Raw genomic sequence first — 57,055 nt, 5'->3', positions numbered from 1 at the left:
GCGGCACAGGTCGGCGAGGCCGTCGACCGCGCGTCCGACCGCGGCGGAGCGGGCGGCGCGGCGGCCGGTCAGCACGGCCGCCGGGATCAGTACCCCGGCGACGATGAGGAGCGGGACGGGCTGGACGAGACCGGCCGCCCGCGCGGCGTGGTCGCCGAGGGCGTCGAGCATGCGGTCGTTTCCGCCGCCGGTGCCGAGGACGGCGCCCATCAGCAGCAGGTCGGCGGGCAGGCCGGCGACCTGGAGCACGGTCACGGCGACCGCGGCGCGCGGGAGCGGCAGCCCGCGGCAGACGAGGTAGCGGGTGTTGACGGCGACGGCGCCGAGGCCGCCCGGGGTGATCCGGTTGGCGGCCGCGGCGGTGAACTGCGTGAGCGTCGTCTCGTACAGCGGCAGCGGGCGGCCGGTCGCGCCGCGCAGCGCGACGGCGGCGAAGACGTAGTGCAGCAGCGACAGCAGCACGAGGGCGGGCAGGAAGCCCCACCGCAGGTGCCGGATCGACGCCGCGGCCGGGCGCAGCGGCCCGGTGCCGAAGACCACGATCGCGACGGCGGCGAGTCCCGTCAGGAGCAGGCTCGCGACCGCCCAGCGTATGCGGGGGGTCGGCGAGGGGGTGTCGGTGGTTGCCGCGGCGTCGCCGCCAAGGTCGGGGAGCCTGGCGGGCGCCGCGTGTTCAGCGCCGGCGGTGATCGTCTCCACACCCTATTTGTCGACCTTTTGGCTGAAGGGTATGCGACCGCGGGCTGCCTTGGAGCGGAACGTGCCATGGGGGGTTGGTGGCGGATGTCGGTGGACCCGCCGGAGCGGGTCCACCGGGTGACGTCAGGCGGTCCAGCGGGGGTCGCGTCCGAGAAAGTGGAGGAGTGCGGTGACGTCGTCGCCGTCTCCTTCGATCGCGGCGGCGTAGGCGCCGTACTGGCGCAGCGGCTCGACGATCTCCTTGGCGACGGTGAGCAGCTCGCGGGCGAGGTCCGGGGTGAGCGGCGACGGTTGGCCGGTGGCCACGGCGATGTCCCAGGCGTGGACGCCGGCGTCGAGCGCGGCGGCGCCGGCGCCGATGCGCGGCGGGAGGGCGTTCGGCGGGACGGGCACGGGCACGGTCTCGGCGTCCTCGCCGATGGTGGCCCAGGCGGCGGCGCAGGCGGACAGCATCGGCTCCAGGAAGGCGCCCGGCTCCCCGGCGATCGTCCCGGACGGTGCGAACGGGTTGAAGTCGGGGCCAGGTTCGCCGGTGATGGCCGCGGCGAAGGCCAGCTGGTCGCCGGCGGCGTGCTGGACGACCTGGGTGACGTTCCATTCCGAGCAGGGCGTGGGTCGCGTCCATCCGTCGGCGGGGACGCCTCGGACGGTGGTGCGCAGGGCCTCGTGTGCGGTGTCGAGCACGTTCCAGCCGGATGTGGTGATGTCCATCGACGCTTCTCCCTTGGTGTGGCGTGTGAGATCAGTATAGCAGAACGGAATGATTCGTTCCACTCGGGGAAGTTTTCCGGATCGGCGCGCCGCTTTGGGCACCGTCATTGATTCTTTTCACACTATGATTAAGAAGAATTACGTTAGGTGACCGTCGCCTGATGGGGGAGAGTGACGACCATGACCAGCGCCCACCAGCGACTGGGCGAGCGCATCCAGGACTTCCGCGGCGCCAGGGGCAAGCGCCGTGCGCGTCCCGCCCAGGCGCCGGGGACCCGAGCGATCGTGCTGACCTGCAGCGACTACCTGGCCATCGCCGAGCATCCGGAGATCAGCGGTGCGATGATCGCCAGCCTGCGGGCGGCGGAGGGCGCGGCGCCGATGCCCGGCCCCTACCTGCCCGACGATCACCCGCAGATCGAGCTGGGCAGTGGCTTCGCGCGGCACATGGACGCCGGCGCCGGGGTGCTGTGCCCGTCCGGGTGGGCCGCCAACACCGGGCTGCTCCAGGTCGTCGCGGGCCCCGACGTCCCCGTCTACCTGGACGTCCTGGCGCACATGTCGCTGTGGGAGGGCGCGCGGGCGGCGGGGGCCGAGATCGCCTACTTCCGTCACAACGACCTGGAGCACCTGCGGCGCCGGATCGAGGTCGGCGGCTCCGGCGTGATCGTCGCCGATGCCGTCTACAGCACCGACGGTTCGGTATGCCCGCTGCGCGGCCTGGTCGACGTGGCGCGCGACCACGGCTGCCTGCTCGTGGTGGACGAGTCGCACTCGCTCGGCACGCACGGCGAGCACGGTGAGGGCCTGGTCGCCGCGCTCGGTCTCGCGCACCGTGTCGACTTTCGTACCGCGAGCCTGGCCAAGGCCCTGCCCGGTCGGGCGGGGCTGATCGCCTGCAACCGTCCGGACTTCGTGGAGTACTTCAAGCACACGGCGTTCCCGTCGGTCTTCAGCACGACGCTGCTGCCGCACGACATCGCGGGCCTCGCGGCGGCGCTGGAGGTCGTCCGGCAGGAGGGGTGGCGGCGGGAGCGGCTGCACAAGGTCACCGGGCGGCTGCGCCGCGGCCTGACCGCGCTCGGCTATGACCTCGGTGCGGGTGACACGCAGATCATCGCCCTGCACGCCGGGTCGGAGGCCGACGCGATGCTGCTCCGCGACGCGCTGGCGAGCCGCGACATCTTCAGCGCCGCGCTCTTCCCGCCGGCCACGTCGCTGCGCCGCACTCTGGTCCGCCTGTCAACGCACGCGGGCCTCAGCGACGATGACGTGGAACGCATCCTGGTCGCCTGCCGTGAACTGTGCGACAAGGTAGCGATGCCCGCATCTCCCCACCGCGCCTGACGGCCGCGAGGCGGTCCGGCCAGGTGGGCCTCAGCCGGAGAGCTCCTCGGCCAGAGCGGCGGCGAAGGCGTCCACGTCGTCTTCGGTGAGGTCGAAGGAGCACACCCAGCGGACCTCGCCGGTCCGCTCGTCCCAGGTGTAGAACGCGAACCGCTTGCGGAGCCGCTCCGCCACGTCCGCCGGCAGGACGGCGAACACCGTGTTCGCCTCGACCGGACGGACGATCTCGACCCCCGGCATCCCGCCCGCCGCGCCCGCGAGGCGCCGCGCCATCGCGTTGGCGTGCCGGGCGTTGCGCAGCCACAGGTCACCGTCCAGCAGCGCGATGAGCTGCGCTGACAGGTACCGCATCTTGGACGCCAGCTGCATGCCGGTCTTGCGCAGGAACGCCATGCCCCGCACCGCGTCCGGGTTCAGGACGACGATCGCCTCACCCAGCAGCAGCCCGTTCTTGGTGCCGCCGAACGACAGCACGTCCACGCCGGCGTCGGTGGTGAACGCGCGCATCGGCAGGTCGAGGGCCGCGGCGGCGTTGGCGATCCGGGCGCCGTCCATATGGACGAGCATGCCCCGCTCGTGCGCCGCCGCCGCGACGGCCGCGATCTCCTGCGGCGTGTAGACGGTGCCGAGTTCGGTGCTCTGGGTGATCGACACCGCCGACGGCTGCGCGCGCTGGACGTTGCCGAAACCCGTCGCGTACCGGTCGAGGAGCTCGGGCGTCAGCCTGCCGTCCGGTGTCGGGACGGGGATGAGTTTCAGGCCGGCGACCTTCTCCGCCGCGCCGCACTCGTCGGTGTTGATGTGCGCGGACTCGGGGCAGACCACCGCGCTCCACCGCTCCGACATCGCCTGGAGCGAGACGACGTTCGCGCCCGTCCCGTTGAACACCGGGAACACTTCGGCGTGTTCGCCGAAGTGCCGTCGCATGACGTCGCGGAGCCGCGCGGTGACCGTGTCGGCGCCGTAGGCGGGCTGGTGGCCGTCGTTCACCGCGGCCAGCGCCGCGAGAACGTCGGGGTGGACCGACGCCTGGTTGTCGCTGGCGAAGCCGCGTGCCGCGAGTCCGTCCGTGCGGTCAGGAGAGGTCACGCCGGGTCCCGTTCACCTCGGCGGCGGGCTGGGCCCACAGCTCCGCGACGGCGTCGGCCAGGTCGTCGACGTGGGTGAACGCGCTGAAGTCGGCGCCGGGACGCTGCCGGCGCATCTCGTCGGTCAGCAGGGCCTCCACGACCAGGATCACGGCGGCCGGACCGGTGTCCGCGGGTGGGCCGCCCTCGGATGGGGCGTTCGCGGAGAGGGCGTCCGCGAACGAGTCGGCCATGGCGAGCGTCCATGCCTCGGATGCCGCCTTCGCGGTGGCGTACGCGGCGGCGTTCTGCTTCGGGTGCTGTGCCGCGTGCTGCGACACGATCGCGAACCGTCCGCGTGGCGCGGCGCGCAGGTGCGGGTGGAAGGCGAGGGTGGTGTGCTGCACCGTGCGGACGAGCTGGTCGTGCAGGAAGGCCCAGTCGTCCAGGTCGGTGTCCTCGAAGGGCGTGCCGCCGCGCCAGCCGCCCACCAGGTGGACGAGCCCGTCGACCCGCCCGTGGCGGGCGGCGACGTCCGCGGCCCACGCGCGGGTGGCGGCGGCGTCCAGCAGGTCCACCACGGCGGGGGAGACACGGTCGTCGTTCCAGTCGAGGGGGCGGCGGCCCGCGGCGACGACGTGCGCGCCGTCCACCGCGAGGCGCCGTACCACCGCCTGCCCGGCGGCGCCGTTCGCGCCGGTCACCACGACGACCCGCCCGGTCCCATCTTCGCTGCCCGCAGACTCCGTCATGCGCCCATTCTTCCGGATCACCACGCCGGCCGGGACCCGCGGGCGGCCCGGCGGGTCGGGGGTGCGGGGAGTCCAGTGTTCAGGGGAGTCCAGGGTCAGGCGGGGCGGTCGGTGATGTGCTCGGCGGGGAGCGGCTGGGCCGGCTCGGGAACCGGGTCGGGCACCGGGGCGGGCGGATCGGCGGCGCGGACGCCGGTACGGACGCGCAGGGCGTCGACGTCGTCGCCGAGCCTGGCCAGGGTGGCCTGAAGGTCGCGCCAGAGCCCGGCGCGCTGCTCGGTCTGCGCGAGCTTGGCGCGCAGGTCGCCGATGCGCTGCTCGGCGGCGTCGAGGCGGGCGCGGTTCCCGGCGGTGTCGCGGCCCGTGCGGATGAGGCTGGTGGCGACGGCGGCCAGGTCGCGTTCGGTGTCGTCCATCCGCTCGTCGAGGCGGGGGAGCAGGCGGTCGTTGAGCTGGGCGACCAGTGACTCCAGCTCGGTGCGCAGTGCGGTCAGCTCCGCATCACGGGACTGCACGGTCTCCTCGAGCGTGCGTATACGCTCTGCGTACGAGGGGAGGAGCCGCCCGAGTTCCGCCGACCGTTCCAGATCCCGGCCCAGTCTCGCGAGCAGGCGCATGCCCTCGGACATGCCCACCCGCAGCTGGTGCTCCGCCTCGGCTGCGGCGCGGCGGACGAGACCCGGGATCACGGTCATGATGCTCCCCCCAGGGGTTGGTGGTCGGATGCCCCCTAACTCTAGGCGAACTGGCATGAAACGGTTCATGTACTTTGCGTGTCGTTCTGTGGAACGGCGTGTTTTCGGACACCGTCCGGGCGCCGCCCCAGCGCTGTTCGGACGGACATCGCGCCGCACGTGCACAGTCCCCGCAGGACGATGAGGCGGGCGCGGTCGGCGGTGTAGTCCGTCCGGCTCAGAGCCGGACGGACGCGCTGACAGGTCAGGCACAACATGCTCTTCCTCCCCCTGGCGCCGGGAGCGCCGATGGTCGGCCTGCCCCGCCCGCCCCGCGCGCATTCCCCCCGGACGCGCGCGGGGCGGCGGAGCCCACAGGATGGTCCTCTGCCTCCCGGCGTGGGGGTACGGTAGGCGGCCGTACGTTGCATACACGTTGCGACCATGTCATCACCGATGGTGTCCGGTTCCGGGCCGGTCAGGTTCGCCGGAACCGGTTGCGCCGCCATCGTCCTAGGCCGATCCTCGGATGGGCCGAGTGTTCTCTGTCCGGGGAAAGGGCTGATGGTGGTGCACGATCAGGCCGCGCCGGCACCGCACGCGTGCCGCGAGCCGAAGGACCTGGTACGCAGGCTCGCTCTCGCCCACGAGGCGGCGCACGCACCGGGGCCCCGCCGGGGACGGGACGTGGGCGGACGGCCCGACGCGAGCCCCGCCGCCCGTCCACCGATCGCCGAGTCGTGGCGGCGCTCGCGGGAGGCCGGTGTTGACGCCGGGGTGCGCGCGGCGCCGCTGGTGTTCGACCGCGACACCCTCGCCGACGCGCGCGTCGCGCACCCGCTGGATCCGCACCTGCCGCTGCTGCGCGACCTGCTGCGCGGCCTCGCCGACGAGTCCGACCACCTGATGGTGATCGCCGACGAGTCGGGGCACGCGCTGTGGACGTACGGGCCGCCGGCCGTGCGCCGGGCGGCCGACGCGGTCGGGTTGACCGAGGGGTTCTGCTGGTCGGAGGGGACCATCGGCACCAACGGCATCGGTACCGCGCTGGCCACCGGGCGCCCCGTGTACGTGTACGCCGCCGAGCACGTCGCGCATATCCTGCACCGCTGGTCGTGCGCCGGCGCCCCGATCACCGATCCCGACTCCGGGCGGGTGATCGGCTGCATCGACGTCAGCGCCATCGCGGACACGCTGCACCCCGCGACGGTCGCGCTCGTCGCCGCGGCGGCGCGCCTCGCCGAGGCCCGCCTGGAGAACGACATGCGGCTGCGGGACGAGCGGCTCCGCGAACGGTTCCTGCCGCGGCTGCGGGGGCTGTGCGGCGGCGCGCTGCTGCTCACCGCCACCGGTCGCGTCCTCGCCGCCGGGCCGGACGAGTGGCGTGGTCGCCGCCTCGCCGTTCCCGTCCCGGGCGCCACCGTCACCCTGCCCGACGGGCGCGCCGCGGTCGCCGAGCCGCTCGGTGAGGTGTTCCTGCTGCGGATGCCGTCGGGGCGCCGCCCCGTGGTCACCGCCGGGCAGGGCGCCGGCGGCGGGCCGCTGCTCGCGCTGTCGCTGCTCGGCACCGATCAGCCGTCCGCGCGGCTGGACGGCGCGCACCTGCCGCTGACGCTGCGGCACGCGGAGATACTCGCGCTGCTGGCGTTGCACCCCGAGGGGCTGAACGGCGACCGGCTGTCCGCGCACCTGTACGGGGACGAGGGCAGCCCCGGCACCGTCCGCGCCGAGATCCACCGGCTGCGCGTGCAGCTCGGTGACCTCGTCCGCGCCAAGCCCTACCGGCTCGGCTGCGCGGTGGACGCCGACTTCCTCACCGTTCGGCGGCTGCTCGACGAGGGAGACGTCACCGCCGCCGTCCGGCTGTACGGGGGAGAGCTGCTGCCCCGCTCCGACGCGCCCGCCGTCCGCGCCGAGCGCGACGAGCTGGCCGTGCGGGTCCGCGGGCAGGCCCTGGACCGCGGTGGCGCCGACGCGCTGTGGACCTACGCGCAGACCGAGCCCGGGCGCACCGACCTGGAGGCGCTGGAACGGCTCCGGGCCGTCCTGCCGCCGGGGGACCCGCGGTTGCCCACGGTCGTGTCCCGACGCGAGCGCCTGCTCAGCGGCGACTGACCACCGGCGGGTCAGTGACCGACCTCCGGCGGGTCAGCCGGTGGCGGAGCCGGCGGAGGTCAGGTGCGAGCTGTCGTTGTAGCACACGGCGCGCAGGCCGCCGCCGTCGTCGTGCCAGCGGCTCAGTGATGTGTTGCCGACCGGTGCCCGCTCGATGTCCAGGACCTCCCGCTCGGTCAGCTCCTCCACCAGGTAGCGGGTCATCACCACGATCGCGTCATGCGCCACGACCAGCACCCGGCCGCCCGGCGCGGCGGCCTCCAGGTCGCGGTAGAAGCTGCGCAGCCGCAGCGCCAGGTCCGTCCACGACTCGCCGCCGGGCGGGCGGTAGTAGAACTTGCCGAGCCGCCGCAGCCGCTCGGCCTCCGCGGGGACGCGGCGGCGGACGCCGGTGGGGGTGAGGCCCTCCAGGATGCCCTGCTCGCGGTCGCGGAGCCGTTCGTCGATCCGCGGGGTCAGCCCGTCCGGCCGCTGCGGCGCGGCGTAGGAGGTCTGGGCGAGGGCGATCCGGGCGGTGTCGAGGGCGCGCAGATAGGGGGACGTGACGACCATCGTCGGACGCTCGTCCTCGGGGAGCGCGGCGAGCCAGCGGCCGAGCGCCGCCGCCTGCGCGCGGCCCGTCTCCGACAGCGGGACGTCGGCGTCGCGTTCGGTGACGCCGGTCTCCTCGGCGCCGGCGGCGAGCGCGATGCCGTTGGCCACGTTGCCGGTGCTCTCGCCGTGCCTGGTCAGGTTGAGCCACTGGAGGGCGTTCACTCACGCAATGCTGCCACGGTCCACCGGCCCGCCGCACCCGGTAGGCCCGTCCAGAAGGGCCCGCGCGCACTCGATGCGCATTCCCGGGGACGGGCTGTGGGGTCCTCGATCGAGGCGACCCGGCTCACCGGATCGTGAGGGACGGCGCCGCCGATCCCGCAGCGGTCGTCCAGCCCGGACGCGAGGGGACTCGCGGAACATTTCTGACTTCCTTCAGGCCGATGGCGTACCACCGGAATATGAGCCGCCGGAATGCGGGCTGCCAACGAGCTGATCACCAAGGCGAGTTACATTGGGTCGCAAACCAGAACAATCAGCGCATTGCGTCAAGGTGTTTGTGGTACAGGTTCTTCCGGACACGATGCCGCACGATCCATGGATGATCTCGGTCCGGATCGGGCCTCCGCACCGAAGCCGCCGGGTCATGTCGCTTGGGTGCGGCCAGACGCTGCTGTCCCTGGCGTCCCGGGCGGACGATGGTTTCCTTACCTGACCGCAACCCGGCTCTCACGAGTCGCGGCCGTCCCATCCGCTTCGCGCTGGCCAGGGCCCTCCCAGAGGCCGGCTTACACGAGCCACGAACGTTAATCAATGGCTTGTCAATATTCTGTGCACATGACACTGTCTCGCTTGACTCTCAGCAGTCGAATCATTTCCCTTCGCGGTGAAAGGTTGGTTCGGCATGGCAACATGGAAGAATGTCTCAGGCGGGTTAACGGCGATCGCGGCCGGCTCCAGGACCAACGTGTGGGGTGTGAACTCCAGCGAGCAGATCTACCGCTACACCAACGACGACGCCAATCCCTGGATCGGTATCCCCGGCTCCCTCGTCGATATCGGTGCTGGTGCGGACGGCACCGTGTGGGGCGTGAACTCCGGGGGCGGGATCTACCGCTACACCGGTGACCAGGGCGCCAACCACTGGGTCAACATCCCCGGGTCGCTGGCCCGCATCGCGGTCGGGTCCCGCACGAACGTGTGGGGCGTCAACTCCGCCGGCGCCATTTACCGGTACACCAACGACGACGCCAATCCTTGGGTGAACATTCCCGGCTCCCTCGTCGATATCGGTGCCGGTGCGGACGGCACCGTGTGGGGCGTGAACTCTGGAGGCGGGATCTACCGCTACACCGGTGACCAGGGCGCCAGCCACTGGGTCAACATCCCGGGTGGCCTGACCCGGATCACGGTCGGGTCCCGCACGAACGTGTGGGGCGTCAACTCCAACGGGCAGATCTACCGCTACACCAACGACGACGCCAATCCCTGGGTCGGGATCGACGGTTCCCTGTCCGACATCGGCGCCGGTGCGGACGGCACCGTGTGGGGCGTCAACTCCGTCCATGCCATCTACCGCTATACCGGAGACCAGCCGGGCTGAGCCCGAGTGGCTCACCCGAGACCCCGCCGAGTCACTCGGCGGGGTTCTCGTCGTCCTGCGGGCGACCGGGCACGCAGGCGGACCTAAGCAGAGGTCAGCGCCCGCACCTCCCGCGGCCGGTACGCCGAGGATGACTCGGGCTGGTGGCGCGGCATCCTGCGCCGCCGGGTCCGCCGCCTCTTTCCTGACCAGGCGCCTTCGATGAACAACAGGCGGTAGTACTCTCTCTTCGTGACGAACGTGCTGGCCATCATGATTGTCGTGGTGGCGTTGCTGGCCGCCGCCCACGCCCTGGTGACGACGCTGCGCGACCGGGCGATGGGCGTCCCGCACCTGGTCGTCCTCGGCGTCCTGGAGGCGCTGTTGATCGCGCAGACCGTCATCGGGTTCGTCAAGGTCGGCGGTGATGAGGGCCCGGACGATCCGGCCACCTTCATCGGGTACCTGCTGGGGGCGCTGCTCGTCCCCGCCGCGGGCGCCGGCTGGGGGCTGCTGGAGCGCTCCCGCTACGGGCCAGGCGTGATCGTCGTCGCCTGCCTGGCCGTCGCTGTGATGATCGTCAGGATGAACCAGATCTGGGACGGCACCGGTGCCTGAGTCCGAGCGGGTCGGGCCCGGAGCCCGTGCGGACGCCGGTGCCCGCGCCGGCACCGATGCCCGCACGGGCACCGCGGGGGCCCGCGCCGCCACGGGCACCGGGCCCGGGCGGCTGCTGGTCGCCGTCTACGCGATCTTCGCGCTGGCCGCGGGGGCGCGTGCCGGCGTGCAGATCGGCACGCGGTTCTCCGATGCGCCGGTCGCCTACGCGCTGTCGGCGTTCGCCGCAGTCGTCTACGTCCTTGCGACGGCCGCGCTGGCCCGCGGTGGGCGCACCTCGTTCCGCGTCGCCGTCGCAGCGTGCACGGTGGAACTGGCCGGCGTGCTGGTCGTGGGGACGCTGAGCGTCGTCGACGCGGCGGCGTTCCCGGACGAGACGGTCTGGTCCGGTTTCGGGCGCGGTTACGGCTTTGTGCCGCTCGTCCTGCCGGTCGTGGGACTGCTGTGGCTGCGCCGCACCGCCCGCACGGGTGGCGGTCCCCGTACGGGCGGTGGGCGCCCTGTGGGCGGCGGGTGAGCCCTCCGGCCACAGGTGCTGGGGCCACACATCCGCGGGCGCTTCGCTGACGCGGCGCCCCGCGGCCATGTGGCGGTCCGTTCGGGCGCCCGCGCGGTCCGCCGCGCGCTGCCCGGAATCCGGACGGTTGGTGTCGGCCATCACTTCGCCGTCGAGACGGCGGCCGGCATGACGCGTCCTCCGATCGGCAGCGCATGGACGGCGGCGCGGGTGATCTCCTCCACCTCGTCCGCGGTGTAGTCGGCGGTCGGGTTGCGGCGCATCCAGCGCACCAGCTTCAGCGGCCGGGCGAACGTGATGCCGTCGGCCTGGAACGGCGTCCGGCGCGGCAACTGCCCGCCATGGACGGCCAGCACCGGCGTCACCTTCACCGGCGTCTGCGCGCGCTCCGAGATCAGCCGTGCGGCGGCCTCGGCCCGCGCGGTCAAGCCGCCGACCAGCTTGGACTGGGTGCGGCCATCGATGAACAGGCGACCGCCGTGGTGCGACAACTCGAAGTCGGGCTGCCAAGCCTCGTTGTGCACCAGCCACACGCCGCCAGGTCCGACGACAAGCTGGTCGGCGGACCCATGTCCGGGGATCGTCCGCGCGATCAGCACCCGGTGGCCGCGCCGCTCCAGGGTGAGGCGCAGCAGCCGGTTCATCCGGTCCTCGCCGCGCAGCCCGCGGCGCCACACGCTCGCCGCATGGTATATCCGCCAATGCACCAGGGTGTCGGCTCCCGCGACCAGCAGTGCGACCACGATTCCGAAAACTGCGTTGACCAGCGCTCCGCACAGTCCGAGCGCCGCCCCCGCCAGAATTGCGCGGGTCCGCAATCTCCCCTTTCGGTCCTTCTGCCAAAGTTCCTCGTAAACCGCCTGCGGCGAGCCCCCCGTGAACGCTGCCCTATCTCTGAGGTAGATGGAGCTGCCGATCATCTGAACCTCCTGGCACCCTGCGACGACGACCCCATTATGGGGATAGCGGAGGCTTTGTCGCCACACTTACCTTGGTGAGAGAAGTCAGTCCGCATGGCAACTTCGAGGGTCGAAGGCGTTGCTTACCTGGACTTTTGTCATGGTTGGCCGGGCAGATTTTTGGGAGGCTCTTAGAACGTTCTACATGAATGGACGAAATGCTCGATGCAACTATCACCGTAACCCGCACTGCGCCCTTCGTCCTGGTGGCATTTCTCACGTGGACGATCACCGAGCGGACACGCTAGTGGCCACTGCCGCCACACTGGAGTGATGCAACACATCCGCTCCCCGCGCATGCCGGACGCGGAGGGCCTGCCCGTCCATCGCGCCGTCCCCGCCCTACGCACGGCCCTCGCCGGTCACGGCGCGGCCGTCCTCGCCGCGCCACCGGGGACGGGCAAGACCACCCTCGTGCCGCTGGCCCTCGCGGGCCTCGCCCTCGGCGGTCCGTCCACCGAGGGCAAGATCCTCGTCCTGGAGCCCCGCCGCCTCGCCGCCCGCGCCGCCGCCCGCCGGATGGCCTGGCTGCTCGGCGAGCACGTCGGCGGCCGCGTCGGCGTCACCGTCCGCGGCGAGGCGCGCCCCGGCTCCCGCATCGACGTCGTCACCACCGGTGTCCTGCTCCAGCGTCTCCAGTCCGACCCCGAGATCGCGGACGTCGGCACCGTGATCCTGGACGAGTGCCATGAGCGCCACCTGGACGCCGACACCGCGCTGGCCTTCCTGCTCGACGTGCGCGCCGCGCTGCGCCCCGACCTGCGGCTGGTCGCGGCGTCCGCCACCGCCGACACCGGCCCCTGGGCGCACCTGCTCGGCGGCGACGCCGGGCCGGCGCCCATCGTGGAGACCGCGGCCGCGCTGCACCCCGTCCGGACCGTGTGGTCGCCGCCGCCCCGGCCCGTCCCGCCTCCCCATGGGATGCGCGTGGACCCGGCGCTACTCGCCCACGTCGCCGCCACCGTCCGTCGCGCGCTCGCCGAGCAGGACGGCGACGTCCTGTGCTTCCTGCCCGGCGCGGGGGAGATCGCCCGCGTCGCGGGGCAGCTCACCGGTGTTCCCGCGGACGTCCTGCAGATCCACGGGCAGGCGCCGCCCGCCGTCCAGGACGCGGTGCTCACCGCCGCCGCGGGCCGCCGCGTCGTCCTCGCCACCTCCGTCGCCGAGTCGAGCCTCACCGTCCCGGGCGTGCGGATCGTCGTCGACGCAGGCCTGGCGCGCGAGCCGCGTACCGACCACGCCCGCGGCCTGGGGTCGCTGACCACCGTCCGCGCTTCTCGCGCCACCGCCGACCAGCGTGCCGGTCGCGCCGGACGCGAGGCCCCCGGAACCGTCTACCGCTGCTGGACCGAGGCCGAGCACGACCGTCTCCCCGCCCGTCCGCGGCCCGAGATCGAGCTGGCCGACCTCACCGCCTTCGCCCTGAAGGCCGCCTGCTGGGGCGACCCCGACGCGAGCGGCCTCGCCCTACCCGACCCGCCCCCCGCCGCGGCCCTGGACGCCGCCCGCACCACCCTGCACGCGCTCGGTGCCGTCCGGGACGGCCGGGTCACCGACCGTGGCCGGGCCCTCGCCCGCGTCGGCGTCCACCCCCGCCTGGCCCGCGCCCTGATCGACGGCGCCCGCGAGGTGGGTGCCCGCGACGCCTCGCACATCGTCGCGCTGCTGTCGGAGCCCCCGCCCCGAGCGGCGGGCGACGACCTCACCGCCACCTGGCGCGCCCTCCGCCGCGGCCGTCCCGCCGACTCCCACGCCGCCCGCTGGCGCGACGAGTCCCGCCGCCTCCACAACGCCCTGCCCAACCCAGACCAGGACCTGCCCACCCAAGGTGAGTCCCTCACGCGGGGTGAGGTTTCTGCCGGGTGGGGTGTTCGGGGGAGGGGGGACGACCTTGTGGCGGGGGCGGTGGTGGCGCTGGCGTTTCCGGAGCGGGTGGCGCGGGCGCGGGGCGGCGGCGGGTATCTGATGGCATCGGGGACCGGGGCGGTGCTCGCGGACGGGTCGGCGCTGGCCGGGGCGCGGCCGCAGTGGCTGGCGGTCGCGGCGGCCGACCGGCCCGCCGGGAGCGCGTCGGCGCGGGTGCGGCAGGCCGTGGTGATCGACGAGGACATCGCCCGGCTGGCGGCGGCGCCGCTGCTGGAAGCGGTGGACGAGGTCGTCTGGCGGGACGGGGACGTGGTGGCGCGGCACGTCGAGCGGCTCGGGGCGATCGAGTTGGGGACGCGGCCGTTGCGCAAGCCCGATCCGGGGCTGGTGCGCGCGGCATTGCTGGAGGGCGTGCGCGCCGAGGGGCTCGGGCTGTTCACCTGGACGCCGGGCGCCGTCGCGCTGCGGGAGCGGCTGGCGTTCCTGCGCGACGCGATCGGCGAGCCGTGGCCCGCGGTGGACGACCCGGCGCTGCTGGAGCGTGTCCCGGAGTGGCTGGGCGGGGCGCGGCGGCGGGCCGACCTGGCGCGGGTGGACGTCGCGGCGATGCTGCGGGGGCTGCTGCCGTGGGACCTCGCGGCGCGGCTGGACGAGCTGGCACCCGAGCGGGTGCGGGTGCCGTCCGGGGCCCGGATCCGGGTGGACTACGCGGGGGAGCGGCCGGTCCTGGCGGTGAAGCTGCAGGAGCTGTTCGGCTGGGAGGAGGCGCCGCGGCTCGCGGGCGGGCGGGTGCCGCTGGTGGTGCACCTGCTGTCCCCGGCGGGGCGGCCCGCAGCGGTCACCGCGGACCTGGCGTCCTTCTGGGGCGAGGGGTACCGGGCGGTCCGGGCCGAGCTGCGCGGCCGCTATCCCCGGCACGCCTGGCCCGAAGACCCGCGCCGCGGGTGACGGGCGGCCGAGGGAGCGGTCAGCGGGAGGCGATCAGGGACTCGATGCCGTCCAGGATGCGGGCCAGGCCGAACTCGAAGGCGCGGCCGGGGGCGACCGCGGAGTTGTACTCCTGGCCCGCGGCGGTGCCGACGCGGCTGCCGATCGGATAGTCGGCCGGGTCGATGACCTGCTCCAGCAGGGGCGCGGTGGCCTCCCACCACTCCAGGTCGCTGACGCCGCTGCGCCGCTCGGCCTCGGCGGCGTTCACCGAGCCGCGCGCGGCGCTCTCGGCGAAGCCGGTGACCAGGGCGATGACCGAGTCCATCTCCAGGTCGCTCAGCCCGAGGCCCTCGATCGCGCCCAGCTCGTACTCGTACTTGGCGAGCATGTTGGGGCCCATCGGCGGGCGGGCGACGGCGATCTGGAGCATCCACGGGTGGCGGTGGAACAGCGCCCAGCCCTCGCGGGCGATGTGCTCCAGCCGGGCGCGCCAGGTCGGCGCGGACGGCGGCGTCAGCTCGCCGAGTGCGCGGTCCAGCATCACGTCGATCAGCTCGGCCTTGCCCGGCACATAGGTGTAGATCGACATCGTGGCCACGCCCAGCTCGTCGGCGATACGGCGCATGGACAGGGCGTCCAGGCCGTCGGCGTCGGCGACCTCGACCGCCGCCCGGACGATCTCCTCCACGGTGAGGCGGGGCTTCGGGCCGCGCCGGGGCCTGGCCTGGACGCCCCACAGCAACTCCAGGCTGCGCTTGGGGTCACCGGCCCCGCTGTACTCGGTCGTCACCGTCGCATCCTCCCAGGGATGAAACTCCGTACGACGTACGTTATAGTCTCCGTGATGGTAAATCCGTATTGCGTACGGAGTTTTGCTGGACGCGGGGAGAGGAGACCCATGAGCGAACCGGTGTTCGCGGTCATCGCCGAGGGACTGCGCAAGCGCTACGGCGACACCGAGGCCCTCGCCGGACTCGACCTGCGGGTGCCCGCCGGGACCGTGCACGGGCTCCTCGGCCCGAACGGCGCGGGCAAGACGACCGCCGTGCGCGTCCTGACCACGCTGGCCAGGCCGGACGGCGGCACCGCCAGCGTCGCCGGGCACGACGTGGTGCGCGGCGCCGCGCGGGTGCGGACCCGCGTCGGCCTCGTCGGGCAGCACGCGGCGGTGGACGAGGTGCTCAGCGGGCGGCAGAACCTCGTCATGTTCGGCCGTCTCTACCACCTCGGCGCGCGCACGGCCCGCAGGCGGGCCGACGAACTGCTCGAACGGTTCCGGCTCACCGACGCCGCCGGCAGGCCCGCCGGGCAGTATTCCGGCGGGATGCGGCGGCGCCTCGACCTGGCCGCGTCGATGATCCTCGCGCCGCCGGTGCTGTTCCTGGACGAGCCGACCACCGGCCTCGACCCGCGCGCTCGCATCGAGGTGTGGGACGAGGTCCGCGCCCTGGTGGGCGGCGGGACCACCGTCCTGCTCACCACCCAGTACCTGGAGGAGGCCGATCGCCTCGCCGACGGGATCTCGGTGATCGACCACGGCCGCGTCATCGCCGAGGGCACCCCCGACGAGCTCAAGGCCCGGCTCGGCGGCGACCGCGTCGAGGTCGTCCTGCAGGACCCGGCCGCGCTGCCGGTGGCCGCCGGGATCGTGTCGCGCGCAGCCGGGGCCGAGGCGGACGTCGACGCCGAGGCCCTGCGGGTGGGCGCGCCCGCCGCCGACCGTGCCGCGGCGCTCACCGAGGCCGTCCGGGCGCTGGACGCCGCGGGCGTGCGCGTCGCCGACGTCGGGTTGCGCCGCCCCACGCTGGACGAGGTGTTCCTGCACCTCACCGAGGACGCCGAGAGCGAGAAGGAGGTGCCCGCATGATGACCTTGCCGCAGACCCCGATCGGACGGCTCCGCTGGGCCGTCGCCGACAGCCGGACCCTGACCGTCCGCGCGCTCGCCCACTGGGCCCGTCAGCCCGGCGACGTCGTCGTCGGGCTGCTGTTCCCGGTGATGGTCGTGCTGATGATGGGCTACCTGTTCGGTGGCCAGATGGACGTGCCCGGCGGCGGGAACTACCGGGAGTTCATCATGCCCGGCATGTTCGCGATGACGATGGTGTTCGGCGTGGAGACCACGTTCGCCGCCATCGCCGGGGACGCCGCCAAGGGCGTGACCGACCGGTTCCGCGCCATGCCGACCGCCCCGTCCGCCGTCATCACCGGGCGCGGCGTCGCCGACATGCTGCACTCGGTCGCCGCGCTGGCCGTCATGGCCGGCTGCGGGCTGCTCATCGGCTGGCGCGCGCACGAGGGTGCCGCGAAAGCGCTCGCCGGGCTCGGGCTGCTGCTGCTCCTGCGGTTCGCGCTCGTCTGGATGGGCGTCTACCTCGGGCTGGTCGCCAAGGGACCGGAGTCGGTCGTCACCGTCCAGATCCTGGTGTGGCCGATCGGGTTCCTGTCCAGCGCCCTCGTCGCGCCCGGCACCATGCCGGGCTGGCTCGGCGCGATCGCCGAATGGAATCCGATGTCGGCGACCGTGACCGCCTGCCGCGAGCTGTTCGGAGACCCCGGCGGTGCGGGCGGCTCGTGGGCCGCGCAGCACAGCATCCTGATGGCCGTGCTCTGGCCACTGGTGATCACCGCGGTGTTCTTCCCGCTCGCCGCGCGCCGCTATCGCGCCATGGGCCGCTGACTCAGGCGTCCGGGAGGAGGGCGGCGCGGTGCCGGGCCAGGGCCAGCGCCGGGTAGCACGCCTCGGGCGGGGGCTCCGCGCCGTTCAGCGCGGCGCGGAGCCTTACTCCCACCGCCGCCGCGCCGTAGGGCTGGACGACGCACAACTCCGCCTGCATGGCCTGGCGGGCCGCCGTCATGAGCGCCGGCACGTCCCCGACGACCACGACTTCGGCGGGGACGTCGCCGTAGGACAGCCGGACCGCCAGCGCGTGCATCCCGGCAGGGCCCCGTTCCCCGTACCGGAACTCGCAGACCAGGCGGTCGCCGTCCAGCGGCCCCTCCTGGATCAGCCATGCCTGCCCGGGGACGACCCGGCCGAGCGCGCCCTCCCACGGCGCGGGCTCGACGCCGCCGAGCGCGTCCGCCGCCCGGCCCGCCGCGCGGCGTCCCTCCCGCGGGCCGATCGCAGCGAGCGCCCGCAGGAAAGCCCGTGTGCCGGGGGTCGCCGCCGCGCGCAGGCAGGTGATCAGGTCGCCGAGCGCGGCGCGCCGCCCCTGCGCGTGCGGGGCCGCGGCCTCCAGGGTCCCGAGCCGCGCCGACGTCCACACCTCCGCCCGCAGCGCGTCCGGGAGCGCGGGCAGGGCGGCCGCCTCCCGCACGTAGGCGTCGTAGACCTCGCGGAGGCCGGGCAGCGTCAGCCGGGAGGCCGGGGACGATCGGGTCGCGCTCACCGTCCCAGGCTAGGTGACGTCACCAGGGAGACGCGGCGCGCCGCCGGACCCGGTGCGGCCGGACCAGACGGCGCGCCGCGAGCGGCGACACCTCGGGCCGGGATTCCGGGCGGATGCCTCAAGCGAGACGAGCGGGTGGCAGGTCTCGGGCGGGACGGTCAGGCGGGGACGGTCAGGCGGGGACGGTCAGGATCGTGCGGCCGTCGCCCATCGTGCGGACCTCGAAGCGGCTGATGTCGCCCGGCTTGAGCGCCGTGCCGCCCTGCAGCGTCAGCTGCCGCATCGGGGACCCGGGCAGCCCGTACCCCTTGGCGGGCACAGACCAGCCGGCGACGGTGTGCGGGCGGCCCGCGTTGTCCACGGCGACGAGCTGGCATTCCAGCGGGCCCTTGACACGGGTCAGCCGCAGCCCGATCCGGCTGCCCCACATCTTCGCCTCCATCGCGACCGTCCCGGACACGCCGGCGGCGTCGCTCGCGGTGAGCCGCTGCCCGTCCCGGAACAGCGCCTCGGTGCCATCCGGCGCGGCGACCGTCCCGCTGTCGCGGTCGGCGCCGAGCGTGAACCCGGCGCCCACCGCCCCGCCCAGCAGGACGATCCCGGCGGCCAGCCCGGCCACCGCCCGTGTCGTGCGCCGCCTGCGGTCGCGGCGGGCGCGATGCCGCAGCAGGTCGGAGACCACGGCGGGCTCCGGCGGGACGGGCGGCGCGGCGGCCGGGTCGGCGATCGGTGCGATCCCGTCCAGCGTGGCGGCGAGCCCGCGCAGTGCGCCGAGCTCGGCCCGGCAGGACGGGCAGGACGGCAGGTGCGCCTCGAACGCGCGCCGATCCGGCTCCTCCAGCAGACCGAGGGCGTAGGCGCCGACGTCGATGTGCAGCAGTTCCGCGCTCATGGCGTCACGCCCCTCTCCTCCAGGGCGACGCGCAGCGCCCGGAGCGCATAGTAGACCCGGGACTTCACCGTGCCCACGGGGATGCCGAGCTGTTTGGCGGCCTCGTTGACGGAACGGTCCCGGAAGAAGGTTTCGTTAAGGATCTCGCGGTGCGCGGGAGACAACGCGAGGAGGGCTTCGGAGACGACGACCGAGCGCAGGAGATCCTCCAACCCGTCGGGCACGCGCAGGTTCTCCAGCGGACCCTCGCCCGCCTCCTGCGGCCGCGCGTTCTTGCGGCGCTGGTCGTCGATGACGATCCGGCGGGCGACCGTCGCCAGCCAGGGCAGCAGCGACGCCGCGTTCTCATCGAGCTGGTGGGCGCTGCGCCACGCCCGGATCATGGTCTCCTGCACCACGTCCTCGGCCCAGTGCCGGTCGCCGCCGGTGAGGCGGAGCACGAACGACAGCAGCGGGCGTCCGTACACTCTGTACAGCTCTGTCACGATCACCTGGTCGTCCACGCCGCCGGCGGGGGGCTGCCCGCGGAACCAGCTCCACGGGGAGGCGGGTTGTTCGCGGACGGCCGGCGCTGCGGCCGGTGATCTACGGGCCATCGGGGTCTCCGGCTGGTGCGGGGGCGGGGACGGACTGCGCGGTGACCGTGAGCCAGGTGTCACGTTGGTGGGCAGTACGGCGCGCCGGGGCCCCGAGGTTCAATGAATCCTCGTGGAACTGGAGATCAGACCGTTTTGTGGGTGACGATCCGATTGATCACTTACTAGTTCGCTACTTGTTCCTTACCCGCGGGCGCCGCCGCCGCCGAAGCGGCGTCAGAGTAGGCGTTCATCCAGGCGTACAGGCGCGGTACACCGGAACGGGAGGGAGCTCACCCGGCGCCACCCGTCTACCTTCACGGAAGTCCTCCACCAAGCAACACTCACTCCGCATGTGGAGCGAATGTGGGCAACCGGCCCTGTTTGCTCGGAGGACGACCGAGGGGCGGATCGGGAGTGAAAGGGAACGGGCAACATCAGCTGGTTTACCGCCTTCTACTGGCGGTGGACATACAGGGGTACAGCAAGCGGGACGTGCGGGAGCAACTGCTCGCGCAGCGCCAGCTGTCGGACGTGCTCGACCGGGCCGCACGCGGCGTCGGCCTTGACCGTTCGGAGTGGGACAAGCAGGTCGGCGGGGACGGAGAGCTCGCCACCCTGCCCGAGGGGGTCGACCCGGCACCAGTGGCCGGCGACTTCGCCATCGGGCTCGCGGACGCGCTGCGGGAGGTCAACGGCGGCGCGCCCGGCGGGGGATCGGGCTTCCGGCTGCGGGTGCGGCTCGCGTTGCACCACGGCACGCTGACGGCCGGGCCGTTCGGGCCCGCGGGCGACGCACCCATCGTCGTCCAGCGGCTGCTGGACGCGGGGCCGCTGCGGCGACTGCTGGTCGACGACGCGCACCGCGACCTGGCCTACGTCGTGTCGGACTCGCTGTTCGAGGACGTCGTGCAGACCGGGTTCTGCGCGCTGCCTCCAGGGGCGTTCCAGCCGATCAAGGTCACCGCGAAGGGCACCGCCTTCCGCGGGCACATCCTGACCGGACGGATTGCCAAGGACGGTGATGCCGGCGGGGGAGAACGCGGCGGGCCGGAGGGCCGGCCCGCCGCTGACGCCCGGGTCTTCGACTTCCCCGCGCTGGCCGTCCGGTAGCCGCCGGCGGCCGGCGGCCGTGGTCGCCGGGAACGGGAAGCCGACGGGCGGCGCCGCGGTTGACCCCTCCAAACAGACGACACTCGATGGAGGCGGGCGATGGCGGACGACACGGCGCTGGCGAAGCTGCTGGCCGGGCGGGACCTCGGGGTGCTGGCCACCCTCAAGCGCGACGGGCGGCCCCAGCTGTCCAACGTCAACTATCACTTCGACGAGGGCCGCCGGCTCATCCGGGTGTCGGTCACCGCCGACCGGGCGAAGGCCCGCAACCTGCGCCGCGACCCTCGGGCCAGCCTGCACGTCAGCTCGGCGGACGGCTGGTCCTGGGCGGTCGCCGAGGGGACCGCGGAGCTGTCGGAGACCGCCGCCGCCCCCGGGGACGCGGCCGTCGAGGAACTCGTCGAGGTGTACCGCGACATCCGCGGCGACCACCCGGACTGGGACGAGTACCGCCGCGTCATGGTCGCCGACGGCCGCCTCGTCATCCGCCTGCACGTCGAACGGCTGTACGGGCAGGCCCGCGGCTGACATGCCGACCCCGGCCGCCCGCCCCGGTCGTGAGGGGAGGTCCGCGGGGACGGGGTGTCATCGGCGCCGGTTCGTGGGCCGCACGCCGGGCGCGCCGCTCGGCGCCGTCCTGCGTTCGCGCGCCCGTTCCACCACCTCATGGACCGCGGCGGGCGACTCGCCGAGGAACTCGGCGATCTGCTCCGGCGTGTGCTCGTGCAAGACGAGCTCCATGACGAGGCGTTCGCGGGGACGCAGGCGGCGCAGCCACTCATCCACCGGCACCGGGTCCGGCGGCGCGTCCGGCGCCCACGGCGGCTCGCCGGCAGGGTCCGGTCCCGCCGGCCGCCCGCGGGGCGGCGCGAGCCAGCAGGCGGAGGCGTCGGACGGTGGCATCGGACCTCCCGGGAAGGGGAAAACGCGGCACTTACGAGCGTGACCGGATCGCCACGCCCGGAATGAGTCGCGAGGCGCAGACAGAACGTCCGGGAGAGTGGCGATCCGCGCGGGCGGGCATTGGTAGTCCGGCGGAGGCGGATCCCCTGTGGCGGGAGGATGTCCGATGGGCGTGTCCCGGCTGCCGGAGCACCTGGAGGTGCTCCTGACCGACGAACCCGTGCTCGACGTGTACGCCGAGGGTCCGTGGAGGGTGCCCTCCGGTTTGTACGAGCGGCTGCGCGAGCGGGCGAAGGAGCTCAACGCCGATCCGCGCGCGCTCGTTCTGACGCGGCGGCTCAGTGACTTCTACGGTCCCGGGACCGGCGTCGCCGGGGCCGAGCAGTGGTCGCTGCTGACCTTCCTGCTCGGCGCCTCCGCCGTCCGGGGCGGGTCGCGCGGGGACGTCGACTACGAGCTGCTGTCGGACTTCCTCGCCACGCCGGAACCGGCCGTGCGCGACCCCGCCGCGTGGTTCACCCAGGGCGGGCGGTGGCGGCCGCCCGGCCTGTGGCTTCCCGAGCCCGCGGGCGACGACCCCGAACGTCGCCTCGTCATGTACGAGCTGGCGCGCGCCTGCCTGGAGGTGTTCGAGGGGCTCGAACCCGTCGAGCGGCGGCGCCGCGCGCTGATCGGCCTGCACGAGCGGCGGACCGGCGACCCGGTGCTGCTGGAGCGGGAGATGACCGTCCCGCACGACCTGCTGGAGGACGTCTGGGCGAGCGACGTCCCGGAGGAGGTCCTCGACGCGTTGCCGGAGCTGGCCGGCCCGATCGGCTACCTCGGCTGGGCCTGCGCCGGGTTCGCCGCCGCGCACGAGCGGCTCGACGCCGCCGACGGCGCCCGGCCCCTGGACGGCGCGCTCGCGCGGCTGCTCCTCGCGGCGGGCGTCACCGACGTGCCCGCGCAGATGTCCGCCGCGCTCGGCACCGCCCACTATGAGAACCTGCACGACCGGGTGCATGCCCTGCGGGACGATTTCGACACCGGCACCTGGCAACGGGATGTGCGCGCCTGGCTGGCGCGCGGGCTGGTCGCCGGCGAGGCCGACGCCTGCCGCGCCTGGCTGGACATGGCCGTCCGGATCACCGGCGCCGTCCAGGGCCTGCCGGACGCCGCGACCAGCCCGGACTGCCCCGTCCCCGTCCGCGGTTTCCAGCTCGACCTGCGGCGGATGTTCGGCCGCCGCCGTGTCGCCAACCCGCTCGTCCAATGGCTCGCCCCCGGCCCCGAGGCAGCGGCGCCCGTACCCGTCGAGGCAGGGCCGGACGGTGACGCGTTCGCCGAGATGCTCGGCCCCGCCGCGCTGGCCGATGCGCTCCGGGACGCGGTGGGTGACGCGCACCGCCCCGTCCGCCTGCTGATCTGCGGGCCGGAGGGGTCGGGCCGCCGTACCGCCGCCGCCGCGGTCGAGCGGGTGCTGATCGAGGACGGGCGGGCCCACGACGCGCTGCGCCTGTCCGACCAGGTGTTCGCCGACCTCGGCGTGAGCGACGCCGTGCTGTGGGTCCAGGCCCGCATCGGCGAGTGCGCCGTCGACGGGCGGGTGCTCGTGATCCGCTACCTGGACGCGATCCTCGGCTACGACGCCGCGGGCACGGCGGTCGTGGAGGAACTGCGGCGCGGCATGGCCGACCATCCCGGGCTGCACGTCGTCGCGCTGTGCCGGACGGGTGGTGAGGAGCGCCTGCTGGCCGCGAACCCGGCGCTCGTCCACGGGATGCGGGTCGCCCGCACCGCCGACTTCGGGGTGCAGGATCACGCCGAGCTGTTCCGCCGCGCCGTCGGGGACGGGGGCGGGCGGGTCGAGCGGCGGGTGGCGCGTGCGGCCGGGGCGCTGCTCGTCCGCACGCCCGCGCAGCTCAACATGCGCAACGCCCGGCTGGCCGGGCACCTGGCCGAGCTATGCCTGATGCGCGCCCGCCAGCGGACGGGCGATGCCACCGGCGCGGGCGTCGAGGTGACGGAGGCGGATCTGCCCGCCCGTCCGGCGATGCCCGGCGCCGCCGTCGCCGACCCGCTCGCCGATCTGGCCGCCTGCGTCGGCATCGCCTCGGTCAAGCGGGAGGTCCGGTCGCTGGTCACCGAGGCGAAGGGGGCGCGGCTGCGGATGGAGGCCGGGATGACCGCCCGCACCCGGCCCCGGCACCTGATGTTCGCCGGGAACCCCGGCACGGGCAAGGCCACGGTCGCCGGCATCCTCGGCCGGCTGTACGCCGAGCTCGGCGTGCTGCCGTCGGGGCATCTGGTGCGCGTCGAGCGCGCCGACCTCGTCGGCGGGCACGCGGGGGAGAGCGCCGCAAAGATCCGCCGCGCGTTCGAGCGGGCGGCGGGCGGCGTGCTGCTGATCGCCTGCACGGACCTGCTCGACCCGACCGGATCGCCGCGCGACGCCGAGGCCGCCGACGCGCTCGCCGCCGCGATCGAGTCCTGCCCGGACGACCTGGTCGTCGTCCTCAGCGGCCCGGGCCCCGGGCACGGTGGGTTGCTCGCCGCCCGCCCGGCGCTGGCCCGGTTGTTCCCGACGACCATCCGGTTCCCCGACCTGACCGAGGCGGAGCTGGTCACCGTGTTCGCCGAGCGTGCCGCCGCCGACCGGTTCCTGCTCGCGCCCGGCGTGCTCGACCGCGTCCGCGAGCTGGTCGCGGCCGGGCCGCCCGCCGCGCGGCTCGGCAATGCGCGGCTCATGGCCGCGCTGCTGGAACGCACCGTCGCCCGGCAGGCGCACCGCCTGATGACCGGTCTCGACGAGGACGAGTCGCTGGACACGCTCGTTCCCGGTGACGTCCCCGGGGCCCTCGTGCCCGCCGGGAGGGTCGAGCAGGCCGACGACCCGCTCGCGGAGATCGACCGGCTCGTCGGCCTCGGCACCGTCAAGCAGGAGGTCGGGCTGCTGGTCGCCGAGGCCCGCACCGAGCGGCTGCGCCGCGACGCCGGGATCACCGCCACGCGCCCGACCCGGCACATGGTCTTCACCGGCAACCCCGGCACCGCCAAGACGACCGTCGCGCGGCTGCTCGCCGACGTCTACGCGCGGCTCGGGCTGCTGTCGTCGGGGCATCTGGTCGAGGTCTCCCGCGCCGACCTCGTCGCCGAGTTCGTCGGGCAGACCGCGCCGCGCGTGCGGGCAGCCGTGGAGCGCGCGCTCGGCGGCGTGCTGTTCGTGGACGAGGCGTACGCGCTGCACGCCTCCGGTGCCGACTTCGGGCCCGAGGCGGTCGCCGAGCTGCTGCGGCTGATGGAGGAGCACCGCTTCGACCTCGTGGTGATCGTCGCGGGCTATGACCGGGAGATGCGGGAGTTCCTGGTCTCCAACCCCGGCCTGGCGTCCCGGTTCCCCCGGGTCCTGCGGTTCCCCGACTACACCGACGACGAGCTCACGGCGATCTTCGCGACGATGGCCGCCGACGCCGGGTTCACCGTCCCGCCGACCGCGCTGGCCGCCGTCCGCCGGCTGCTGCCCCGCCTCGGCCGCGGCGCCCGGTTCGGCAACGCCCGCGAGATGCGCAACCTCCTCGACCGCGCGGTGGCCGTGCAGGCCCGGCGGATCACCGCCCCGGGCGGCCCGGGGGAGGGGCCGCCCGGCGATGAGGAGGTACGGACCCTGCGCCGCGCCGACATCGAGGCCGCCGCCGGCACCGCGCCCGCCGCCGACGGCCCGGGCCACTACCTGTGAGCGGACCGGCGCGCCTTGTCAGCGGACCGGTCAGGGCGGCGGTGAAGGGCGGCGGTGAAGGGCGGCGAGGTCAGGGCAGGAGTGCGGCGAGGAGGCGGTTGTCGCCGCGTTGCCAGAGCGTGCCGACCTCGCCGAAGCCGGCCCCGCGCAGGGCGGCGGTGTGCGCCGACAGCAGCTCCGACTCCGAACCGTGGTGGCCGGACGTCTCCTCGCGGAGCGCGCGCAGGTCGGCGAGGGCGGGATCGGCGGCGACCGCGTCCCACCACTGCGTCCAGTCTTCCGGGCGGTCGTGGGCGAACCGGCGTTCCCGCTCCCGCTCGCGGAGCGCGGCGTCCAGCCCGGCCAGGCCGGGAGCGGTGTCGCGGACCGACAGGTTGTCGCCGTTGAGGAACAGGCCGCCGGAGCGCAGCACCCGCGCCAGCTCGCCGTAGGTGACGCGCAGGGCCTCGCCCGAGATCCAGTGCAGCGCGGTGGTGCTGACGGCGGCGTCGGCCTGCCGGTCCAGCCGCAGCCGCGCCGCCCAGCCCGGCTCACGCAGGTCCAGCTCGGTGAAGACCAGGCCCGCGCGGTCGGCGTGGACGGCACGGCCGAGCGACATCAGCAGCGGGTCGGTGTCGATCGCCACGACCGTGGCGGCGGGGATGCGGTCGAGGATGCGGCCGGCGAGCGAGCCCGGCCCGCAGCCGAGGTCCAGGACGAGCGGGTCCGGGCGCCCCGCCGCGGCCTCCAGCGCGTCGATCATGGCGGTGAACCGTTCCTCGCGGTCGGGGATGTACCCCTCCTGCTGGACGTCCCAGCGGGCGATCCAGGTGCCGGCGGCCTCGCGGGTGAGCATGGACGCACCCCTCCAGTCACTGTCGTATAACCTTTGGACAGTGACAAGCTAGTACCGAAGGGCGTAACTGGTCAAGTGAACTTCAACAGTCACACCGATGCCGTGGTGCAGGCCGCCGCCGGGTTGGTCAACGTGTTCACCGCGGGGGAGCGGCGCGGGCGCCCCTACCCCCTGCCGCCGGCCGCCGAGCTGAGAGTCCTGGCGGCGGAGGTCCTCGGGACCACCGGCAGGGGCGTGCGCGTCTCCGAAGCCGAGCTGGCCGAGCTGGCCGCCGTGGCCCGCGACCTGCGCGCCGTCTTCGAGGCGATCACCGCCGGCGACGTCGACACCGCCGCGGCGCAGGTCAACGCCCTCCTGGAGGGGACGCAGGCCAGACCGCACCTGGACCGCCACGACGGCGAACCCTGGCACGTGCACTTCCACGGCGCGGGCGACAGCATCGCCGACCTGTGGGGCGCCCCCTGCGCCACCGGCCTCGCCGTCGTCATCGGCAGCGAGATGCAGGACCGGCTCGGCGTCTGCACCGCGCCGCACTGCGACCGCGTCTACGTCGACACCTCCCGCAACGGCACCCGCCGATTCTGTTCCACCGCCTGCCAGAACCGCGTCAAGGCCGCCGCGTTCCGCGCCCGCGCGGACACCGGCTGAGCGGACGCCGGCTGACCCGCCTCCACACGAAGAAGAGTGCAGGCCGAGAGCACCCCGCAGTTCTCTCGGCCTGCACGAACCTGGACGATCCCGATCAGTCGATGTCGGGACCGTAAACCTCCCACAGCTCCCCGGCGAAGAACCTGCCGAAGCTGACCAGCTTTCCGGTGCCGTCCGGCCCCGCCGTGCGGAACGTCGTCAGCTGCCGGGCGAAGTCGGTGAGCTGGATGTGCAGTACGCCCGCGCCCAGCACCTGCGCGCCGCCCTCCGCGTCCTCGTCGACGTGGCCTTCCAGGATCCGCACGTACAGTGTCGACGTGTCGGGCCAGATCCGCGTCGGCGGGCCGTGCAGGACGTTCTTGTGGCCGACCAGAGTGCGGGGCCGGTCCTCGCCGTCGCTGAAGTACAGCCGGTACTTCATCAGCCGGCGGTCCTCCGCGCCTCCCGGCGCGAAAAGGTTGAACCAGCCCCGCTGGACGGGACGCCGGCCCCCGTAGCCAGCGGCGTCGATCCATCCCTCGGCCCTCGCGGCATGCTCGGGCTCGGCCAGGAAACGGTCGGTGTCCTCGGCGGTGATCGTCAGCCGGAACGCCAGCCGCTCGCGCTCGTCCGCGAGTTCCCCCGCCCGCGGATCGATCGCGCCATAGGTGACGAACCCCTTCATCTCCTCGGTGAACGACAGCGACGTACGGTCCGGTGCCACGGCGATCGATCCCCCGATACCGCCGCGGCTCCCCGAAAACGGACCGTACGCCGAGCCGTTCCCCGAGCTGTCCCCCGCCCCGTCGGTCGAGCCGGCCCCCCCGGCCGGCCCGGCCCCCGTGTCCGTCGAGGCGGCGATGACCGTGCCCGCACCCCCGCGTGCGGGCACGCTCTCCAGCAGCCGCGTGGCCAGGCGATCGGCCTGCGCGGCGATGGTGAGCGAGGGATTCGGGCCCACTGCCCCCGGCATCGCCGCCCCGTCGGCGATGTAGAGGCCCGGAAACCCGAACACCTCGCCGAAGGCGTCGCAGACGCCCTCGTCCTTGGTGGCGCCCATCGGCGCCCCGCCCAGCGGATGGACGGTGATGATGCGCTTGCGGAACCACATCGGGTTGTCCGCGTACTCCGCGCCGAGCACGTCCGCGATGCCCTGCATCGTCTTGCGGACCCGCTTGAAATGATTCTCGCTGGTCCGCGTCGTCCAGTCGGCGGCGAGCCGGCCGTCCCGCAGATGCAGCCGCCCGTCGGCGATGTCGCGGCCCATGCCGAGCAGCGGGAGCGAGCTGACCGTCAGGGCTCCATCACCGATCAGGTCCGACAGCTCCTTGGACAGGTTCGTGTCGGGCGCGTCCCTGAAGAACTCGGTGAACCGGTTCCACAGGAACTTCACCGCGCGCTCGATCTCGTTGCCGACGTCGAAGCCCTGGATGATCCAGTCGGCGAACCCCGGGTAGCCGCCGTCCTGGATGTAGGCGCCGCGGCCGGCGCCGTGCATGCCGTCCAGCTCGTCCGCCAGCCGGATCGCGCTGGTGATCACCGGGCCGCGGGCGGCGTCCAGCGGCCGGACCCGGTTGCGGTCCTTGGCCTTCAGCAGGAAGGTCAGCAGGTCGCCGTTGCCGCTGAACCGGGTACCGAGCGCCTGGCTCAGCCCCGGGAACGCCTTCTGCGACTTCAGCAGCAAGTACGTCGTCCCGTAGGTGCCGGCGCCCAGGATCAGCCGGTCGCACGACATCGTCACCACCCGCGGGCGGCTCTTGCGCGCGGTGAGGTCGGCGTGGTGGACGTAGTCGACCTGGTAGCCGCCGCCCGGCCTCGGCCGGATCGCCTTGACCTCGCGGGAGGTACGGATGTCGGCGCCCTGGTGCGCCGCCGCGGACAGGTAGGTGTGGTCGAGGCTGTTCTTGGAGCCCTCGTTGCAGCCGATGTTGCACTCGCCGCACAGCTTGCACGTCCGCCGGCCGACGCGGTGGATGTTGGGGTACGCCGCGTCCGCGATCGGCAGGCTCACCCCCGGCGTGCCTCCCGGCTCGGAGGCGAAGCTCACCGCGAGCGGCGGCAGCGTGCACTGCAGGCCCAGCTCCGCGGCGGCGTCCTGCATCGCGTGCGCCTTCGGGGTGTCGTCGAACGGCGGACGGTTCAGCGGGTACGGGGTCGCGCCGAGCATCCGCTCCACCACGTCGTAGTGCGGATCGAGGTCGGCGCGCGAGACCGGCCACGGCTCGTACCCGCCGTCCGGCAGCGGCTGGTCGTGGACGAACCAGTGCTCGTCCTTGCGGAGGAGCACGTTGGCGTAGATCAGCGATCCGCCGCCGAGCCCCGCCGACACGACCGAGTCGCAGCCTTTGAAGGACCACACGTCGAACATGCCGTACAGGCCCGCGGCCGGGTCCCAGAACGCGCGGCCCATCTGCCGCGGTGAGCGCGGGAAGCTGCCGGGTGGGTACGGCTGGCCGCGCTCCAAGAGCACGACCGACTGTCCGGCCTCGGCCAGCCGGTACGCGGCGACCGAGCCGCCGAATCCGGACCCGATGACCACGGCGTCAACGTGTTCCATACCAGTCACCAGTCACTGGGCTTTCCGCTAGTGCGCCGCCGGGTCCTCATGCGCTGTGCCGCTTGAGGAAGTCGACGATGCGCGGAAAGACGTCGATGTAGGAGTTCTTTCCGATCAGGGGGTCGAGGTGCCCGTAGCCGGGCAGTACCGCCAGCTCGTGGCGTCCAGGGGCGGCCTTCTCCAGGATCTTGTGGAGGTGGACGTTGGAGTCGGTGAAGACGCGGTTGCGGTCGGGCGCGAGGAGCAGCAGGGGGGTCCGCACGTCCGCCGCGTTCTTCAGGTAGTTGTTCGGCAGGCTCGCGTAGCGCGGGTCGTCCGGCGCGTACTTCACCGAGTGGCCGGCCGAGACCATCTTGCGGACGTGCCGGTAGTAGTGCAGGCCGGACGCGGAGCAGATGTCGGCGACCCGCGCGTGCGTCTCGGGCAGCAGGTTGGCGTGCTCGTACATCGCCGGCTTGCCCGCGCCCCACTGGAAGCTCTGCATGTGACAGGCGGGCGCCTTGCACTCGTTGTGGAACAGCGACACCAGGCGCGAGAGCATCCAGGGGCGGGTGAGGAACGGCGCTTCACCGAACCTCGGATCGAGGAACGGCAACCCGACGACGTACTCCAGGAACCAGGTCCCGAACGAGAGCTTCAGCTTCGAAAAGGCCGGCACCCGCGGTGTCAGCGACACGCTGTTGCACGTCAGGCTGGTGATGCCGTCGACGGCGCCGGCGAACAGGCTCATCGAGAACGACACCGCGCCCAGGCAGTGCGCGATGACGTGCACCCGGCGGTCGCCGATGTGCTTGCGCAGTTCCTTGAGGGTGGCCGGGAAGTCGTAGAGCGCGATGTCGTCCAGCGTGTAGCGGTGCGTCTCGGCGTCGTAGGGGAAACGGCCGCTCATCCGGAAGTCCACGGCCCAGACGTCGCCGAAGCCGTTGTCGAGCAGGTGGCTCGCCAGGTTCCGGTGCTCGGGCATGATGTAGACGTCGCTCGCGGAGGTGAGGCCGTGGACGAGCAGGACCACGTCGTCGCCCTCGGTGCGCAGGAAGCGGGTCAGGTTGAGCCCGAGCCCGTCCTCGGTCGCGAACGGGTGCACCGATATCTCGGCGTTCGACACGCCTGCGTGCGTGAAACGCGTGATCGTCCGTGTCATGTCCTTCACCTCCGTCGTCCCGCAACGATGATGCGGTGACCGGCTCATTTGGGGCATCGTGGTAAACACCTACTTCTTCCCCCGACCCCGGTCAGCAGGTATGGAGCTGATCCGTACCGGCATACGTAACGTCTGTGACGCACGGAGTCGGGCAGAGGTTCTGGAACCGACAGGACGTGGCTGAAACAGGACAGAACGGAACGTTCCAATGCCTTTGCGGCGACCGTATCCGGGTTCTCGTCAACCGCCCTGCGTGTCCGGATCCGCCTCTGTCCGGCTCAGCGCGCTCACTACGCCCACACGCGAGTTCACGCCGAACTTGGCGAAGATGTGCGACAGGTGCGTCTCCACGGTGCGGATGCTGACGAACAGCCGCTCGGCGATCTGCGAGTTCGAGCAGCCCTCGACGACCAGCATGGCGACCTCGTACTCGCGCTTGGACAGCCCGCCCGGCAACCCGGAGCTCCGGCCGCCCCTGGTCGGCACCCGAACGCCGATCCGGCGCTGCTCGCGGACGGCCTGCGCGTGCAGCGTCCGCGCACCGCACTCGGAGAAGATCCCGGCCGCCGTGCGCAACTGCTCGCGGGCGGCGGCGCGGTCATCGGCCTCGGCGTAGGCGGTACCCGCACGCAACCGGGCCCGGCCCGTCTCGATCTGATGCCCGGCATTCTCGAACATCTCCGCCGCCGTCACCGCCTCCCGCGCGGCCTCCGCCGGCTCGGCGAGCTGGAGGGCGTGCGCCCGGGCCAGGTGGGCGAGCGCGTTGTGAGCCTCCAGGCCGGGGATCACGAAGCCCTCGGTGCGCTTCACCCACTCCATCGCGGCGTCGGGGCGCCCACGGCCCGCCTCCAGCCCCGCCATGGCCTCGCACAGCGACAGATGCGTCCGCTGGTCCAGCGGGCCGCCGAACGCGACCTCGACGGCGCGGGCAGCCTCGTCGAGGCGGCCGAGGCCGATCAGCGCCATCGCGCGGGCGTAGCGGGCCATGGATCCCCACCACTCGCCGACGCCCGCGCCGCACTCGATGGCCTCCTCGGCATGCCGCAGCGCGGACTCATCGTCGCCCGACCAGCCCGCCACCAGGCTCTGCTGGGTCAGCGCGAACACCAGCTGCTGGCCCGAGGTCAGCAGCCGGGCCTCCTCCACGGCCTCCTCGGCGGCGGCCGCGGCCTCCTCCAGCCGCCCGAGCATCCCGTAGGCGCGGGCCTGGCCCGCCCTCAGATTGGTCACGATGTAGAGCTGGCCGGTCGCGCGCGCGACGGTGACGGCGCGCTGGAAGCGGTCGGCCGCGCTGAGGAAGTGGCCCATGAACGTCGAGGCCCAGCACAGCCAGGCGATGGCGTCCATCCACTCCGACAGGTGCTCGTCGGGGGCCGCGTCGACCAGGACGCCCGCGGCCTCCAGATAGCGCAGCGCGTCCTCGACGCGCCCGGCGGCGAGCGCGGGCATCGGGCGCAGCGCGGCGACCGCCAGCTTCAGGCCGGGCTCCCAGTCCTCGGAGTCGTCGGGCATCAGGTCCAGCACCGCCTGCGCGGCCCGGAAGTCGATGCGCATCATCCGCTCGGCGACCAGCCGCATCCGCAGCGGCACCGCGGCGGGGGAGCGCGGGTCGGGCATGCGGCGCAGTTCGTCCAGCAGCAGGGCGCGCGCCTCGTGCGGGCGGTCGAGCTGCCGCTCCATCAGCGCGGCGAGCCGCGCCGCCCGCGCCCGGCGCTCGTAGTCGTCCTCCGGCAGCATCTTCAGGACGTTGCGCGCGGTCTCGCGGCCCTCGGTCAGGTGCCCGCCGACGGTCTGGACCTGCGCCAGTTCCATCATCAGCTCCAGCCGCGACGGCAGCACGGGCCCGCCCGCCTCCGCGGCCACCGGCGTCTCCGGCCGGGTCTCCGGCATCAGCCGCAGCGCCGCCTGCAGCCAGTGCGCGGCGGTCGCCGGGGCCTGCGTGGCGAAGGCGCGCGCGGCCTCCACCAGGGTCGCGATGGCGACCCGGTCGCCGGCCCGTCCCGACCGCTCGATGTGCCGGGCGCGGACGGCGGCGGGCGCGCCGATCTCGGTGAGGTAGGAGGCGATCCGCCCGTGCGCGGCCAGCCGCCACCCGGCCGCGGCGGAGCGGTAGGCGGCGTGCCGGACGAGCGGGTGTCGGAACCGGAACCGCTCGGCCCGTGGCCGGACGATGTCGCGGGCGACCAGCTCGTCCAGCGCCGCCAGCGCCACCTCCTCGCTCACCTCGGCGGCCGCGGCGGCCAACAGTGGCGGGAACTCGTCGGCGGCCACCGCCGCGCTCTGCGCGATCAGCAGCGCGTTCGCGGACAGGCCGCTCAGCTCCAGCTGGAGCGCGGCGCGCACGGCGGGCGGCAGGTCACCGCCCGGCTCGCCGACGGCGAGCGGCTCGTGACTGCGGGCCAGCGCCTCCAGGTAGAACGGGTTGCCGCCGCTCGCCTTGTACAGTTCGCGGCAGCGCGCCCCGCTGACCTGCGGGCCGAGCAGCTCCGCGACCTCCGACTCGGTCAGCGGCTCGACCGACAGCCGGTGCCCGCCCACCGCCTGGACCGACGCCTGCACCAGCGCGGCGAGCCGCGCCGACGCCTGGGCGGGACGGTAGGCGAGCGCGATCAGGACCCGGGCGCGGGGCGGATGGCGGACGAGATGGTCCAGCAGCTCGATCGTGGCGTCGTCGGCCCAGTGCACGTCGTCCACGATCAGCACCAGACCCGACGGGGCGGCCAGCTCCTCCAACAGGTGCCGCACCGCCCGGTAGAGCTGGTACCGGGCGACCGGGGTCGTCTCCGGGGCGCTGCCGGGCGCACCGCCGGGCACGCCGTCGCCATCGCTCAGGACCGTGAACAGCGAGGGGAACACGGGGGCCAGCAGCCGGACCGTCGTCGGGCTGAGGTCGGGGAAGTGGTCTTCCAGATGGTCGTCGAGCGCGTCGACGACGGCGCCGAACGGCATCTCCTGCTCGAACTCGGCCGCGCGGCCCGACAGGATGCTCAGCTTCCGCGCGTCCGCGGCCGAACACAGCTCGTTGAGGAGCCGCGTCTTGCCCGCGCCCGGCTCCCCGACCAGAGCCAGGAACCGGAAGGCTGACGCCGCGGTGGCGTCCAGGGCCTCCTCGAGCTCTTGAAGTACGGACTGCCGCCCGACCAGGGGAACGCCGTTCCCGGGCGCTGCGCCCTGCCGGGCCGTACGACCCTCCATGTCCACACCCCAACAGCGACAGGCGGTCGATACGCCATTACCTGAGAATCCGCGGGATTTACCCTATAGGGTCATTCGTCAATAAGGCGGGACAACACGCCCCATCCCACAGCCTGGCCCCTACAGGCCAGCCTCTCCGTGACCATGTTGTTCATAGCTATCAACCGTCGCCGGGCGCCTCATGTCAACCTCCGGGAGGTAAACCGTTCCGCGCTCGTCACCCTGCACACCTCGTCCCATTTCGCAACTCAGTTCGTCAGGCGGGCCCATGACCGGCGCGGGGAATCGGCCACGCGGCTGAGCGCGACCACCGCCGCGGGCGGCCGACCGGCCCGCCGGTCGCCGAGCCCTCGCATGAACGACAGCTGTTCGAGTGTCGGCGGACCCAGCGCGAGGCTGCGCCGCGCCGCGGTGCCGGCGTCCGCCTGTCCCGTCCGCACCAGGTAGGCGGCTGCCATCGCGCCCGTCCGGCCGACGCCCGCGCCGCAGTGCACGAACACGGGCCCGCGCGCCCGGCCGACCTCCGACAGGAATCGCCCGACCTGCTGCGGGGACGGGGCCTGCCCGTCCCGCAGGGGGAGCCGTACCGCCGTGAGGCCCGCCCGCCCGGGACGGGCGAGCACCTCGGCGGGCAGGTGCTCCGCGCGCAGGTCGATGACCGTCCGGACGCCCTGTGCGGCGAGCCACCGGTACCCGTCGGTGGTGGGCGCGGCGCCGCGCCACAGGTGGTCGTCCACGACCGCGAACTTCCCGATCCCGGGGGCCTCGCGCAGCCCGGCCCGCGCCGACTCCTCCGCCCGCGCGGACCCGCTCATCCCGAGCATGGTCAGGCTCACGCCCGTCCACGCCAGCGCGTAGAACGCCACGCCACCGAGCAGGGACCATCCGAGAATCCGCCGGCGCGACCGCATCCGCCGAGCATAACCGCGCCCCCACGGCGCCCGGACGCGAACGCTCAGGTCACTGCGCGACCAGCACATCCAGGGTCCGGGGGCCGTGCACGCCCTCGACACGGGACAACTCGATGTCGCTCGTCGCGGACGGCCCCGACACCAGCGTCAGCGGGCGGAGCGGGTCGAGCCGTTCGAGTGCCTCGGGCACGTCGGCGGCGATCTGCCCGGCCCGGACGACGATCAGGTGGAAGTCCGGGACGAGCGACAGCGCGCGGGGTCCCTGGTCCGGTCCGTGGTCGAGGATGATCGTGCCCGTCTCGGCGATGGCGACCGCGCAGCCGGTGACGGCGCCGGCCAGCCCGTCCAGATCCCCGGCGGCGGGGTCGCGGACGATCCGGACGCCGGCCGTCCACTCCGCGGGGAGCCCGGCGGGCACCGCGTAGGCGCCCGGCCGCGCGGACAGGCGGCCGGGGATCGCCGACGGGAGGTCGGCCGCGGGCACGCGCAGGACGGTCGCCCGGTAGTCGGCGACGCGCGCCGCGAACAGCCCGACCGTGCTCTCCTCGTCTCCCTCGTGGTGGCGGCGCAGGTAGTTCCGGTCGATCCGGTCATAGGAGGCCGCGACCTCGGCGGCCGGACGAGAGGGCGCCGCCCGCTCGATCCGCCGGAGGATCTCCTCCCGCGCGCTCACCGATCCGCCTCCGCGCCCGGGTGGCCCCCTGTGTCGCGGTCCGTGCCGCCGCCGGTGCGCGTCCACCAGGCACGGAACGACTCGGGGGGCGGTACGGGCGCGTCGCGGGTCTCGGTCCACGCGCCGAGCGGGCCGGGCAACCGCCGGATCCGGCCGCGGCGGGCGACCAGGCGGCCGCCGGCGGCCGCGGCGCGCTGCGCCAGCGCCAGGCGGGTGGGCGAGCGCAGCGTCCACCCGGCGGCCCCCATCGCGGCGCGCTCCAGCGGACGCCGCGGTCCCCGCTCCACCACGCGGGCCCGCAGGTGCACGAGCACCTCGGGGATGTCGATCGCGACCGGGCACGCGTCGAAGCACGCCCCGCACAGCGACGACGCGTAGGGCAGGGACGCGTCCACCGCCGACCCGATACCTCTGATCTGCGGCGAAAGGATCGCGCCGATCGGCCCCGGATAGGGCGAGCCGTAGGCGTGGCCGCCCGCCCGCCGGTACACCGGGCACACGTTGAGGCACGCCGAGCAGCGGATGCAGCGCAGCGCCTGCCGTCCGACCTCGTCGGCGAGCGTGTCGGTGCGGCCGTTGTCGAGCAGGACGAGATGGAAGTCGCGCGGTCCGTCGCCGGGGTGGACGCCCGTCCAGGCGGAGGTGTAGGGGTTCATCCGCTCCGCCGTGGACGAGCGGGGGAGGAGCTGGAGAAAGACCTCCAGGTCCCGCACGGTCGGCACGATCTTCTCCACGCCCATCACCGAGATGAGCGTGTCGGGGAGTGTCAGGCACATCCGGCCGTTCCCCTCCGACTCCAGGACGAAAAGCGTCCCGGTGTCGGCCACGGCGAAGTTGACGCCCGAGACCGCGACCTTCGCCGATAGGAACTTGGCCCGCAGGTGCCGCCGCGCGGCCTCGGCCAGTTCGGCGGGCGAGTCCGTCAGGCCCGCGGGCGCGTCCTCCATGGCACGCAGGAAGATGTCGCGGATGTCGGACCGGTTCCGGTGGATGGCCGGGACGAGCAGGTGCGAGGGCCGGTCGTCGCCGAGCTGGACGATCAGTTCCGCGAGATCGGTCTCGTAGGCGGCGATGCCCTGCGCGGCGAGCGCCTCGTTCAGCCCGATCTCCTGCGTGGCCATGGACTTGACCTTGACGACCTCGGTCTGGCCGGTCGCCTTCACCAGGTCCGCGACGATCCGGTTGGCTTCCGCGGCGTCCCGCGCCCAGTGGACGGTGCCGCCCGCACCGGTGACCCTCTCCTCCAGCAGCCGCAGGTAGTGGCCGAGGTTCGCCAGGACGTGGTCCTTGATCTGCCGGCCCGACTCGCGGAGCTCCGCCCAGTCCTCCAGTTCGGCGACGGCGGCGGTGCGCCGTCCGCGGATCGTGGCGGTGGCGCGGGCGAGGTTGCCGCGCAGCCGCGCGTCGTTCACCGCCCGCGCCGCCGCCTTGGGGAAGGCGGGCATCCCGAGGTAGGTCGGCATCGCGGTCACCGCGGGTCCCCCTCGGTGGAGGCGAGGATCTCGGCCAGGTGGACGGTCCGGACGCCCGCGCGGGTGCGGGTGAGCGCACCGCCGATGTGCGCCAGGCAGGAGTTGTCGGCCGCGCACAGCGCCTCGGCGCGCGTCCGGCGGACGGCGGCGACCTTGTCCGCGCACATCGCGGCCGACACCTCGGCGTTCTTCAGCGCGAACGTCCCGCCGAAGCCGCAGCACTCGGCGGCGTCCGGCAGGTCGGCCAGATCGAGGCCGCGGACCTCGCGCAGCAGCCGCAGCGGGCGGTCGCCGACGCGCAGCATCCGCAGCGAGTGGCACGTCGGGTGGTAGGCGACGCGGTGCGGGAAGTACGCGCCGACATCGGTGACCCCGAGCACGTCCACGAGGAACTCCGACAGCTCGTACACGCGGGACGCGACGCCGGCGGCGCGCGGCGCGAGCCGCGGATGCCAGTCGCGGATCATCGCGCCGCAGGACGCCGACGGCGTCACCACCGCCTCGTACGGGGCGAACGTCTCGGCGAACCCCTCCACCAGGCGGAGCGCCTGCCGCCGGTATCCGGTGTTGAGGTGCATCTGGCCGCAGCACGTCTGCGCGAGCGGGAAGTCCACATCGTGGCCGAGCCTGCGCAGCAGCCGCACCGTCGCGCGGCCCGTCCCCGGGTACATCGTGTCGTTCACGCACGTGAGGAACAGTGCGACCTTCACGCCGTCTCCCCTCCGGCCAGTGCCGGCCGCCGCACCGGGCACCGCCGTGACCCCGGCCGCGAACTCGATGGGGTCGTACCCGATCAGCGCCGCGCCAGTCCGGACAGGCGCGCCCCATCCGGCTGCGGGACGGCGCAAGAGGACGGCCGGCGCCCGGACCGTGCGTTGCCGCACCGTCCCCACCCGGGCAGCCGGCCGTCCTGATGGGGTTCGCTCGCCGGCCACCGTGACGGCCGGGGAACCCGAAGGGACAACGACGGACCCCGCCGAGAAGTTCGCACGGAACGAGGACGTGCTGACGATGGTGGACACGCGGTGCGAACCCGATCGGTTGCACCTGGTGAGGGTGGGTATGGCCGTCGAGGCGAGCGGCGGGGGGTGGACAACGGGGGGCGAGATGGGCGAGGTCATCCGGGCGTTGCTGCCCCTCACGCTGGGGGTGGCGATCAGCCCGATCCCGATCATCGCGGTCATCGCCCTGCTGCTGACGCCACGGGCGAGGGACGCGGCGCTCGGCTTCCTAGCGGGGTGGACGGTCGGCATCGTGGCCGCGACGACGCTGCTCGTGGTGATCGCGAACGTCATTGGAATGAACTCCGACACCGGCGAACCGAAGTCACCGGTGTCATGGATCGTGCTGCTGTTGGGCGTGCTGGTGCTGACCATCGCCGCTCGGGAGTGGACCTCCCGCCGGACCGGACGGCATGACGTCCCGGGGCTCCTGGACGACCTCTCACCGGTGAAGGCCGCCCAGCGGGGGCTGCTGCTGTCGATCATCAATCCGACGAACGCGTTGATGTTCGTCGCCGCCGGGATCGTCGTGTCGCAGGGTCTGCTGAGCATCGGTGAGGAGGTCGTGGCCGTCGCGGTCTTCTCGATCCTCGCCGCGTGCGGGGTGGCCGTCCCGGTGATCGTCTACCTCGTCGACGCCGAGCGGTGGCGGCCCCGGCTGGACGCGTTGCGCGCGTGGCTGGAGCCGAACAGCAGGACCGTGGTGTCGGTCCTGCTGCTGGTCATCGGCGTCGTCCTGCTGGGCCAGGGCATCGGCGGGCTCATCGACTGATCCGGGCAGGACCGGAGGCGATGCCAGGGCCGGGCGGCCGTGGGCCGAGACTCATCGTCATCCGAGCAGGGAGAGCTCCAGATGCGCGGAGACGATCCAGTTGGGGACGTCGACGATCTCGGAGATCTTCAGGTCGGCGGCGATGCTCGCGAGCAGGTAGGCGTCGACGGGGGCCAGGCCGGTGCGGGCGACGACCTCGTCGACGAGGTTGCGGGTCGCGTCCTTGGCCGCCCGCATCAGGTCGGGGCCGATGCCGGTCGTGGCGAGGGCGGGGCCGGAGCGGTGCGTGCGCGGGTCGGTCTCGACGACCGGGGTCGCCGGGGCGGCGCCGCGGCGCAGGCCCACCCGGAGCCGGACGGACGCCTCGGTCTCGACGCCGGTCCCGCACACCTCGCCGTCGCCCATCGCGGCGTGCGCGTCGCCGAGGGACAGCAGCGCGCCGTCCACCCCGACGGGCAGGACGAGCCGCGCGCCCGGTCCGATGTGCCGGATGTCCATGTTGCCGCCCCAGCGGCGCGGCGGGACGATCGAGTGCGCGCCGGGCTCGGGGGGTGCCACCCCGATGGTGCCGATCATCGGGACGACCGGGACGCGCAGCCCCGGCAGCGGCTCGGCCCAACCGTCCGCGATCTTGGAGATGCGCAGGTGCGGGTCGGGGAAGTCGTCGGCGAGCAGGCCGAACCCGGGGATGCAGGCCGTCCAGCCCCAGTCGCCGACCGTCATGTCCAGGATGTCGATCACCAGGGCGTCGCCGGGGCGGGCGTCCTCGACCAGGAACGGGCCGGTCACCGGGTTGACGCGGGCGAAATCGAGCGCGGCGACCTCGGCGGTGCCCGCGCTGGGGCCGAGCTGACCCCCGCTCGCGTCGCCGGTGTCGACGGTGATCTCGGCCTCCGGGACGAGGGCCGCGACGGGCGGGATCGCGTTGTCCCAGGCGTTGTGCGCGCTGGTGCGGCGGATGTGCATCAGTCCTCCAAAGCGAGGTCGGTACCGCGGCCGGAGAGCCGGTAGAACAGCAGCACGAGGACGCCGACGCCCAGCCAGGCCAGACCGCCGATCTTCGCGTCGGCGTCGGCGTGCCACAGTACCGAGCCCGTGATCATCAGGCCGAGCGCCGGAGCCAGCACGTGCAGGTGCCAGCGGGTGCTGCGGTTGCGCAGCTTGAAATGCACGAACACGGCGACGTGCAGCATCAGGAACGCGAACAGCGCGCCGAAGTTCACCAGCTGTGACAGCAGGCTGATCTGCCCGGTGAAGAAGAGCCCGAGGGCGAGGGACACGGCGGCGACGAACAGGATGGCGCGCTCGGGCGTCTTGCGGGTCGGGTGGACGTAGGCGAGGAACGCGGGCAGTTTGCGGTCGCGGGCCATGCTGAACAGCAGCCGGGACGTGGCCGCCTGCGCGACGAGCGAGTTGGCGACACCGGTGGCGAGCGCGGCGGCGACCGCCGTGGTGTCCTTGAGCCAGCCGCCGCCCGCGATCCAGGCGATGTCGTAGAACGCGGAGTTGGTGGCCTCGTCCCCGTCGAACCCGGTGCGGCCCGGCACCAGCAGCGCCGCGACCCATGTCTGGAGCACGAAGAGGGCCGCGACCAGGCACAGCGCCACCAGCGTGGCCCGGCCGACGAGATCGCGGGCACCGCCCTTGACCTCCTCGGAGAGCGTGGAGATCCCGTCGAAGCCGAGGAAGCTGAGCACCGCGATGGACAGCGCCCCGAAGATCAGGCCGGGGGTGAGCAGGTCGGCGTTCACCAGCGGGTCGAAGGAGAAGCGCGCGCCGTTCTCCCCGCGGGCGACGGCGGCGACGCCGAACCCGATGAACAGCGTCAGCACCACCAGCTCGGCGAACAGGAAGATCCGGTTCAGCCGCGCCGTCGACTCGATGCCCAGGAAGTTGATCGTGGTGTTGACCACCACGAACATGACGACCCAGGACCACTGCGGGACCTCCGGCAACAGCGAGTTCAGCGCCGCCGCGCTCATCACGTACAGCAGGGTCGGGACGAGCAGGTAGTCCAGCAGGATCGCCCAGCCCGCGAGGAACCCGACCTTGTCGTTGATGCCGCGTCCGGCGTAGGAGTAGACGGACCCGGCGATGGGGAACGCGCGCGACATCTCCCGGTAGCTGAGCGCGGTGAACAGCATCGCCACCAGCCCGATGAGGTAGGTCAGCGCCACCATGCCCTTGGACTCGTTGAACACGGCGCCGAAGATGGTGAACGGCGCGATCGGGAGCATCATCACCAGGCCGTAGATGACCAGGTCGGGCAGGCCGAGCGAGCGTTTGAGCTCCTGGGAGTAGCCGAAGGACTCCAGGGTCTGCTCGCCTGGGCCGGAACCGGGGCCGGAACCGGGGACGGGGGAGCCCGCGGGCTCGGAACGGGTCGTCATGTGCGCACACGCCTTTCAGGGGTCCGCTTCGTGGGCGTCGAGGGCCGCGAAACGGCTCTCCGGCGGTGGCCGGTGCGGTTCCGCGGTCCTTCCTCCGGGCCGGCCGGACGGATGCGGGTGCGAGAATAAGTGGTGAAAGATTGAATATCTAGGGCGACGTCGAGACCGCCGCCCGCGTCGCCGCGCGGCAGTTCGCGATCACCGAGGATGCCCTGCGCCGCCTCGCCGAGCGGGTCCGCCCGCGTGTTCCGCCCATGCCGGAGGAGAGGGCCGGTGATCACCGGATTTGGACGGTCCATTCCTGGGCACACGAGCCCCCGCACCTGCACCGCTCAAGGGGGGACACGAAACCGTGACCGTACCGAACGTTGACCTCATCGACGGGAACTCGATGCCGCAGCTCGGCTTCGGGGTGTTCCAGGTCTCCAACGCCGAGGCCGAGACCGCCGTGACCACGGCGCTGCGGAACGGCTACCGCAGCATCGACACCGCGGCCGCGTACCAGAACGAGGAGGGCACCGGCCGGGCGTTGCGCGAGTCCGGGCTGCCCCGCGAAGAGCTGTTCGTCACCACCAAACTGTGGAACAGCGACCACGGCCACGACAGCGCACTCCGCGCCTTCGACGCGAGCATGGCCCGCCTCGGGCTGGAGTACCTGGACCTCTACCTGATCCACTGGCCGATGCCGTCCCGCGACAGCTATCTGGACACCTGGCGCGCGTTCGAGAAGCTCAAGGCCGACGGCCGCGTCCGCTCGATCGGCGTCTCCAACTTCACGGTCGAGACGCTGCGGCGGCTGCTGGCGGAGACCGACGTCGCCCCGGTGATCAACCAGATCGAGCTGCACCCCTACTTCCAGCAGGACGGCCTGCGCGCCTTCCACCGCGAGCACGGCATCCACACCGAGGCGTGGGCGCCGCTCGGGCAGGGCCGCGGCCTGCTGGACGACCCGGCGCTCGCCGCCATCGCGCGGGCCCATGGCCGCACCCCCGCCCAGGTCGCGCTGCGCTGGCACATCCAGATCGGTGATGTGGTCATCCCGAAGTCGGTGACGCCGTCCAGGATCGCCGAGAACATCGACGTGTTCGGGTTCGAGCTGAGCCCGGACGAGATGAAGGCGATCGGCGAACTGGACAAGGGAGTCCGCCTTGGCCCGGACCCCGCCACGTTCAACGTGACGGGCTGACCGCCCGGGTTCACCGTCCGGCCACCCGCCCGGTGATCGGGCGTTCCACCCGCCGGGGACGTTGCGGATGTGAGAATCGTCCCCCGCCGCGCCACCGTCGCAGGACGCCTGGCCCCGGCCGTCGCGCTGGCGACGGCCGCCGGAGCGTCCGCCCCCATGGCCGCCGTGCGTCCCGCTCCTGACCGTGTCCCCGTGCAGGTCGCCGCCGCGACGGCCCGGGCCGGGCCGTGCCGGGGCCGGGCACCCGCCGACTTCGACGGCGACGGTGCGCCCGACCTGGCCGCCGGCGCCCCGTACGCGACCGTCCGCGGCCAGACCCGCGCGGGTGCGGTGGCGATCCGCGCCGCCTCGGGGGTGGCCTGGCTGTCGCGGGAGGAGGCGGCACGTCGCGGTGACGGGTTCGGTGCCGCGCTCGCCGCCGGCGACTTCGACCGGGACGGCTGCGACGACCTCGCGGTCGGCATCCCGGACCAGGTGCACGGCGCGCGCGGGCCGGGAGCCGAGGGCGCCGGCGCCGTACAGATCTTCGCGGGCACCCCGTCCGGCCTACGTCCGGGTGCGGTGCTGACCGTCCGTGCCTTCCACCGCCCCTACGGCACGGACCGATTCGGGGCCTCCCTCGCCGCCGCCGACCTCGACCACGATCGCGATGACGAGCTGATCGTCGGCCTGCCTGGGCTGAAGGGCGGCGGTGGCGTCGCGGTCTTCGGCCTCCAGGGGCGTGCGCTGCGGCCCGGACCCCTCATCACCCAGCGGACGGCCTGGGTGAACCAGTCGGCGGCCGACACCGACGGCTTCGGGACCGTGCTGACCGCCGGCGACTTCGACGGCGACGGCCGCGCCGAGATCGCCGCGGGAGCCCCGGGCGACGGCGCGCGCGGTGCGGGGACGGTGACCGTCCTGGATCCGCTGGAACGGTCCGCGAACTATGTCTCGCAGGACGAACCGGACGTGGACGGCACACCCGAACGCGCCGACGGTTTCGGTTCGGCGCTCGCCGCCGCCGACTTCGACGGCGACGGCCGCGACGACCTCGCGGTGGGCGCCCCCGGCGAGGACCGCGCCGACTCGGCCGCCTACGCCGAGGGCGCCGTCCAGATCCTCGCCGGGCCGGACATGCGGCAGCTCGGCGCCACCCGGACCGGGCGGGGCCGCTACGACCGTCTCGGCTCCGCTCTCGCCGCGGGCGACCTGACCGGCGACGGCGTCCCCGACCTGGCGGCGGGCGCGCCGGGCAACGGCACCGTCCGGATCTTCCCCGGGCGGGGCGGTGCGAGGACGGTCACCTCACCGTTCGGCCCCTACAGCCGCTTCGGTGACGCCTTGTCCATCCGCCGCCGGGACCTGCTCGTCGGGGCGCCGGGCGCCCACGACTTCGCCGGCGCCGTGCTCGTCCTGCCCGGCCTGTCCGCGAGGGTGCGGCCACTGCCGCTCGCCCCGCGGGGCCTGACCGGCTACTCCCTGGGCTGACGCGGGGGGTCAGCCCTTGTCGATCCGGAGTTGCACGCGGTAGTCACCAGGGGAGACCGGGCTCTGCGACCGCCGCTCCGGAGCCAGGCCGACCAGCCCGACCACGTACCCGGAGACGGCCGTCGTCTTCGCGGCCGGGGCGGTGACGTGCAACTCGCGTGCCGCCGGCCGTCCCTCCCCGGAGGTCACCGACACCATCACGGTCGCGTCGCCCGCCCACACGCAGGTGACGTTGACGGGGCACCGGCTGTCGTCTTTCACACCGTCGAACCGGACCGTCAGCCCACCGCCGTCGAGGCGCGCGGTCTGGCCCGGCGCGAGCGTGAACGCCGTCCCCGGCGTGACCGTCGGGCCATCGGGCGGGCCCCCGGTGCCCGCGGAGGCACCCGATCCGCACGCCGCCAACGCGGCGGCCCACGGGATGAGCAGCGTGACCAGGAACGGGCGGAGTTTCAAGGCCGCCATGATTCCCCCTTCGGGAGCGACAACGGGGCAGACCTTGGACGCGCCCGGCGCGCCCGGGGTTCCGTCCCGTGCCGGCGGACCTCGGGGCGGCCTCCGGTCAGCGCCAGGCCCCCAGGGAACGCGCGCCGGACGGAACGGTGAAGGCGGCGGCGACGGAGGACGGGGCGCCCCGGCGGGTGACGTGGGGGAGCGTGTGGAACTCGGCCCGCAGCTCGTCCGCGCCGGCCCTGGCCAGGAGGAAGCCGCGGCGCTGGTCGATGAAGGCGATGTGCGGGTTCTCGGCGCGGACGGCGGCGTTCTCCACAGGGTCGGCGTAGCCGTCACCGTCGCTGGCGACGGACGTGGCGACCAGCTCCACGCCGATCCGGGCCGAGGACGGGTCGTCGAAGTCGGCGAGCAGGTCGCACGCGTGCGCCACGTGCACGTCGCCGGTGAGGACGACGGGATTCGCCGCGCCGGAGGTGGCCAGCGCGCGCATCAGCCGGTCCCGCTCGGCGGCGTAGCCGTCCCAGCCGTCCAGTGCCATCCTGCGGCCGGGGCCGAGCCGGTGGTCGCGCTGGGCGAGGAACACCTGCTGGGCCAGGACGTTCCAGCGGGCGCGCGAGCCGCGCAGGCCCGCCTCCAGCCAGCGGAGCTGCGCGGGGCCGAGCAGGGCGCGCCGCCCGTCCAGCCGGTCGTCGCACCCCTCGCGCAGCCCGTCGTCGCAGGGCTGGTCGGAGCGGAACTGCCGGGTGTCGAGCAGGTGGAGCGCCGCCGTCGCCCCCCAGTCCAGCCGCCGCGTCAGCCGGATCCGGCCGTTCCGCCGGACGGCGGAGGGGCGCAGCGGCATGTGCTCGTAGTAGGCGCGGAACGCGGCGCGCCTGCGCTCGGGGAACCCCGGAACCTCCGTGCCTGGAACGTTCCCGGCCCAGTTGTTCTCCACCTCGTGGTCGTCCCAGATCACCGCCCACGGCGCGGCGGCGTGCGCGGCCTGCAGGTCACGGTCGGCACGGTACTGGGCGTGGCGGCGGCGGTAGTCCGCGAGCGTCCGGCACTTGCCGGGGGTGTGCCTTCGGACGATCGGCAGCGTCTCGTGCGCGCCCGCGGCGTCCTCGTACAGGTAGTCGCCCAGGTGGAACACGAGGTCGGGATGCCGCTCGGCGAGCCGCCGGTAGGCGGTGAAGTAGCCGTGCTCGTAGTACGCGCAGGACACGGCCCCGAACGTCAGCGGGGGCGACGCGCCGGCCGCCGGGGCCGTCCGGGTGCGACCGGTCGGCGAGACGTGCCCGTCCGCGCGGAACCGGTAGAAGTACTCCGCACCCGGCCGCAGGCCGCCCACCTCGGCGTGCACGCTGTGGGCCTCCGCCCGGCGCGCGGTCGCCCGGCCGCTGCGCGCCACCCGGCGGAACAGCTCGTCCTCGGCGATCTGCCACTCCACCGTGACGTCGCGATCGGGCATGCCACCGTGCCCGTCGTCGGCGAGAGGGCGGGGCGCGAGGCGTGTCCAGAGGACGAACCCGCCCGAATCGGGCTCCCCGGACGCCACGCCGAGCTCGAACGGCCCGGACGTCCGGAACGACCGGCGCGCCGCGGGAACGAGCGGCGTCTCCGGCCGGACCGGCGGTGTCTCTGGCCGGGCGGGCACCACCGGGGCCGCTCCGGCGAGCGATGTGGTGGCCAGGAACGTCCTGCGTGTCATGTCCACACCACTCAGTGCAGATCACCTGATTGAGCCGGAACCGACCATCAAGGCAACGGAGCGTGAAGTCGCCGTGGCGCCCGGGCCGAGCGGGTCCGCGACCGGAGGGCCCCTCCGGGACTCGTGCCGGACCTGCCGCGCCCGTTCACCGGGCCGCCCGTCACGGTTGCCCCGGCCGTCACCGCGGGGGCGGTACCGTCCCCGCGGCGGTGATCTCCGGCGACGGACGCCCGGGATGCCGCCGCGAGAGGAGCCGACATGCTCGCGCGTGTGACGGGGAAGAGGGCCGCGCTCCTGGCGGCCGTGGCGGTACTGCTGCCGGGCGCCATGGTGGGCGGCGTGGTGGGCGGTGCGATGGGGGCCGCCGAGGCGGCGCCGCACGCGAAGGAGCCGACGATCTTCGGGCATCGCGGCGCGGCCGGATACCGCCCCGAGCACACTGTCGGGTCGTACGAACTGGCCGTCCAGATGGGCGCCGACTACATCGAGCCCGACCTCGTGCCCACCAAGGACGGTGTGCTGATCGCCCGGCACGAGAACGAGATCGGCGGCACCACCGACGTCAAGGACCACCCCGAGTTCGCGTCCCGCCGGACGACCAAGACGATCGACGGCACGAAGGTCACCGGCTGGTTCACCGAGGACTTCACGCTCGCCGAGGTGAAGACGCTGCGGGCCGTCGAGCGGCTCCCGTCCGTCCGGCAGCGCAACACGCTGTACAACGGCCGCTATCAGGTGCCGACCCTCCAGGAGGTCATCGACCTGGCCGAAGGGCTGAGCGCCAAGTACCACCGCCGTATCGGCGTCATCCCGGAGACCAAGCATCCGACGTACTTCCGCTCGATCGGCCTGCCGCTGGAGGGCGGGCTCGTCAAGGCCCTCAAGGACAACGGGCTGGACAAGCGGGACGGCCGCGCCATCGTCCAGTCGTTCGAGCCATCGAGCCTGCGCATCCTGCACCGGTCGCTGCGCGTCCCCGGGCTTCAGGACCTGTCGGCCGGCGGCGCCCCCTACGACACGATCGCGACCGGCACGGGCCCGACCTTCGCCGAGATGATCACACCGGCCGGGCTGCGGGAGATCCGCACCTACGCGCAGTGGATCGGCCCGGACAAGTCCCTGGTGATCTCGCTGAAGGCGGACGGCACCCTCGGCGCGCCGACCTCGCTGGTGAAGGACGCCCACGCCGCGACGCTGAAGGTCGGCCCGTACACGTTCCGGAACGAGAACCAGTTCCTGCCCGCCGACCTGCGCGTCGGAACCGTCCCGTCCGACTACGGCCAGGCCCTCAAGGAGTACGACGCGTTCTTCGAGGCCGGCATCGACGGCCTCTTCAGCGACAACCCCGACACCGCCGTGGCCGCCCGCGGCGACTTCCTCGACGGCTGACGCCGCGCCTCCCGGGCCCACCCATGCCCGTCCCGACCTGGTTCTATCACAGAAAGTCGCGGAGCGTAACGTTCTGTGCATGGGGGAGGATCGGAAGGGCTGGGCCGGGCCCGGGGGGCTTCAGGTGGTGGCGGTGCGCCTGACGGGGGCGCACCGGGTGTGGGCCGACCTCGCGGGGGTGCGCGGGGAGACGGCCTTCCTGGTGACAAGGCGCGGCGCTCTCGTCGGCTACTACCCGTCCGTGGAGGAACTGGCGGAGGTCGTCGATCTCGCCGACCTGGACATGGACTGAGCGCTGGGCCCGGCCGGACCCCGCCCGCCGCCGCGGGTCAGGGGCGGAGGCGGTAGAGCTCGTCGGCCACGTCGTGGACGTCGGCGCCGAGGTCGAACGCGCTGAACAGGTGCAGATCGTCCGCGGTCTCGATCTCCAGGAGCCGGGTGTGCAGGAGGAGCCGGCGCCGCTCGTCCACCCGGATGGCGATGACCTCGTCCCAGGGGATGCGGCGGTGCCCGGCGTAGCCCGTCACGACCGTGACGCCGTCCCGGTCGGCCGCCACCCGGACGGGAACGAGCAGGTCGCGCAGCGCGAGCGCGGCCAGGCCGGCCGCGGCGACGCCCGCCAGCAGCAGCCGCTGCACGTCCCCGGCAGAGAGGACGGCGAGCACCGTCACCGCCGCGGCCGCCGCGCATTCGGCCACGATCTGCTTCGGCCGCACCCGCCAGCGCCGCGCCGTCCTGATGTCACCCTCCATGCCGCCACCGTAGCGGCAAGTGAGTTCTATCCTCATCAATGCTGATCTGCCCGAACTTGTACGGAGGCCGTCCGATAGCGTCATCCTCATGCGACTCGGCGTGCTGGACGTGGGATCTAACACCGTGCATCTCCTGGTGGTGGACGCCCATCAGGGGGCGCGGCCGCTGCCCGCGTTCTCCCACAAGGCAGAGCTGCGCCTCGCCGCCCACCTGGAGGACGGGGACCGGCTGTCGGAGGAGGGCGAGACACGGCTGCGCGCGTTCGTCGACGAGGCCCTGCAGATCGCCGAGGACAAGGGGGTCGAGGACCTCGTCGCGTTCGCCACGTCCGCCGTCCGGGACGCCTCCAACGGTGAGGACGTCCTCGCGCGGCTCCGGGCCGAGACGCAGGTCGACATCAGCGCCCTGTCGGGTGAGGAGGAGGCGCGGCTGACGTTCCTCGCCGTCCGCCGCTGGTTCGGCTGGTCGTCGGGGCGGCTGCTGGTCGTGGACATCGGCGGCGGCTCGCTGGAGATCGGGGTCGGCATCGACGAGGAGCCGGACGCGGCGTTCTCGCTGCCGCTCGGGGCGGGGCGGCTCACCCGCGACTGGTTCAGCGCCGACCCGCCGTCCCCGGACGAGGTGCGCAAGCTGCGGCGGCACGTCCGGGCGGAGATCGCCAGGCACGTCGGCGAGGTCGCCCGGTACGGGCCGCCCGACCACGCGGTCGCCACGTCCAAGACGTTCAAGCAGCTCGCGCGGATCGGCGGCGCGTCGCCCTCGGCCGATGGACCGTACCAGCGGCGGGTGCTGCGCGACTCCGACCTGACCGAGTGGGCCGAGAAGCTCGCGCTGATGCCGCCGGGTGAGCGTGCCGCGCTGCCCGGGGTGTCCGAACGGCGCGCTCCGCAGCTTCCGGCGGGTGCGATCGTCGCCGACGCGGCGATGGACCTGTTCGGGCTGGCCGAGTTGGAGGTCTGCCCGTGGGCGCTGCGCGAGGGCGTGATCCTGCGCCGGCTCGACATGATCACCGCCTGAGATCGGCTGTCCGGATCCGGTCGCGCCCCGGCTGAGCTGCGTCGTGTACCTGAATGTCCACTTTACCTTTTCGTGAAAAAACGCGATATGTCTTGACGTCTCCGGGTGTGTCGACGTAAGGAATAGGCGGGCGGCTCACTCCCCAGGGGGTTTCGGAGATCTCATGACCGGCGCGAACCGTTTTTCCTCCCTGCCCTGTGGGAGGCGCAGCAAATACATCGTCCTCGGGATCTGGATCGTGATCCTCGCCATCGCGGTGCCGATGGCCGGCAAGCTCACCGGCGCGCAGACCAACGAGGCGTCGGCCTGGCTGCCCAAGGACGCCGAATCCACGCGGGTCGTCGACGCGGCCGAGAAGTTCGTGCCCGCCGACACGATCCCCGCCGTCGTCGTCTACCACCGTGACGGTGCCCCCGTCACCGCCGCCGACCAGGCCAAGGCCGCCGCGGACGTGCCGCGGCTGAAGGCCGTCATGGGCGACCCGAAGGGCTCGGCGCCGCCCCGGCCGATCACCGAGGCCGTGCAGCCCCCCGTCACCGCCAAGGACGGCAAGGCCATCCAGACCATCGTCAACGTCAAGATGGGCAACGACGGATGGGATCTGCTCGGACCCGCGGTCAAGGACTACCGCGACATCGTGCAGAACGGCGATCCGGGCCTGAAGACCCACGTCACCGGCCCCGCCGGGTACGGAGGCGACTTCAGCAACGTCTTCTCCGGCTTCGACAAGACGCTCCTGCTCATCACCGCCGCCATCGTCATCGCGATCCTGCTGATCACCTACCGCAGCCCCATCCTGTGGCTGGCGCCGCTGCTGTGCGTCGGCGTCGCGCTGATGGCGGCCGAGGCCGTGGTGTACCTGCTGGCCGAGAACGCCGGGCTGACGGTCAACGGGCAGGCCGCGTTCATCCTCACCGTCCTGGTCTTCGGTGCCGGGACCGACTACGCCCTGCTGCTGATCGCCCGCTACCGGGAGGAACTGCGGCGGCACCGCGACCGGCACGAGGCGATGGCGATAGCGCTGCACCGCGCCGGGCCCGCGATCATCGCGAGCGGCTCCACCGTCGCCATCAGCATGCTGTGCCTGCTGATGGCCGTCCTCAACTCCACCAAGAGCATGGGCCCGGTCATGGCGATCGGCGTCGTCGTCGCGCTGGCCGCGATGGTCACGCTGCTGCCCGCGCTCCTCGTCATCTGCGGCCGCTGGGTGTTCTGGCCCAAGCGGCCGACGCACGGCTCGGACGAGCCGACAGAGCAGGGCATCTGGGCACGCGTCGGGACGTTCGTCGCCCGGCGCCCCCGCGTCACCTGGGTGACCACCGCCGTGATCCTCGGCGCGCTCGCGTTCGGCCTGTTCGGGCTGAAGACGGGCTCGCTGCAGAACAAGGACGCCTTCAGCGCCGGCAAGCCCGACTCGGTCACCGGCGAGGCCGCGCTGGTGCAGCACTTCCCGGCGGGCAGCGGCTCGCCCGTCCAGGTCGTCGCCAAGGCCGGGACGCAGGACGCCGTCAGCGCGGCGCTGGCCAAGGTCCCCGACATCACCGACGTCAAGCTCGCCGGGAACAGACCCGGACAGCCCGTCGACGGTCTCGTCTACCTTGAGGGAACGCTCACCGCGGCACCGGACGGGCAGCGCGGCTTCACCGCCATCGAACGGGCCCGCGAGGCCGTCCATGCCGTCCCCGGCGCGGACGCCGAGGTCGGCGGCGGTTCGGCGGTCACCCTCGACATCAGCGACGCCTCCCACCGCGACCAGAACGTGGTGATCCCGATCGTCCTGGTCGTGGTGTTCCTCATCCTCGCGGTGCTGCTGCGCGCGATCGTGGCCCCGCTGCTCCTGGTGGCGACGGTCGTGCTCTCGTACGCCGCGGCGCTCGGGGTCAGCGCGCTGGTCTTCCATCACGTGCTCGGGTTCGCCTCGGCCGACCCGTCGTTCGCGCTGTGGTCGTTCGTGTTCCTGGTGGCGCTCGGCACCGACTACAACATCTTCCTGATGACGCGCGTCCACGAGGAGTCCAAGCAGCACGGGACGCGGCGCGGCTCGCTGATCGGGCTCTCGGCGACCGGTGGGGTCATCACCTCCGCGGGCGCCGTCCTCGCCGGGACGTTCGCGGCGCTCGGCTCGCTGCCACTGGTGTTCGTCACCGAACTCGGCTTCACGGTCGCGTTCGGGGTGCTACTGGACACCTTCGTCGTCCGATCGGTGCTGGTCACCGCACTGAACCTGGACGTCGGCCGGCACATGTGGTGGCCGAGCGCCCTCGCCAAGGCCGACCCCGTCCCCGCCACTCCCGAGGAGGCGCCCGCAGGCGTCGGCGGCGACTGACGGCGGCGACCGACGAACCCGCTACCAGCTCGGGTGGCCGAAGGTGCGGCCGGCGGGGGTGACCGTGCGGTCGTCGGTGCCGTCGGCGCGGACCGCGCGGACCTCGGGCTTCTCGACCGCCCCCTGGACGTAGCAGACCCAGCGGCCGTCGCGGGACCATCCCGGGTCCATCTCGTGCTCGCCCGCCCGCGTCAGCGGGCGGGCGCCGGACCCGTCGGCGTTCATCACCCAGATGTCGGAGTGCGGGGACGCGCCACGCGTGTAGGCGACCTTGGAGCCGTCGGGGGACCACGCGGGGTCGACCGCGCGGACCCCGTCCCGGCTGAGCTTCGTCCACGGGTCCGTGGGATGGTCGGGATCGAGGGTGTAGAGCTGCTCGGTGCCGTCGCGCTTGCTCCAGAACACCAGCCGCCCGGTTGAGGACCACATGGGGTCGTCCTTCGCGGACGAGTCCGTGGTGAGCGGGGTGGTCGAGCCGTCCTGGAGACCGACGGTGTAGAGCTGGGAGGTGGCGCCCTGCTTGCCGACGTAGGCGAGCCGTGTCCCGTCGGGCGACCAGGTGACCCGCCCGCCCGCGATGTCGGCGACCTTCCGCGCGCCGCTGCCGTCGGCGTTCGCCACCCACGCCGCCGAGGCGCCGACCGCCCTGCGCGTGAACGCGATGCGCGTGCCGTCCGGCGACCGTACGGGCAGCATGTCGCACTGCGGGCCCCGGATGAGCGTCTTCGGCGCCGCGTCCCCGGGCTTGTAGGTGCCGATGTCTCCGTGGCACTTGTCCGGCCATCCCGGCGCGGTGTCGATTCGGACGAGCATCGCCCCGGTGGGGAACCCCGGCGCGCTGGAGGCCGGCTTCGCCTTCTTCTCCGGGCGCGTGAGCAGGTAGGCGCCTCCCGCGATACCCCCGGCGAGCAGCAGGGCGAGCACGCCCGCCGCCACCATCCGGGAGCGGCGGGGTGATGACTCCCTTCCGTCCTGTGTCATCGGGGCCTCCCACGTGGAGGGCTCCGCGATCGGGAAGGCGTGCGGGGCGGGAGGCGGAAGGTGCGCCTCCGCGGGGACCGTGCGGCGCTCGTACGACGGTTCGGTGTGACGTTCCACCGGCTGCTGCGTCGTCGGCGGTGCCGGCGGCGGCATCTGCGCCTGCTGTGGCGACTCCTGTCGCGGCGAGGGCCGGGGCGGTGGGGCGGGTGCAGGAGCGGGCGGGGCGGGTGCCGGGGCGGGTGCCGGCGCCTGGACGGTCACCGGGGGCGGCGCCGTCCATGCCTCGCCGAGCGTGGTGTTCACGGCGGCCTCGCCGGCGCCGCCGACCAGGGCGAGCAGCAGGTCGCGGGCCGACGGGCGCTGCTCGGGCTCCTTGCGCAGGCACGACCGGACCAGCCCGGCGAGCGGCGCCGGCAGGTCGCCGACCTCCGGCTCGGCGTGCACGGCGCGGGCCGCCATGATCTGGAACGAGCCGTGCCCGAACGGGTTGCGCCCGCTGGCGGCGTAGGCGACGAGGCAGCCCCAGGCGAACACGTCCACCGCCGGGGTGACCTGCTGGGTCAGGATCTGCTCGGGCGCGATCCAGCCGGGGGTGCCGACGACCTGGCCGGTGCGGGTGTGGGAGCTCGCCATGTCCAGCGCCCGGGCGATGCCGAAGTCGATCACGCGCGGCCCGGAGATGGACAGCAGCACGTTGCTGGGTTTGAGGTCGCGGTGCACCAGCCCCGCGCTGTGGATGGCGACGAGCGCGGCGGCCACGCCGACCGCGACGCCGTGCAGCATCCCCGGCGACAGCGCGCCGTTCTCCGACACGTGCTGGAGCAGGGAGGGCCCGTCGATGTACTCGGTGACCATGTAGGCCATGCCGAGGTCGTCGCCGTGTTCGAGGACCTGCGCGGTGCAGAACGAGGCGACCCGCTCGGCGTTCGCGGCCTCGTCGTGGAAGCGGGCGAGGAACGTGCGGTCGCCCGCCAGCTCGGAGCGCACGACCTTCACCGCCACCGGCCGGCCGCCCGCGTCGCGGCCGAGGTAGACCGCGCCCATCCCACCCTCGCCGATCTTGGCCTCGATGTGGTACCGGCCGACCCGTGTGGGGTCGTCCGGTCGCAGCCCGCCCAGCGACGCGGCGACGCCCGGACGGGAAGGTGGGCTCTCCATCGGCGATCCTTTCGGCCCCCAAGAGCCACGTCTTGGCGGCCGCCACCACGGCGGCACGCGGCCCCCCTCGGCCCCCACGATGACAGAGGACGGGGCGTCACGGCCAGAGGCGGCGAAGGTCAACGCTTTCCCAAGACCCCATCGGTGCACGGCAAAACTCCGTTCGCCGGCCGTCCAGACGGTGATCCTGGACGCGACCGGGCATACCCTGGCGAACCAGTTGGATCAACTCAAGATCGAACCAGTGCGGCTCAGTAGGGGAAAACGGTGATCGTCCCAAGGGTCAGGGTGGCGGCCGCGGTGTCCGCCGCTCTGCTGACCGCGCTGCCCCTCGCGGGCTGCGCCGGGGACCCCGAACGGCGTGGCCGCCGGATCGTCGACGACACCGCCGTCCGCACCGTCAACCCCGCCTCCGTCGCAGGTCTGACCGCCCTGACCCGCTTCGAACAGGACACCACGCGCCGCGTCTACGCCGCCTACCCGCGGGTGCCCGGCGCGGACGCGTTGACCAAGCGGCTCGCCGCGGCCGTGGACGAGCAGATCCGCCCGTTCACCGCCCTCACGACCAGCGCGCCGCCGCTGGCCGACGGCGGAGTCCCGGAACTGAACGTGCAGTGGTCGCTGACCGCGGCGTCCCACCAGGTGGTGGGCGTGCGGCTGGTGACGTGGCAGTACCTCGGCGTGTCCGGCGGCGAGGCCCGGCGGACGCTCTGGTACGACGGCGTCACCCACACCGCCCACTCCTCCGCCGACCTCATCGACGGGCGGGCCGGGCTGACCGCGCTGGCCGAGAGCGTCCGCGACCGGCTCGGCTCACGGGCCAACCCGGCGCAGGTGCGCGCGGCCGAGGCGACGTTCCCGTCGCTGGCGTTCAACGAGGCCGGCGACCTGGTGGTGGAGTTCGGCGACTACACCGTCGCGCCCGGCTCGGCGGGACGGGTGGCCGTCACGCTCGGCCGCGAGGTGTACGAGCCGATGCTGTCGGCGTTCGGGCGGCGCGCCCGGGACGCGGCGCTCGCGCCCCCGGCACGCTCGGCGGCGTCGGCCCCCGAGCTGGCGGCGGCCCGGCCCGTTCCGGGGCCGGTCGACTGCGCGCACGCCAAGTGCATCGCGCTCACCTTCGACGACGGCCCCGGCCAGTACACGCGCGGGCTGCTGCGGACGCTCGCCGAGCGGCGGGCCCGCGCCACGTTCTTCGTGGTCGGCGACAACGCCGCCGCCGACCCCGGGCTGCTGCGCGACGCGGCCGCCGCGGGCCACGAGCTCGGCAACCACACCCAGGGCCACCGCGACCTGACCCGGCTGCCCACCATGCAGATCAACTCCGACGTGCAGCGCACGCAGGACATCCTGCGCACCGCGCTCGGCAAGTGCCCGACCCTGCTGCGCCCCCCGTTCGGCGCCACGAACAGCACGGTCGCGGGCGTCGCCAAGTCCCTCGACCTGGTGCAGGTGTTGTGGAGCATCGACGTGGGGGACTGGCACGTGCGCGACGCCGGGAAGATCGCCGATCGGGTGATGGAGCGGGCCAGGCCGGGCGCGGTCGTCCTGCTGCACGAGAGCCGCAGGCCGACGATCGACGCGGTACCGAAGATCCTGGCGCGCCTTGCCCGCCAGGGCTACAGCTTCGTCACCGTGTCGGAGCTGATGGCCGACCGGGAGGTCCCGACCGGAGGGCACTTCTCCGGCATGTGAGCCGGTCAGTGGAAGTTGCGGGCCCGGACCCTGCCCGGGACCGGCAGCCGCCGCAGCCGTGTCGCGCGGATGTTGGTGACGCCGTCGGCCCGTTCCAGCCGTCCGCTGACCAGCAGCGCCTGCGAGTCGACGGCGAGGGCGCGGTGTCGCTGGAACACCTGCGGGGGACAGACGACGTTGATGATGCCCGTCTCGTCCTCCAGCGTCATGAAGACGATGCCGCCGGCGGTCGGCGGTCGCTGCCGGTGGGTGACCAGCCCGGCGACGACGACGTTCGTCTCGGCTGGGGCGCCCGCGAGCCGCTCGGACGACAGGGCCCCCAGTTCGTCCAGCGTCTCCCGGACGTGCGCGACGGGGTGGGTGTGGGAGACGCCCGTCGCCCACAGGTCCGCCAGGGTCTCCTCGATCGGCGTCATGGCCGGTAGGGCGGGTGCGGTCACCCCCGGTGTGACCCCTTCGAGCCGGCCGGGCCCCGAACCCGCCAGCGCACCCGCCGCCCAGAGCGCCTCGCGGCGCGACAGCCCGAGGCAGTCGAACGCACCGGCCGTGGCGAGCGCCTCCAGGGCCGCCGCGGACAGCGGGACGCGCCGCGCCAGATCCTCCATGCTCGTGTAGGGACGTCCCGCCGCGATGGTCTCCGCCGTCTCGGTGCCCAGGTTGCGGATCCCGTTCAGGCCGACCCTGATCGCGGGCTGTGGTTCGGCCGGTGCGTGCGGGTGGGGGCAGTCCACGTCGATGGGCTCCTCCAGAGTCGGGTGGACGCCGCTGGCGTTGATGTCCACACCCCGCACCACCACGCCGTGACGCTTGGCGTCCGCCAGCAGACTCTGCGAGCTGTAGAACCCCATCGGCTGGTTGCGGACGAGCGCCGCCGTGAACGCGGCCGGGAAGTGCCGCTTCAGCCAGGCGCTCGCGTACACCAGGTGGGCGAAACTCTGCGCGTGCGACTCGGGGAACCCGAACCCCGTGAAGCCCAGGATCTTCTCGTAGACGTTCTCGGCGACGTCGGCGGGGATACCGCGCTCGGCCATCCCGTCCAGGAGGCGGCGCCGGAGCCGCTCCACGCGCTCGGGCGCGCGCTTGGCGCCCATCGCCTGCCGCAACTGGTCGGACTCCGCCGGGGTGAAGCCGGCGCAGTCCACGGCCAACTGCATCATCTGCTCCTGGAACAGCGGCACTCCGAGGGTCCGTGACAGGGCGGGCTCCATCAGCGGGTGCGGGCAAGTGGCGCGCTCCAGCCCCTTCCTCCGCCGCAGGTACGGGTGGACGGACCCGCCCTGGATCGGCCCCGGCCGGATCAGCGCGACCTCCACCACCAGGTCGTAGAACTCGCGGGGCCTCAGCCGCGGCAGCGTCGCCATCTGCGCCCGCGACTCCACCTGGAACACCCCGACCGTGTCGGCGTCGCCCAGCATCTCGTAGACCTGGGGATCGTCCGGCGGGATCGACTGGAGGTCGTGGCGCCGCCCGTGATGCTCGGCCACCAGGTCGAAGCAGTCGTGCAGCGCGGCGAGCATGCCGAGGCCGAGCAGGTCGAACTTCACCAGCCCGGCGGCCGCGCAGTCGTCCTTGTCCCACTGCAGGACGCTGCGGTCCGCCATCGAGGCCCATTCGATCGGGCAGATCTCGCCGACCGGCCGGTCGGCGATCACCATGCCGCCGGAGTGGATGCCGAGGTGCCGCGGCAGCCGCTGCATACGGTCCGCCAGCTCCAGCACGGGCGCGGGGATGCCCGTCTCGGTGCCCACCGGGTCGCGCGGGTCGATGCTCTTCGACCAGGCGTCCTGCTGGCCGGGAGAGAACCCGAGCGCGCGGGCGGCGTCGCGGACGGCCATCCGCGGCCGGTAGCTGATCACGTTCGCGACCTGCGCCGTGCACTCCCGCCCGTACTTGCCGTAGACGTACTGGATGGCCTCCTCACGGCGGCGGTGCTCGATGTCCAGGTCGATGTCGGGCGGGCCGTCGCGGCCGGGGGACAGGAACCGCTCGAACAGCAGCCCGTGGTGGACGGCGTCGACGCCGGTGATGCCGAGCGCGTAGCAGACCGCCGAGTTCGCCGCCGACCCGCGCCCCTGGCACAGGATGCCCTCGCGCCGGCAGAACTCCACGATGTCGTGGACGATCAGGAAGTAGCCGGGGAAGCGGAGTTCCTCGATGACGTCCAGCTCCCTGGCGATCTGCGCGTACGCGCCGGAGACCCGTTCGGCGTCCGGCGGCCCGTAGCGTCGGAGCGCCCCGTCCGCGACCAGGTGCCGCAGCCAGCTCGCCTCGGTGTGCCCGTCGCCGACGGGCCAGTCGGGCAGCCGGGGCGCGACCACGTCGAAGCGGAACAGGCACTCGCGCGCCAGGTCGACCGTCCGTTCGCGGACGCCGGGGAAGCGCGCCAGCCGGGCCGCCATCTCC

47 protein-coding genes (2 of these 47 only partly in view) are annotated in these 57,055 nt (G+C 73.4%); 20 read left to right on the top strand and 27 right to left on the bottom strand.

Annotated features, from left to right (window positions below; genetic code table 11):
- Both AMA02S_RS13810 and AMA02S_RS13805 read right to left on the bottom strand, forming a co-directional pair.
- Positions 1 to 699, bottom strand: partial view of a lysylphosphatidylglycerol synthase transmembrane domain-containing protein gene (locus AMA02S_RS13810; protein ID WP_067457471.1) — the 5' portion only. Its footprint begins 339 nt before the window's first position; 699 of the gene's 1,038 nt are visible here — the first part of the coding sequence; the start codon lies at positions 697 to 699; the stop codon falls past the left edge of the window.
- A gap of 123 nt (positions 700 to 822) precedes the next feature.
- The gene (locus tag AMA02S_RS13805) at positions 823 to 1,410 is read right to left on the bottom strand and encodes a TIGR03086 family metal-binding protein (RefSeq protein WP_067457468.1); all 588 of its coding nucleotides are present in this window, start codon (positions 1,408 to 1,410) and stop codon (positions 823 to 825) included.
- A 180-nt stretch (positions 1,411 to 1,590) separates the two neighbouring features.
- Between AMA02S_RS13805 and cqsA the strand changes: the two genes are divergently transcribed.
- Positions 1,591 to 2,757, top strand: a complete 1,167-nt coding sequence (gene cqsA / locus AMA02S_RS13800; RefSeq protein ID WP_067457465.1) for an alpha-hydroxyketone-type quorum-sensing autoinducer synthase — start codon at positions 1,591 to 1,593, stop codon at positions 2,755 to 2,757.
- 30 nt (positions 2,758 to 2,787) lie between these two features.
- Here the strand turns inward: cqsA and AMA02S_RS13795 are convergent, their stop codons facing one another.
- The 3 genes from AMA02S_RS13795 to AMA02S_RS13785 all read right to left on the bottom strand — a co-directional run bounded on the left by AMA02S_RS13795 (position 2,788) and on the right by AMA02S_RS13785 (position 5,271).
- On the bottom strand, positions 2,788 to 3,846 hold the full coding sequence (locus AMA02S_RS13795) for a threonine aldolase family protein (protein ID WP_067457462.1): 1,059 nt from the start codon (positions 3,844 to 3,846) through the stop codon (positions 2,788 to 2,790).
- On the bottom strand, positions 3,833 to 4,576 hold the full coding sequence (locus AMA02S_RS13790; RefSeq protein ID WP_067457459.1) for an SDR family NAD(P)-dependent oxidoreductase: 744 nt from the start codon (positions 4,574 to 4,576) through the stop codon (positions 3,833 to 3,835). Before AMA02S_RS13790 ends, AMA02S_RS13795 begins: the two co-directional genes overlap by 14 nt.
- Before the next feature lie 95 nt (positions 4,577 to 4,671).
- Positions 4,672 to 5,271 (bottom strand): hypothetical protein, encoded by a 600-nt coding sequence (locus AMA02S_RS13785; RefSeq protein WP_067457456.1) that lies wholly within the window; start codon positions 5,269 to 5,271, stop codon positions 4,672 to 4,674.
- Between the two features lie 543 nt (positions 5,272 to 5,814).
- On the opposite strand from AMA02S_RS13785, the gene AMA02S_RS13780 reads away from it, so the two are divergent.
- Positions 5,815 to 7,365, top strand: a complete 1,551-nt coding sequence (locus tag AMA02S_RS13780; RefSeq protein WP_067457452.1) for a helix-turn-helix domain-containing protein — start codon at positions 5,815 to 5,817, stop codon at positions 7,363 to 7,365.
- 33 nt (positions 7,366 to 7,398) lie between these two features.
- Here AMA02S_RS13780 and AMA02S_RS13775 read toward each other — a convergent pair whose 3' ends face one another.
- Complete coding sequence (locus AMA02S_RS13775) at positions 7,399 to 8,121, bottom strand: histidine phosphatase family protein (protein ID WP_067457449.1); 723 nt, start codon at positions 8,119 to 8,121, stop codon at positions 7,399 to 7,401.
- 682 nt (positions 8,122 to 8,803) lie between these two features.
- Here AMA02S_RS13775 and AMA02S_RS13770 point away from each other — a divergent pair.
- The 3 genes from AMA02S_RS13770 (at position 8,804) to AMA02S_RS13760 (ending at position 10,616) form a co-directional block, all read left to right on the top strand.
- Positions 8,804 to 9,502, top strand: coding sequence for a tectonin domain-containing protein (locus AMA02S_RS13770; RefSeq protein ID WP_067457446.1), 699 nt, complete (start codon positions 8,804 to 8,806; stop codon positions 9,500 to 9,502).
- A gap of 231 nt (positions 9,503 to 9,733) precedes the next feature.
- Positions 9,734 to 10,099, top strand: coding sequence for a hypothetical protein (locus AMA02S_RS13765; protein ID WP_245667520.1), 366 nt, complete (start codon positions 9,734 to 9,736; stop codon positions 10,097 to 10,099).
- A 112-nt stretch (positions 10,100 to 10,211) separates the two neighbouring features.
- Positions 10,212 to 10,616 (top strand): hypothetical protein, encoded by a 405-nt coding sequence (locus AMA02S_RS13760; protein ID WP_067457572.1) that lies wholly within the window; start codon positions 10,212 to 10,214, stop codon positions 10,614 to 10,616.
- A gap of 140 nt (positions 10,617 to 10,756) precedes the next feature.
- On the opposite strand, the gene AMA02S_RS13755 is transcribed toward AMA02S_RS13760, so the two are convergent.
- Entirely contained in the window at positions 10,757 to 11,434 is a 678-nt protein-coding gene (locus tag AMA02S_RS13755) for an NERD domain-containing protein (RefSeq protein ID WP_245667519.1), read from the bottom strand.
- Between the two features lie 414 nt (positions 11,435 to 11,848).
- Here AMA02S_RS13755 and hrpB point away from each other — a divergent pair, with 414 nt between their 5' ends.
- Positions 11,849 to 14,389: an ATP-dependent helicase HrpB gene (gene hrpB / locus AMA02S_RS13750; RefSeq protein ID WP_157430569.1), complete on the top strand. Its 2,541-nt coding sequence runs from the start codon at positions 11,849 to 11,851 to the stop codon at positions 14,387 to 14,389.
- Between the two features lie 19 nt (positions 14,390 to 14,408).
- Here hrpB and AMA02S_RS13745 read toward each other — a convergent pair whose 3' ends face one another.
- On the bottom strand, positions 14,409 to 15,161 hold the full coding sequence (locus AMA02S_RS13745; protein WP_067457436.1) for a TetR/AcrR family transcriptional regulator: 753 nt from the start codon (positions 15,159 to 15,161) through the stop codon (positions 14,409 to 14,411).
- 108 nt (positions 15,162 to 15,269) lie between these two features.
- On the opposite strand from AMA02S_RS13745, the gene AMA02S_RS13740 reads away from it, so the two are divergent.
- Positions 15,270 to 16,238: an ATP-binding cassette domain-containing protein gene (locus tag AMA02S_RS13740; RefSeq protein WP_067457433.1), complete on the top strand. Its 969-nt coding sequence runs from the start codon at positions 15,270 to 15,272 to the stop codon at positions 16,236 to 16,238.
- Entirely contained in the window at positions 16,235 to 17,050 is an 816-nt protein-coding gene (locus AMA02S_RS13735; RefSeq protein WP_067457430.1) for an ABC transporter permease, read from the top strand. Before AMA02S_RS13740 ends, AMA02S_RS13735 begins: the two co-directional genes overlap by 4 nt.
- Before the next feature lies 1 nt (position 17,051).
- On the opposite strand, the gene AMA02S_RS13730 is transcribed toward AMA02S_RS13735, so the two are convergent.
- The 3 genes from AMA02S_RS13730 to AMA02S_RS13720 form a co-directional block, all read right to left on the bottom strand.
- On the bottom strand, positions 17,052 to 17,762 hold the full coding sequence (locus AMA02S_RS13730; protein ID WP_067457427.1) for a hypothetical protein: 711 nt from the start codon (positions 17,760 to 17,762) through the stop codon (positions 17,052 to 17,054).
- A 172-nt stretch (positions 17,763 to 17,934) separates the two neighbouring features.
- Entirely contained in the window at positions 17,935 to 18,654 is a 720-nt protein-coding gene (locus AMA02S_RS13725; protein WP_067457424.1) for a zf-HC2 domain-containing protein, read from the bottom strand.
- Entirely contained in the window at positions 18,651 to 19,250 is a 600-nt protein-coding gene (locus tag AMA02S_RS13720; RefSeq protein ID WP_084265116.1) for a sigma-70 family RNA polymerase sigma factor, read from the bottom strand. The genes AMA02S_RS13725 and AMA02S_RS13720 overlap by 4 nt, the downstream gene beginning before the upstream one ends.
- Positions 19,251 to 19,694: 444 nt before the next feature.
- Between AMA02S_RS13720 and AMA02S_RS13715 the strand changes: the two genes are divergently transcribed.
- Entirely contained in the window at positions 19,695 to 20,342 is a 648-nt protein-coding gene (locus tag AMA02S_RS13715; RefSeq protein WP_245667517.1) for a nucleotidyl cyclase domain-containing protein, read from the top strand.
- A 99-nt stretch (positions 20,343 to 20,441) separates the two neighbouring features.
- On the top strand, positions 20,442 to 20,870 hold the full coding sequence (locus tag AMA02S_RS13710; RefSeq protein WP_067457415.1) for a PPOX class F420-dependent oxidoreductase: 429 nt from the start codon (positions 20,442 to 20,444) through the stop codon (positions 20,868 to 20,870).
- Between the two features lie 57 nt (positions 20,871 to 20,927).
- Here the strand turns inward: AMA02S_RS13710 and AMA02S_RS13705 are convergent, their stop codons facing one another.
- A complete protein-coding gene (locus AMA02S_RS13705) occupies positions 20,928 to 21,245 on the bottom strand; it encodes a sigma factor-like helix-turn-helix DNA-binding protein (RefSeq protein ID WP_067457413.1) in 318 nt (105 codons plus the stop codon).
- A gap of 166 nt (positions 21,246 to 21,411) precedes the next feature.
- Here AMA02S_RS13705 and AMA02S_RS13700 point away from each other — a divergent pair, with 166 nt between their 5' ends.
- The gene (locus tag AMA02S_RS13700; protein WP_067457411.1) at positions 21,412 to 24,960 is read left to right on the top strand and encodes an AAA family ATPase; all 3,549 of its coding nucleotides are present in this window, start codon (positions 21,412 to 21,414) and stop codon (positions 24,958 to 24,960) included.
- A gap of 70 nt (positions 24,961 to 25,030) precedes the next feature.
- On the opposite strand, the gene AMA02S_RS13695 is transcribed toward AMA02S_RS13700, so the two are convergent.
- A complete protein-coding gene (locus AMA02S_RS13695) occupies positions 25,031 to 25,795 on the bottom strand; it encodes a class I SAM-dependent methyltransferase (RefSeq protein WP_067457407.1) in 765 nt (254 codons plus the stop codon).
- 75 nt (positions 25,796 to 25,870) lie between these two features.
- On the opposite strand from AMA02S_RS13695, the gene AMA02S_RS13690 reads away from it, so the two are divergent.
- Positions 25,871 to 26,443, top strand: coding sequence for a CGNR zinc finger domain-containing protein (locus tag AMA02S_RS13690; RefSeq protein WP_067457404.1), 573 nt, complete (start codon positions 25,871 to 25,873; stop codon positions 26,441 to 26,443).
- Between the two features lie 94 nt (positions 26,444 to 26,537).
- Here AMA02S_RS13690 and AMA02S_RS13685 read toward each other — a convergent pair whose 3' ends face one another.
- From AMA02S_RS13685 to AMA02S_RS13655, 7 genes are all read right to left on the bottom strand, one after another.
- Positions 26,538 to 28,979, bottom strand: coding sequence for a GMC oxidoreductase (locus AMA02S_RS13685; protein WP_067457401.1), 2,442 nt, complete (start codon positions 28,977 to 28,979; stop codon positions 26,538 to 26,540).
- 46 nt (positions 28,980 to 29,025) lie between these two features.
- A complete protein-coding gene (locus AMA02S_RS13680) occupies positions 29,026 to 30,120 on the bottom strand; it encodes an alpha/beta hydrolase (protein WP_067457569.1) in 1,095 nt (364 codons plus the stop codon).
- 240 nt (positions 30,121 to 30,360) lie between these two features.
- A complete protein-coding gene (locus AMA02S_RS13675; RefSeq protein ID WP_067457566.1) occupies positions 30,361 to 33,315 on the bottom strand; it encodes a helix-turn-helix transcriptional regulator in 2,955 nt (984 codons plus the stop codon).
- Between the two features lie 248 nt (positions 33,316 to 33,563).
- On the bottom strand, positions 33,564 to 34,226 hold the full coding sequence (locus tag AMA02S_RS13670; RefSeq protein ID WP_067457398.1) for a fused DSP-PTPase phosphatase/NAD kinase-like protein: 663 nt from the start codon (positions 34,224 to 34,226) through the stop codon (positions 33,564 to 33,566).
- 49 nt (positions 34,227 to 34,275) lie between these two features.
- Positions 34,276 to 34,899 (bottom strand): LutC/YkgG family protein, encoded by a 624-nt coding sequence (locus AMA02S_RS13665; RefSeq protein WP_067457395.1) that lies wholly within the window; start codon positions 34,897 to 34,899, stop codon positions 34,276 to 34,278.
- The gene (locus AMA02S_RS13660; RefSeq protein ID WP_067457563.1) at positions 34,896 to 36,362 is read right to left on the bottom strand and encodes a LutB/LldF family L-lactate oxidation iron-sulfur protein; all 1,467 of its coding nucleotides are present in this window, start codon (positions 36,360 to 36,362) and stop codon (positions 34,896 to 34,898) included. The genes AMA02S_RS13665 and AMA02S_RS13660 overlap by 4 nt, the downstream gene beginning before the upstream one ends.
- Before the next feature lie 5 nt (positions 36,363 to 36,367).
- Complete coding sequence (locus AMA02S_RS13655; RefSeq protein ID WP_067457560.1) at positions 36,368 to 37,081, bottom strand: (Fe-S)-binding protein; 714 nt, start codon at positions 37,079 to 37,081, stop codon at positions 36,368 to 36,370.
- A 397-nt stretch (positions 37,082 to 37,478) separates the two neighbouring features.
- On the opposite strand from AMA02S_RS13655, the gene AMA02S_RS13650 reads away from it, so the two are divergent.
- Positions 37,479 to 38,144: a GAP family protein gene (locus AMA02S_RS13650; protein WP_067457557.1), complete on the top strand. Its 666-nt coding sequence runs from the start codon at positions 37,479 to 37,481 to the stop codon at positions 38,142 to 38,144.
- A gap of 57 nt (positions 38,145 to 38,201) precedes the next feature.
- Here the strand turns inward: AMA02S_RS13650 and AMA02S_RS13645 are convergent, their stop codons facing one another.
- Positions 38,202 to 39,110, bottom strand: coding sequence for an acetamidase/formamidase family protein (locus tag AMA02S_RS13645; RefSeq protein WP_067457392.1), 909 nt, complete (start codon positions 39,108 to 39,110; stop codon positions 38,202 to 38,204).
- Positions 39,110 to 40,534, bottom strand: coding sequence for an APC family permease (locus tag AMA02S_RS13640; RefSeq protein WP_084265115.1), 1,425 nt, complete (start codon positions 40,532 to 40,534; stop codon positions 39,110 to 39,112). The genes AMA02S_RS13645 and AMA02S_RS13640 overlap by 1 nt, the downstream gene beginning before the upstream one ends.
- Positions 40,535 to 40,925: 391 nt before the next feature.
- Between AMA02S_RS13640 and AMA02S_RS13635 the strand changes: the two genes are divergently transcribed.
- Together AMA02S_RS13635 and AMA02S_RS13630 are read left to right on the top strand one after the other, a co-directional pair.
- A complete protein-coding gene (locus AMA02S_RS13635; RefSeq protein WP_067457551.1) occupies positions 40,926 to 41,720 on the top strand; it encodes an aldo/keto reductase in 795 nt (264 codons plus the stop codon).
- A gap of 69 nt (positions 41,721 to 41,789) precedes the next feature.
- The gene (locus AMA02S_RS13630; protein WP_067457389.1) at positions 41,790 to 43,190 is read left to right on the top strand and encodes an FG-GAP repeat protein; all 1,401 of its coding nucleotides are present in this window, start codon (positions 41,790 to 41,792) and stop codon (positions 43,188 to 43,190) included.
- Between the two features lie 9 nt (positions 43,191 to 43,199).
- Here AMA02S_RS13630 and AMA02S_RS13625 read toward each other — a convergent pair whose 3' ends face one another.
- On the bottom strand, positions 43,200 to 43,655 hold the full coding sequence (locus AMA02S_RS13625; protein ID WP_067457386.1) for a hypothetical protein: 456 nt from the start codon (positions 43,653 to 43,655) through the stop codon (positions 43,200 to 43,202).
- 97 nt (positions 43,656 to 43,752) lie between these two features.
- Complete coding sequence (locus tag AMA02S_RS13620; protein ID WP_218004953.1) at positions 43,753 to 45,333, bottom strand: alkaline phosphatase D family protein; 1,581 nt, start codon at positions 45,331 to 45,333, stop codon at positions 43,753 to 43,755.
- Between the two features lie 258 nt (positions 45,334 to 45,591).
- Here AMA02S_RS13620 and AMA02S_RS13615 point away from each other — a divergent pair, with 258 nt between their 5' ends.
- Complete coding sequence (locus AMA02S_RS13615; protein ID WP_067457379.1) at positions 45,592 to 46,722, top strand: glycerophosphodiester phosphodiesterase; 1,131 nt, start codon at positions 45,592 to 45,594, stop codon at positions 46,720 to 46,722.
- Positions 46,723 to 46,801: 79 nt separating this feature from the next.
- Positions 46,802 to 47,014, top strand: a complete 213-nt coding sequence (locus AMA02S_RS13610) for a hypothetical protein (protein WP_067457376.1) — start codon at positions 46,802 to 46,804, stop codon at positions 47,012 to 47,014.
- A 37-nt stretch (positions 47,015 to 47,051) separates the two neighbouring features.
- Here the strand turns inward: AMA02S_RS13610 and AMA02S_RS13605 are convergent, their stop codons facing one another.
- Positions 47,052 to 47,474: a PH domain-containing protein gene (locus AMA02S_RS13605; RefSeq protein WP_067457373.1), complete on the bottom strand. Its 423-nt coding sequence runs from the start codon at positions 47,472 to 47,474 to the stop codon at positions 47,052 to 47,054.
- 88 nt (positions 47,475 to 47,562) lie between these two features.
- Between AMA02S_RS13605 and AMA02S_RS13600 the strand changes: the two genes are divergently transcribed.
- Entirely contained in the window at positions 47,563 to 48,492 is a 930-nt protein-coding gene (locus AMA02S_RS13600) for a Ppx/GppA family phosphatase (RefSeq protein WP_067457370.1), read from the top strand.
- A gap of 163 nt (positions 48,493 to 48,655) precedes the next feature.
- Positions 48,656 to 50,818, top strand: a complete 2,163-nt coding sequence (locus AMA02S_RS13595) for an MMPL family transporter (protein ID WP_067457368.1) — start codon at positions 48,656 to 48,658, stop codon at positions 50,816 to 50,818.
- Between the two features lie 21 nt (positions 50,819 to 50,839).
- On the opposite strand, the gene AMA02S_RS13590 is transcribed toward AMA02S_RS13595, so the two are convergent.
- Positions 50,840 to 52,957 carry a protein kinase domain-containing protein gene (locus AMA02S_RS13590; protein WP_067457365.1) on the bottom strand — a complete coding sequence of 706 codons (2,118 nt, stop codon included), beginning with the start codon at positions 52,955 to 52,957 and terminating at the stop codon, positions 50,840 to 50,842.
- A 267-nt stretch (positions 52,958 to 53,224) separates the two neighbouring features.
- Between AMA02S_RS13590 and AMA02S_RS13585 the strand changes: the two genes are divergently transcribed.
- Positions 53,225 to 54,652 carry a polysaccharide deacetylase family protein gene (locus tag AMA02S_RS13585; protein WP_157430567.1) on the top strand — a complete coding sequence of 476 codons (1,428 nt, stop codon included), beginning with the start codon at positions 53,225 to 53,227 and terminating at the stop codon, positions 54,650 to 54,652.
- Positions 54,653 to 54,657: 5 nt separating this feature from the next.
- On the opposite strand, the gene AMA02S_RS13580 is transcribed toward AMA02S_RS13585, so the two are convergent.
- Positions 54,658 to 57,055 carry the 3' portion of an error-prone DNA polymerase gene (locus AMA02S_RS13580; protein ID WP_067457359.1) on the bottom strand. The gene runs 917 nt beyond the window's last position, so the window shows 2,398 of its 3,315 coding nt (coding positions 918-3,315); its start codon lies off the right edge, out of view — the gene reads right to left on this strand; the stop codon is at positions 54,658 to 54,660.

Origin of the sequence: Actinomadura macra NBRC 14102 (genome assembly GCF_001552215.1) — a bacterium.
Classification (GTDB): Bacteria; Actinomycetota; Actinomycetes; order Streptosporangiales; family Streptosporangiaceae; genus Spirillospora; species Spirillospora macra.
The sequence above is the reverse complement of the archived record's forward strand: the minus strand, read 5'-3'. Positions and strand labels throughout refer to the sequence as shown.

What these genes read in the sequence shown, in the direction of transcription:
- AMA02S_RS13805 (WP_067457468.1), bottom strand. Translation starts at nt 1,410, where the DNA reads ATGGACATCACCACATCCGGCTGGAACGTGCTCGACACCGCACACGAG.
- cqsA (WP_067457465.1), top strand. Translation starts at nt 1,591, where the DNA reads ATGACCAGCGCCCACCAGCGACTGGGCGAGCGCATCCAGGACTTCCGC.
- AMA02S_RS13790 (WP_067457459.1), bottom strand. Translation starts at nt 4,576, where the DNA reads ATGACGGAGTCTGCGGGCAGCGAAGATGGGACCGGGCGGGTCGTCGTG.
- AMA02S_RS13785 (WP_067457456.1), bottom strand. Translation starts at nt 5,271, where the DNA reads ATGACCGTGATCCCGGGTCTCGTCCGCCGCGCCGCAGCCGAGGCGGAG.
- AMA02S_RS13780 (WP_067457452.1), top strand. Translation starts at nt 5,815, where the DNA reads ATGGTGGTGCACGATCAGGCCGCGCCGGCACCGCACGCGTGCCGCGAG.
- AMA02S_RS13770 (WP_067457446.1), top strand. Translation starts at nt 8,804, where the DNA reads ATGGCAACATGGAAGAATGTCTCAGGCGGGTTAACGGCGATCGCGGCC.
- hrpB (WP_157430569.1), top strand. Translation starts at nt 11,849, where the DNA reads ATGCAACACATCCGCTCCCCGCGCATGCCGGACGCGGAGGGCCTGCCC.
- AMA02S_RS13740 (WP_067457433.1), top strand. Translation starts at nt 15,270, where the DNA reads ATGAGCGAACCGGTGTTCGCGGTCATCGCCGAGGGACTGCGCAAGCGC.
- AMA02S_RS13735 (WP_067457430.1), top strand. Translation starts at nt 16,235, where the DNA reads ATGATGACCTTGCCGCAGACCCCGATCGGACGGCTCCGCTGGGCCGTC.
- AMA02S_RS13725 (WP_067457424.1), bottom strand. Translation starts at nt 18,654, where the DNA reads ATGAGCGCGGAACTGCTGCACATCGACGTCGGCGCCTACGCCCTCGGT.
- AMA02S_RS13720 (WP_084265116.1), bottom strand. Translation starts at nt 19,250, where the DNA reads ATGGCCCGTAGATCACCGGCCGCAGCGCCGGCCGTCCGCGAACAACCC.
- AMA02S_RS13710 (WP_067457415.1), top strand. Translation starts at nt 20,442, where the DNA reads ATGGCGGACGACACGGCGCTGGCGAAGCTGCTGGCCGGGCGGGACCTC.
- AMA02S_RS13705 (WP_067457413.1), bottom strand. Translation starts at nt 21,245, where the DNA reads ATGCCACCGTCCGACGCCTCCGCCTGCTGGCTCGCGCCGCCCCGCGGG.
- AMA02S_RS13700 (WP_067457411.1), top strand. Translation starts at nt 21,412, where the DNA reads ATGGGCGTGTCCCGGCTGCCGGAGCACCTGGAGGTGCTCCTGACCGAC.
- AMA02S_RS13695 (WP_067457407.1), bottom strand. Translation starts at nt 25,795, where the DNA reads ATGCTCACCCGCGAGGCCGCCGGCACCTGGATCGCCCGCTGGGACGTC.
- AMA02S_RS13685 (WP_067457401.1), bottom strand. Translation starts at nt 28,979, where the DNA reads ATGGAACACGTTGACGCCGTGGTCATCGGGTCCGGATTCGGCGGCTCG.
- AMA02S_RS13680 (WP_067457569.1), bottom strand. Translation starts at nt 30,120, where the DNA reads ATGACACGGACGATCACGCGTTTCACGCACGCAGGCGTGTCGAACGCC.
- AMA02S_RS13675 (WP_067457566.1), bottom strand. Translation starts at nt 33,315, where the DNA reads ATGGAGGGTCGTACGGCCCGGCAGGGCGCAGCGCCCGGGAACGGCGTT.
- AMA02S_RS13670 (WP_067457398.1), bottom strand. Translation starts at nt 34,226, where the DNA reads ATGCGGTCGCGCCGGCGGATTCTCGGATGGTCCCTGCTCGGTGGCGTG.
- AMA02S_RS13660 (WP_067457563.1), bottom strand. Translation starts at nt 36,362, where the DNA reads ATGCCGACCTACCTCGGGATGCCCGCCTTCCCCAAGGCGGCGGCGCGG.
- AMA02S_RS13650 (WP_067457557.1), top strand. Translation starts at nt 37,479, where the DNA reads ATGGGCGAGGTCATCCGGGCGTTGCTGCCCCTCACGCTGGGGGTGGCG.
- AMA02S_RS13645 (WP_067457392.1), bottom strand. Translation starts at nt 39,110, where the DNA reads ATGCACATCCGCCGCACCAGCGCGCACAACGCCTGGGACAACGCGATC.
- AMA02S_RS13640 (WP_084265115.1), bottom strand. Translation starts at nt 40,534, where the DNA reads ATGACGACCCGTTCCGAGCCCGCGGGCTCCCCCGTCCCCGGTTCCGGC.
- AMA02S_RS13635 (WP_067457551.1), top strand. Translation starts at nt 40,926, where the DNA reads ATGCCGCAGCTCGGCTTCGGGGTGTTCCAGGTCTCCAACGCCGAGGCC.
- AMA02S_RS13625 (WP_067457386.1), bottom strand. Translation starts at nt 43,655, where the DNA reads ATGGCGGCCTTGAAACTCCGCCCGTTCCTGGTCACGCTGCTCATCCCG.
- AMA02S_RS13620 (WP_218004953.1), bottom strand. Translation starts at nt 45,333, where the DNA reads ATGACACGCAGGACGTTCCTGGCCACCACATCGCTCGCCGGAGCGGCC.
- AMA02S_RS13615 (WP_067457379.1), top strand. Translation starts at nt 45,592, where the DNA reads ATGCTCGCGCGTGTGACGGGGAAGAGGGCCGCGCTCCTGGCGGCCGTG.
- AMA02S_RS13610 (WP_067457376.1), top strand. Translation starts at nt 46,802, where the DNA reads ATGGGGGAGGATCGGAAGGGCTGGGCCGGGCCCGGGGGGCTTCAGGTG.
- AMA02S_RS13605 (WP_067457373.1), bottom strand. Translation starts at nt 47,474, where the DNA reads ATGGAGGGTGACATCAGGACGGCGCGGCGCTGGCGGGTGCGGCCGAAG.
- AMA02S_RS13600 (WP_067457370.1), top strand. Translation starts at nt 47,563, where the DNA reads ATGCGACTCGGCGTGCTGGACGTGGGATCTAACACCGTGCATCTCCTG.
- AMA02S_RS13595 (WP_067457368.1), top strand. Translation starts at nt 48,656, where the DNA reads ATGACCGGCGCGAACCGTTTTTCCTCCCTGCCCTGTGGGAGGCGCAGC.
- AMA02S_RS13590 (WP_067457365.1), bottom strand. Translation starts at nt 52,957, where the DNA reads ATGGAGAGCCCACCTTCCCGTCCGGGCGTCGCCGCGTCGCTGGGCGGG.